We start from the raw sequence: 42522 nt of genomic DNA on the forward strand, positions 1-42522 counted from the left end.
GCCAGGTGGCCACCGCCTTCCTCAGCCAGTCCATGGAGCACGCCGTCTATTCGGTGATCTCGCCCGAGGGCTGCGCCTCGATCCTGTGGCGCACCGCCGACAAGGCGGCCGAGGCGGCCGAGGCGATGAAGGTGACCGCGCAGCATCTCAAGGAGCTCGGCGTGATCGACACGATCGTGCCCGAGCCGCTCGGCGGGGCGCATCGCGACCGCGACGCCGCGATCGATTCGCTCGGCGATGCGATCGAGGCCGCGCTCGGCGAGCTTGCCGGGCAGGACGCTACGGTATTGCGCCAGAACCGCCGCGCCAAGTTCCTCGCAATGGGCCGCGCCTGACATTCAGCGGGGTGACGGTGTCACCCCGGGCGATCTCAGCTGGCCTTCATGTTCGAGGAGACGTTGGAGAACGTCTTCTTGGCGACGGGGATCAGGCCGTACTCGATGGCCGTGGCCGTGACCGCGCGTCGCGAAGCATGTGGGAGAATCGCTTTACCAGGCTTAGCTCCGGCACGAAAAAGGGGCGGCGAACCGAAGTTCGCCGCCCCCAATCTTTTCTTCGAAATGAGGGTCTTACGACGCCTTCATGTTCGACGAAACGTTGGTGAAGGTGGTCTTGAGCTGGTTGCCCAGGCCCTGCATCGCGGCGATCGCGGCAACGGCGATCAGAGCGGCGATCAGGCCGTACTCGATGGCGGTGGCGCCCTTCTTGTTGCCGAAAATCTTGCGGATCGTGTTCATACCGGTCTCCATCCTGTTCACAAGCTTCAGTTACCCGGCTGCACGCGGGATGAAGTCCCCCCGGTCCAGCAACTACGGAAATTACGGGGCGGAAGTTAACAAAGACCTTAGACGCCGCGAGTCGCGCGAAAGATCAGCGCGCGCTCTGGACGGCGGCGCTGACCTTGTTCCACATGCCCGTGGTGGTGCCGGCGAGTTCGATCAGCGCCAGCATCATGGCGAGGACGATGAGCGCGAGGATCAGGCCATATTCGACTGCGGTCGCGGCGCGCTCGCAACGGAGCAGCGGGCAGCGGGCAAGGTGTCCAGGCAGTGATTTCAGCGCACGCATGGACGCACTTTCTCCAATCGGGATTACCGGAATCTAGGGATTCAAGATTAACGAAATGTCGATGCTACAAACTGGAAACTCCGATTCGGAGGCGATGCGCCCGGAACCGCCGATGCCTGGCCCGTTGATGGTCGTCGCGGCGGCGCTGGTCGACGGCGAGGGCCGGGTGCTGGTGCAGCAGCGCCCGCCCGGCAAGCCGATGGCCGGGCTGTGGGAATTCCCCGGCGGCAAGGTCGATCCCGGCGAGCTGCCCGAGGCGGCGTTGTGCCGCGAGCTGGAGGAGGAACTGGGCATCGGCGTCGAGCGCGCCTGCCTCGCCCCCGCGACCTTCGCCAGCGAAGCGCTGGGCGAACGGCATCTGCTGCTGCTGCTCTACGCGCTGCGCAAATGGAGCGGCGTGCCGCAGCCGCGGCATGCGACCGCGCTCAAATGGGTGCGCCCGCTCGAGCTGCACCGGCTGGAGATGCCGCCCGCCGACAAGCCGCTGATCGGCCTGCTCGAAGCGCTGATCTAGGGCTTCGGCTTGAGTGCCGCGGCGAGCGACGCGGTCGCCGAGCCGCGCCGCGCCGGCTGGGGCTGCGAGGGATCGGGCGCCCAGCCGGTGACGAAGATCGCGTCGAAGCGCTCGGTCGTCCGTCCTTCGGCATCGCCGCGCGCAGCGAATGCCGCGGCGGCGCGCGCGACGGTCGCGCGGCTGAGTGGCGGGGGCGCGGGCAGCAAGCTGGTGCCGGCCATGCCGCGCAGGTCACGGACCAGCGCGAACAGGTCGGTATAGCGGACATCCAGGCTCTCGACGTCGGCGACCGGCAGCGCGAACCCGGCGCGGACGAGCAGATCGCCCGCCGCGCGCACGTCGACCTGCGGGTGGACGCGCGCCGCCGGACGATCGGCTTCGGCCTCGAGCAATACGCTGCGCAGCGTGGACAGGGTGACGCCGCCGAGGAACGCGCCGAGGAACAGCCCGTCGGGGCGCAGCGCGCGGCGGATCAGCGCCAGCGCACCGGGCAGGTCGTTGACCGTGTCGAGGCTGCCGGCGGCGATGACGAGGTCGAAGCTGCCCTCGGGAACGTACGGCCGGTCCTCGTCGCCCTGGATTCCGCCCGTCATCGCGGCGAAGCGTTCGCCCGCATCGATTCGCGTCACGCGCGCACCGGGTGGCGGGAGGAAGCCGCCGTCGAAGCAGCCGAGGTCGAGCACATCGGTGAACTCGCGGCGCACCGCGTCGAGCCGCTCGGAAATCCCCTCCAGCATCCAGTCGCGGATGAACGACGCTTCGGCGAACAGCGGGGCGGCGCGGTCGCGGCGGGCGCGGCGGCGGGCGCGGTCGAAGATTTCGGGCGGAGTCACGGCGGCGGTCACGGGGCGGCTTGTGCCGGTTTCGTCCGCGCGCGACAAGAAGCGCGTGGGGGCACGCCAACCGATCCTGAACCTCGTCGCGCTGGCGCTTCCGCCGCGCTGCCCGGGCTGCGGCGAAGTGGTCGAGGCCGACCATCGCTTCTGCGCGCCGTGCTGGGCACAGTTCACGCTGATCGCGCCGCCCTGGTGCGCGGCGTGCAACCTGCCGTTCGAGTTCGACCGCGGCGCGCAGGCGCTGTGCGGCCAGTGCCTCGCCGCGCCGCCCGTCCATGACGGCGTGCGCGCGGCGGTGGCCTATGGCCCGGCGGCGCGCGCGCTGGTGCTCAAGCTCAAATATGCCGGGCGCACCGCTTATGCCGCGACCGCCGCGCGGCTGATGGCGCGATTGCTGCCCGAGGATGCCGAGATGCTCGTGCCGGTGCCGCTCCACCGCTGGCGCATCTGGAGCCGCGGCTTCAACCAGGCGGCGCTGATCGCGCGCGAGCTGGCGCGCCTGCGCGGCGTCCCGCTCGAGCTCGATCTGTTGCGCCGGACGAAGGCGACTCCGGTGCTGCGTGGTCTGGGCGTGCGTGGCCGTGCCAAGGCCGTCGCGGGTGCCTTCGCGGTCGCGCCCGGCGCGCGCGAGCGGATCAAGGGCCGCTCCGTCGTCCTGGTCGACGACGTCTTCACCAGCGGCGCGACCACCGATGCCTGCGTGCGCGTGCTCAAACGCGCGGGCGCGGCGCGGGTGACCATCCTGTGCTGGACGCGGGTGCTCGATCCCGGCGCCGACGACTCTTGGGCCGATTGACAAGCGCGGGCCGGGCACTCACCTCAGGGCGATGGCGAAGATCGAAATCTATACCAAGGCATTCTGCGGCTTCTGCGCGCGGGCCAAGGCGCTGCTCGACAGCAAGGGCGTCGACTATGAGGAGTTCGACCTGACGATGGGCGGACCCAAGCGGCAGGAGATGCTCCAGCGCGCCAACGGCCGCAGCACCGTGCCGCAGATCTTCATCGACGGCGCGCATATCGGCGGGTCCGACGATCTCGCCGCGCTCGAGCGCGAGGGCAGGCTGGACGCGCTGCTCGGACGATGAAGGCCGCGATCCTCCAGATGACGAGCGGGATCGACCCGCTCGTCAATGCGCACACGCTCGCGGACGGCGTGGCGCAGGCCGCTGCGGACGGCGCCGCGATGCTGTTCACGCCCGAGATGTCGGGGCTGGTCGATCGCGATCGCGAGCGCGCGGCCGGGAATATCGTGGCCGAGGCGGATGATCGCGTTCTGGCGGCGGTGCGCGAGGCGGCGGCGAAGCACGGCGTCTGGGTGCATCTCGGCTCGCTCGCGCTCAAGGGCGAGGCGGACGGCCGCTTCGTCAACCGCGGCTTCGTGATCGACGGCGCGGGCGCGATCCGCGCGCGCTACGACAAGCTGCATCTGTTCGACGTCGACCTCCCGACCGGCGAGCGCTGGCGCGAATCCGAGGCCTATGCGCCGGGAACGGGCGCGGCGGTGGTGGAAACGCCGCTCGGGCTGCTCGGGCTCGCGATCTGCTACGACCTGCGCTTCCCCGATCTGTTCCGCGCGCTGACCGATGCCGGCGCGACGCTGCTCTCGGTGCCGGCGGCGTTCACCCGGCCGACCGGTGCGGCGCACTGGCATGTGCTGTTACGCGCGCGCGCGATCGAGGCCGGAGTGCACGTCATCGCCGCGGCGCAGGCCGGCGAGCATGAAGACGGCCGCGCCACCTATGGCCACAGCCTCGCGATCGATCCGTGGGGCGAGGTGCTGCTCGACCTGGGCGAGGGCGCCGGGCTGGGCTTCGCCGAGATCGATCCCGCGCAGGTTGCGGACGTGCGTTCGCGCGTGCCCGCGATCGCGCACCGCCGCGCGATCCCGCCGGTGGTGGTGACGTGATCGTTTTCGACCTTCGCTGCGGCGCGGGCCATGTGTTCGAGGCGTGGTTCGGATCGAGCGCGGACTATGCGAGCCAGCGCGAACGTGCCTTGGTCGCCTGTCCGCTGTGCGGCGACACCGCGGTCGACAAGGCGGTGATGGCGCCCAACGTCGCTGCCAAGGGCAATCGGCGCGCGGACAATGCGCCCGCGGCCGGCAAGCCCGATCCCCGGCAGCTGATGGCCGCCATCGCCGAGGCGCAGGCGAAGATGCTCCAGGGCTCGCAATGGGTCGGCGTCGCCTTCGCGGACAAGGCCCGCGCGATGCATCTCGGCGAGGAGGCGCATGCGCCGATCCACGGCCAGGCGAGCATCGACGAGGCGAGGGCGCTGATCGACGAGGGCGTGCCGGTCGCGCCGTTGCCGCTGCCCGTGGTGCCGCCCGAACAGCGCAACTAGGCGCCCGAAAATCTTCCCCCGCCAGGCGCAGCCTGACGGAAGGGGGCGGAAGCGACGAGGCCAGTGGCCAGGATGCCGCCGTCCTTCCCCTTCCGGCGCCACCTCCCCTGGCCGGGAGGGCTGCTTCAGCTCCGATCTCGCCGTCGTAAACAGGGTTGGCGGGGCCTTCCAAACCCGGTTATTGGGGCGCGAGTGACTCCGTAGCTCAGCAGGATAGAGCATCAGATTCCTAATCTGAGGGCCGCGCGTTCGAATCGCGCCGGGGTCACCATTTTTCCATCAATCGTGCAACGTCCCCGCGCGCACGGCAGGCCGTCCTTTCGCGCTTGCAAAAACTTGTGTGACCTTTAACGGCTCCTGCGAATCGTTATCAATAGCAGGAGTGTCGTATGTTCGTTCGCCGCCACGGGAAGATTGGGTCCGGTCTGTCGCGAGCGGCGCTGATCGCATGCGCGCTCGCGGCACCCGCGATCGCCTCGGCGAGCGAGGGCGAGGATGACGCCGCTCAGGACGGCAACACCGTGGTCATCACCGGCGTCAACACCAGGGGCACCGGATCCGGCACCAAGACCGACACCCCGCTGATGGAGACGCCGCAGAGCATCACCGTGATCGACGGCGCCGAGCTCGAGCTGCGCAACGCCCAGTCGATCAACCAAGCGCTCGGCTATGTCGCGGGCGTCTCGCCCAACCAGCGCGGCGGGATGGTGACGCGCTATGACCAGCTCATCCTGCGCGGCTTCGCGCCGGGCGTGTACCAGGACGGCATGCGGCTGATCGCCGGGCCCTATTCGACGCCGCAGATCGACTTCAACCGCGTCGAGCGGATCGACATCGTCAAGGGCCCGGCCTCGGTGCTCTACGGCAACTCGACCCCGGGCGGCCTGGTCAACCTGGTCAGCAAGCTGCCCGAGGCGACCGCGTTCGGCCGGGTCGAGCTGCAGGCAGGCAATTACGACACGCTGCGCGCGGTGGCCGACGTCAACCAACCGCTCGACAAGGACGGCCGCCTGCTGTTCCGCATCGTCGGCGGCTGGCAGAAGGGCGACGGGCTGACCGAGGGCACCTTCTCCGAACGCTATCATGTCAGCCCGATGCTGACGTTCGCGCCGACCGACCGGACCAGCCTGACCTTGCTCGCGGCCTATCAGCATTCGCCCTCGGGCGGCGGCTATTCGGGCGTGCCGGCCTATGGCTCGGTGCTGCCCAACCCGCTGGGCGCGCTGCCGCGCGACATCAACACCGGCGATCCCGGTTACGAGCGCTACAACCATAAGCAGAAGGCGATCGCCGCCTTTTTCCGCCACGAGTTCAACGATAGCCTGAGCTTCCGTTCGAACCTGCGCTTCCAGAACAACGAGCTGAGCTACCGCCAGCTCTATGTCGCGGGCTTCGCGCGCGCGGCCGATGGCCTCAGCAGCGACTATTCGACGATCACTCGCGGCGGCGGCGGCGCGGACGAGGACTTCGATACGCTGACGCTCGACAACCATGTCGCGGCCAAGTTCGCGACCGGTCCGCTGCGGCACAACGTCCTCGCCGGCATCGACTATCAGAACATCACCGGCGAGAATTTCCAGCAGTTCAACACCGACGTCGCCGCCGATCCGCTGAAGAGCGTCCCGCGGCTCGACCTGTTCAACCCGGTCTACGGCGGTACGCTGCCGAGCTTCGATCTCACCGTCCTGTCGTCCAGCTACATCAACACCTATGGCAAGCGCACTCAGGTCGGCCTCTACCTGCAGGACCAGATCGCGATCGGGCGGCTCCAGCTGATCGCGAGCGGCCGCTTCGACTGGTACGATCAGACGACGCGCAACAAGAAACTCGCGGCGGGTGGGAACGGTGCGGCAACCTTTCTGTCCCAGAGCGCCTTCACCGCGCGGCTCGGTGCGCTCTACGAGTTCGAGTTCGGCCTCTCGCCCTATGTCAGCTATTCGGAATCGTTCGAGCCGCAGACGGGCACGACCTGGGACGGCCAGCCGTTCGAGCCCGTCACCGGCCGCCAGTATGAGGCCGGGCTCAAATTCCAGCCCAAAGGTACCAGCGCGATCTTCACCGCCTCGGTCTATGACTTGCGGCGCCAGAAGGTGCCGGTGGGCGATCCCGCGGCCGGCACGGGCGGCATTCCCGCCAACGCGCAGATCCAGATTGGCGAGGTGCGCGTGCGCGGCGTCGAGCTGGAAGGACGGGGCGAGATCGTCCCCGGTCTCGATGTCATCCTCTCGGGCAGCTACACCGATGCGATCATCACCCAGGGCGTGCCCGCGATCCCGGCGAGCGCCACCACCGGCGCCGTCCCGACCACCACGGGCACCCGCCAGCTCGGCACGCCCGAGTGGCTGGCGTCGGGCTTCCTGTCCTATGATTTCGGCCGCAACCCGGCCGTGACCGGACCGCTGGGCGGGCTCACGCTGGGCGGCGGGGCGCGCTATGTCGGCGGGTCGGACGGCACCACCCAATATGCCGTGATCAACGGCCTCGCGACTTTCCAGCGCTTTACTACGGACTCGTTCACGCTGGTCGACGCGGTGATCGGTTATGATCTGGGCAAGGCGAGCGGCGCGCTCACCGGGATCAGCCTCGCGGTCAACGCGGCCAATCTGTTCGACACGCGCCACGTCAGCGCCTGCCCGTTCAACAACAGCTGCTATTTCGGCGCAGCGCGCACCGTGACCGGATCGCTGCGCTTCAGCTGGTAGGGGTGGACTTGAGCGACGATGGCGTACATCGTCGTCGCATGTCCTGTTCCGATCACCGGCGGCGATACCGCACCCATGCGGGACAACTCCTGGCGGGCAACTAGCCCCGGGCTCTCTGCGGCACGCCCTGAGGAGCTCGGGGCAAAGGATCGATGATCCGGGCGCCTCCTCATCCGGGGAGGCGCGTTCCCGTTACACAGGAGAGCGACGATGAGCGCGACCCGTGCGGCCCGGACCCGGCCGCAAATCCATATGATCGATACCGAGGCCGAGCGCCTTTCCGAGCTGGCCCTGAACGTCGAGGCTGCGATGCCGCAGGTCAGCGAGTTGCTGCTGCGCGAAGTCACCCGCGCGAAGCTGCACCGAGCCGCCGCAATGCCGGCGGCCGTGGTAACGATGGGCGCCGAAGTCGAGTTTCGCGATGAGGCCAGCGGCGTCACGCGCGTCGTGACCCTGGCTTGGCCGCAGGACGCCGACATCGCCGCAGGCCGCATATCCATCCTGACCCCGATCGGAGCGGGGCTGATCGGGCTCGCCGAAGGCCAGCAGATCCTGTGGCCCGACCGCGACGGGCGCGAGCGCAACCTGACGGTCGTGCGCGTGGCGCAACCGGTGGCGGGCTGAGCAGCCGCGCGCATAGAAAAAGCCCCCGAGGCGCGAACCTCGGGGGCTTTCCGCTGTCCTGACCGGCAGAAATGCCGGTCGCCGATCAGCTGACGTGCTTGGCGATGTGCTTGTTCAGCTCGAACATCGTCGCCTTGTCGCCGCCGAAGACCTTCTTCAGCTTGTCGTCGGCCAGGATCTCGCGCTTGTTGGCGGGGTTCTGGAGATTGTTCTTCTTGATGTGGTCCCACATCTTGCTGACGATCTCGCTGCGCGGCAGCGGACCGGCGCCGACGATCGCGGCAAGGTCGGCCGAGGGGGTGACGGGCTTCGCGATGCCGCCACGGGCCCCGCCGGATGCCTTCTTTTCCGCCATATTTTTTTCTCCTCTGCGAGCCGGTGATTAGCCCCCGGCTCAAATCTTGGTCAGCGCCGACGGTTTGTGGGCTGCTTTCCCACCGTTGTCGCTGGTGACGATGTACTGTGGTTCCGCCAGTGATGCACGTACTTGATGGCCTTTCAAGACCATATCCGACGTTTGTTTGTGGAGAACTTCGCCTTTTGCGGTGCCTCCATGCGATTTCCACGATACGCGGTCGCCCGCCTTGAACGACTTGGTCATGCCGATTCTCCTTTCGGAAGGATAAACGGCAAGGGCGCGCCCGGTTTCCCGGACGCGCCCTCCTGTCGCCGATAGCGACCGGCTGGTCCCGTTCAGAAGCGCACCCGCGCCTTCACCCCATAGAAGCGCGGCGGCGACGGATAGACCGCGAAGCTGCTGCCCTGCTCCGGAATGGGGAAGGAGGTGATGTTGTAGTAGGTGTCGAACAGATTCTCGACATAGGCTTCGATCCCGAACCGGCCGCCCTCGCCGAAGTTCAGGCCGACGCGCGCATTGACGATGCTGTAGCCATCATTGGTGGTGAACGGCCGCGCGATCGGGTTGTTGATCGTGTTCGCGTCGCTGTTGGTGCGCCAGTCGACATGGAACAGCGCGCCGACATTGTCGCTGAGCTGCGGCGTCCAGGTGATCGCGCCGGTGATCACGTTGCGCGGCGAGTTGGTCAGCGGCTTGCCATTGTCCGATCCCGCGAGCGGATCGCGCACCTCGGTCTCGAGCAAGGTGTAGTTGAGCGCGAAGGTCAGGTCCGAGGTCGGACGGATCACCGATTCAAGCTCGATCCCCTTCGAGATCACCTTGTCGAAGTTGCGCACCACGAAGCGCGAACCCTCGAACTGGAGGTTCTGATAGCCCTTGAACGTCTGGTAGAAGCCGGCGACGTTGAACTGGAAGCCGCGCAGCGGATTGGTCTTGAAGCCGACCTCGAACGCGTCGACCGTCTCGTTGTTGAACTCGAGATCGGTGACCTGCGCGCCGTTGCCGCCGAGCAGGACCGAGTCGAACGAGCCGCGGTCGAGATTGTAGCCGCCTGACTTGTAGCCACGGTCATAGCCGCCGTAGAGCAGCACGTCGTCGTTGAGCTTGAACGCGAGCTTGGCGGTGCCGGTGAACTCATCCTCGCTGCGGTCGCCGTTATAGGTTCCGTTGAACTCCGAGTTGATCGTCGGGTTGCAGGTGTAGAGATGCGCGAGGCTGAACAGCCCGGCGGCATTCAGCGCCCCTCGATACAGCGCGGCGTTCGGGTTGAGCCAGAAGGAGCAGGCCGGGACCGCCGCGTTGAGATCGGCGTTGATGTCCTTGGTCTCATGGTTCCAGCGCAGGCCGAGCGTCAGCGAGACATTGTCGGTGATGTTGATGATGTTGTGCGTGAAGACCGCGAACGCCTCGGTATCCACGGTGTAGCGGTCGGCCTGCTGGCCCGCGCCGTCGGGGGTGCGCGGGATCGGCTGGAGGAAGGTCGCGAGCACCGCCGGCCCTTGCGCGGCGGCGGCTGCTGCGAGCGCCGGGTTGCTGGCGAGCAGTACCTGGCCCATCAGCGGCACGCCGGGAAGGGTGCCGAACAGCTGCGCGCCGCTCGGCAGCGCCACGCTGCGGGTGAGCTGGTTGACGATGCCGTCGACGAACTGGTCGGTCTGGGTGCCGAAGCGGACCACGTCGGTCAGCGTCAGCTTCTCGTTGAGGTAGAAGCCGCCGACCAGCCAGTCGAGCTTGCCGTCGAACGCGCTGCCCTTGAGGCGGATTTCCTGGGTGAAGTCGCGGATGCCGGTCTTGTACCCGTCGCGATAGGCGCGATCGAGGCCCGAGAAGTCGATGTCCTGGCTGCGCGTCGCCTTCCAGTCGCGCCACGAGGTGATCGAGGTGAGCGCGACGTCGCCCAGATCCCAGTCGAGCTGGCCCGACACGCCCCATTCCTTGACGCGCTCGGTGAGGTCGCGGTTGGGTGAGGTCGCCATCTGGCGGCCTTCGGGATCGAACGGACGGACGATGCCGATGCGGCCGGCCGCGCCGCCCGCCGCCGGATTGGCGGCAAGCGCCTGGATCAGGTTGCTGGTGACGAAGCCCAGTACGCCGCCCGCGGTCGTGGTGTCGACGCCCGAGGGCAGGAGCACGAAGCCCGATCCGGTGTTGAGCGCGCCGCAGCATGCTTCGTCGGTCTCGGCATAGTCGCCGATCAGGCGGAAGACGACGTTGGTCGTCTCGAACTTGGCCTGGCCGCGCACGAACCAGCGGTCGACATTGTTGAAGTCGCGCCCGGTGTTGGGATCGGTGATGTAGCCGTCGCGCTTATGATAGCCGCCGTCGACGCGCAGCGCGAGCTGCTCGCTCACCCCGCCGGTGAGGCCGGCCTTGACCTCGATCTCGTTATAGTTGCCGTAGCTGCCCTCGACATAGCCGCCGAGGTCGAACGAGGGGCCCTGGGTGGTGATGCTGAGTGCGCCGGCCGAGGTGTTGCGGCCGAACAGCGTGCCCTGCGGACCGCGCAGCACCTCGACGCGGTCGATCGGGGGCAGGTCGGCCAGCGCGACGCCCGCGCGGGCGCGGAACACGCCGTCGATGAACACACCCACCGCCGGCTCGAAGCCGGGGTTGTCGCCCGCGGTGCCGATGCCGCGGATGCGCAGCACCACGCCGGTCGCGGCCGACTGGCCGGTGGTCACCTGAAGGCTCGGCGTGACCTGGCGCAAGCCACGGATGTCGCTGGCGCCGGTATTCTCGAGCTGCTCGGCGCCGACCACGCTGACCGCGATCGGCACGTCCTGCGCGACCTGCGCGCGGCCGGTGGCGGTGACGACGACCTCGCCCTCATCGGCTTGGGTCGTCTCCTCCGGGGCGGGGGCGGGCGTCTCCTGCGCGAAGGCGGGAGCCGTGGCCATCAGCGCGATGGCGGACGCGGTGAGCAGTTGGAACTTCCGCATGAAAGGCCTCCTCTCTGGGCGGCGCCGCTGCTTTGGCGGTCACCTGTCTAAGTTGTTGCGGAAGCTACCGCTCCCGGAATCCTTACGTCAACGTCAAATCACGCTAGGAATCCCGCGGAAATGCTTGCTATTCCGGTTCGGGAAAGGTTGTTGCCGAAGCGCAACACAGGCAAGTGCGCTTGCCGTAGCGTCAGGCGCAAAGGATGAGGCGGCCACGACCATGAGCGTTCACGACCACGACGAACCCGACGACGGCGACATCGTCGCCCCGCTGCCCAAGATCGACGTCCCCGACGAGGTCGCCGAGGCGGTGCGCACGCTGCTGCGCTGGGCCGGCGACGACCCGAATCGCGAGGGGCTGATCGATACGCCGAAGCGTGTCGCCCGCGCCTGGAAGGAATATTGCCAGGGCTATGGCGAGGACCCGGCGCATCACCTCAGCCGCGTGTTCGAGGAAGTTGGCGGCTATGACGAGATCGTGCTGCTCAAGGACATTCCGTTCCAGTCGCATTGCGAGCACCACATGGCGCCGATCATCGGCAAGGCCTCGATCGCCTACCTCCCCCAGCACCATGTCGTCGGCATCTCCAAGCTCGCGCGCGTGCTCCATGCCTATGCCCGGCGGCTGCAGGTCCAGGAGCGGCTGACCGCGGAGGTCGCCGACTGTATCTGGAACCACCTCCACCCGGCTGGCGTCGCGGTGGTGATCGAGGCGAGCCATGCCTGCATGACCGCGCGCGGCGTGCGCACCCCCGGCGTCGGCATGGTCACTAGCCGCATGATGGGCGTGTTCCGCGAGGACGAGCGCAGCCGCAAGGAAGTGCTGGCGCTGATGGGCTATTGATGCGCCGGGCCGCCAATATCCCGACCGTTCGCCCTGAGCCTGTCGAAGGGCGTGGCCTGACAAATCGGCGTCGTGCCGTTACCGGCCCTTCGACAAGCTCAGGGCGAACGGAGCGCGGGGCATGAGGGTTCTCGTCACCGGCGGCGCGCGGCGGATCGGGGCGGCGATCGTGCGCCACCTCGCGGCGGCGGGGCATCAGGTCGCGGTGCATCATCATGACTCGCATGACGAGGCGGAGGCGCTCGCCGCCGAACTCGGCGTGGTGCTGGTCGCCGCCGACCTCGCCGATGCGGCGGAGACGCGCGGGCTGGTGCAGGCGGCCGCGGCGGCCCTGGGCGGCCCGGTCGAGGGGCTGGTCAACAACGCCTCGATCTTCAGCTGGGACGCGGTGCCCGTGGCCGATTATGCGGGCCTCGACCGGCACATGCACGTCAATCTCGGCGCGCCGCTCGTCCTCGCCTCGGCGCTCGCCGCGCAGACCGGACTAGGGGAGGGCGCGGTGGTCAATTTGCTCGACCAGAAGCTCGCCAATCCCAATCCCGATTTCCTGACCTACACGCTGAGCAAGGCGGCGTTGGGCGAGGCGACGCGGCTGTTGGCGATGGCGCTCGCCCCGCGCATCCGGGTCAATGCGGTGTCGCCGGGCCTGACCTTGCCCTCGCTCGACCAGAGCGCGGACGAATTCGCGCGCGTCGCGTCGCGCAACCTGCTCGAGCGGCCGGTGGAGACCGAGGACATCGCGCGCACGGTCGAGCATCTCCTCACCGCGCGGAGCATCACCGGGCAAAACGTCTTCGTCGATTGCGGACAGCGCTTCGTGCGTCGCGAGGGCGACGTGATGTTCGAGACGCGGGAGCGCCCGGGTGGCTGAGTACACGATCCTGCTCGAGGGGCTCGAGGTGGCGATCGGCCTCGGCATCCACGACCACGAACGCGCCGCGCCACAGCGCGTGGCGGTGAGCGTGTGGCTGACCTGCGCCTATGACGGCGTGCCCGAGGACCGGATCGAGGCGGTGGTCGACTATGACTATCTCCGCGAAGGCATCCGCGCGCTTGGCGAGGCGCGGCACATCGAGCTGCAGGAGACTTTGTGCGACGAGGTCGCGCGGCTCGCGCTCGCCGCCGACCCGCGGGTGCGCGCGGTCAAGGTCCGCTCGATGAAGCTCGACGTCTATCCCGACGCGCGCGTCGGGTGCGAGGTAGTGCGGACGCGCAATTGAGCTTTTGGGCTTGGAGGAAGCCGACTCCCGCCCTATGTCCGCACGGCTCATCGTTCAGCGCTGGGCAACATGGGGACGTTACGAGTTAGAATCGTGCAATTGCTGCTGTTTCTTTCCGCGCTGCTGGCGGGTCTGACCGGTGCCTTCACCGGCGACCGCGACCTGCGCGCGGCGCAGCGGCAGAGCGAGACGGCGATCACCCGCGCCGCCGAGACGGTGGCCGAGGCGGTCGCCGCCACCACCGCCGCCCGCAGCATCGTCCCCGCCGCATTGCCGCAGCGTCCCGCTGCGGCGTCGTTCGCCATCCATGCCGCGCCGGCGCTTCGCCCCGCGCGCCTGACGAGCGAACGCCGGCTCGAATAGCCGCGCCGCCGCCCGGTCTGCGGGCGGCCACCCTCGAATTTTTAGACGATGCGCCCGGGCCTCCGGGCGCGCATCCCGCAATTTCACACGACAGGAATCCATCATGCTCGGCGGTTTGGCCAAGTCCCTCTTCGGTTCGTCCAACGACCGGTACGTCAAAGGCCTCGGGGCCATCGTCCAGAAGATCAACGGCTTCGAGCCCGCGCTGCAGGCGCTCTCCGACGAGGACCTCGCGCGGCAGACGGTGAAGTTCCGTGAGCGGCTCGCGGCCGGCGAGAAGCTCGACGCGATCCTCCCCGAAGCCTTCGCCACGGTGCGCGAGGCTTCGCGCCGCGTGCTCGGCATGCGCCACTTCGACGTGCAGATGATCGGCGGCATCGTGCTTCACCGCGGCGAAATCGCCGAGATGCGAACTGGCGAGGGCAAGACGCTGGTCGCGACGCTCGCGGTCTATCTCAACGCGCTGCCGGGCGAGGGCGTCCACGTCATCACCGTCAACGACTATCTCGCCCGGCGCGACGCGGAGTGGATGGGACAGATCTACAGGTTCCTCGGCCTCACCGTGGGCGTGATCGTGCCCAACCTCGCCGATCACCAGCGCCGCGAAGCCTATGCCGCCGACATCACCTACGGCACCAACAACGAGTTCGGCTTCGACTATCTGCGCGACAACATGAAGTACGACCGCGCGTCGATGGTCCAGCGCCCGTTCAAGATGGCGATCGTCGACGAGGTCGATTCGGTGCTGATCGACGAGGCTCGGACGCCGCTGATCATCTCGGGCCCGACCGACGACAAGTCCGAGCTGTACATCGGCGTCGACGCGATCGTGAAGCAGCTCGACGAGAGCCTCTACGAGAAGGACGAGAAGCAGAAGAGCGTCGTCCTGACTGAGGAAGGGATCGAGACCGCCGAGCGCATGCTCGAGGCCGCCGGGCTGCTCCAGGGCGCCAACCTCTACGACTTCGAGAACACGCAGGTGGTGCACCACCTCAACCAGGCGCTGCAGGCGAACGTCATGCGCAAGCGCGACATCGACTACATCGTCAAGGACGGCAAGGTCATCATCATCGACGAATTCACCGGGCGCATGATGGACGGCCGCCGCTGGTCGGACGGCCTGCACCAGGCGGTCGAGGCCAAGGAAGGCGTCAACATCGAGCCCGAGAACCAGACGCTCGCCTCGATCACGTTCCAGAACTACTTCCGCATGTACCCCAAGCTCGCGGGCATGACCGGCACCGCCGCGACCGAGGCGCCGGAGTTCTTCGACATCTACAAGATGAACGTCGTCTCGATCCCGACCAACGTACCGGTGCAGCGGATCGATCAGGACGACGAGTTCTACAAGACCCAGCAGGACAAGTTCATCGCCATCGCGCGCACGATCAAGGAGCATGCCGCCAAGGGCCAGCCGGTGCTGGTCGGCACCGTGTCGATCGAGAAGTCGGAGCTGCTCTCCGACTATCTCGCCAAGGAAGGCGTCGACCACTCGGTGCTCAACGCCCGCCAGCACGAGAACGAGGCGCACATCGTGGCGCAGGCGGGCCGGCTCGGCGCGGTGACGATCGCCACCAACATGGCCGGCCGTGGCACCGACATCCAGCTCGGCGGCAATGTCGAGTTCCGCGTCAACGACGAACTCAAGGACCTGCCCGAGGGGCCGGAGCGCGAGGCCGCGATCGCGCAGATCAAGGCCGAGGTCGCGGCCGAGAAGCAGAAGGTGCTCGAGGCCGGCGGCCTGTTCGTGCTCGGCACCGAGCGCCACGAGAGCCGCCGCATCGACAACCAGCTGCGCGGCCGCTCGGGCCGCCAGGGCGATCCGGGCCTGTCGCGCTTCTACTTGAGCCTCGACGACGACCTGCTGCGCATCTTCGGCCCGGACACGCTGTTCGCCAAGATGATGCGCAACAACATCGCCGACGGCGAGGCGATCGGGTCGAAGTGGCTGACCAAGGCGATCGAGACCGCGCAGAAGAAGGTCGAGGCGCGCAACTACGACATCCGCAAGCAGGTCGTCGAATATGACGACGTCATGAACGACCAGCGCAAGGTGGTGTACGAGCAGCGCGCCGACATCATGGACGCCGAGACCGTCGGCGACGTGGTCGAGGACATGCGCGCCGAGACCGTCAACGACATCGTCGGCCAGGCCTGCCCGCCCGAGACCTATCCCGAGCAGTGGGACCTCGAGGCGCTCAAGGAGAATGTCCACAAGACGCTCGGCGTCGAGGCGCCGATCGAGCAGTGGATCGCCGAGACCGACGGGATCGAGCCCGAGGATGTCGAGAACAAGGTGCGCGAGCTCGCCGACGCGCGGGTCAAGGCCAAGTCCGACGATCTCGATCCCGAGACGTGGATGCAGATCGAGAAGTCGATCCTGCTGCAGAATCTCGACCATCACTGGAAGGAGCATCTCGGCCTGCTCGATGCGCTGCGTCAGGTGGTTCACCTGCGCGCCTATGCGCAGAAGACGCCGATCAACGAGTATAAGCAGGAAGCCTTCGCGATGTTCGAGCGCATGCTCGCCAACATCCGCGAGGACGTGACGCGCACGCTGGCCTGGGCCGAGTTCCAGTTCCAGCCGCCGCCCGAGCTTCCCGAACTGCCCGACTTCCTGACCACGCACATCGACCCGCTGACCGGCATCGACAACAGCGCCGACTGGGATGCGGGGGCGGCGGGACTGATCTCGAACGAGCTGCCCCCGATGCAGATCCCGCGCCCGGAAGGCGAGCTGCTGAGCGACGATCCCGCGTCCTGGGAAGGCCGCGTCAGCCGCAACGCGCCGTGCCCCTGCGGCTCGGGCCGCAAGTACAAGCACTGCCACGGGGCGCTGTAGCTTCTTAGCCCCTCCCCCTTCAGGGGAGGGGCTAAATGAAGAAAAGGGCCGCCCGGTCTCCCGGACGGCCCTTTTTTCTTGTCTCAGGCGCGTCTCAGCGCGGACGCGGCGGCTGGGCGATCGAGGGGCCGAGATTATCGAGCACCTCGCGCGCGTTGAACGAGCGCACATTGTCGGGCTTGCGGCCGCGGCCGACCACGATCTCGGCGCTCGCCTCGTAGCGGTCGACGGTGCGCACGTCGATGTCGCGGTCCCAGAAGGGATCGCCCCAATAGGGGCTCCAGCCGCGCCAGCCCCAGCGCGGGCTGTAATAGCGCCACGACGGGCCCCAATAGCCCCACGGGCCCGAGTTGAACGGGCGGTCGATATAGGTCCGCGTCTTCTTCTCGGTGTCGCGGTCGGCGAGGGTGAAATAGTCGTAGCCGCGCTCGGCGGTGAGCTGCGCGGCGCGGTAGAGCAGGTAGCGCTCGACCGTCTCGCGCGAGGTGAGACTGTTGCCGGCGAAGGTGACGCGGAAGCGGTCGCTCTCGATCTGCTCGTCCCAGTAACCGGTGCGGTAAGAACCGCTGCCGGTGGCGGGCTGATAGGGCGTGGGCGTGGCGCAGGACGCGAGCACGGATGCCGACGCGAGGGCGAGGGCAAGCGCCGCGGCCCGCGAGCGGCGGGACTGGCTGGTGCGCATGGGATTCCTCCTAATCATCTGCGGCGACTCGTGCCGATATGTGGTTGTAACGAATAGTCTAACGCAAATGTCCATTCGCTGAACGATCATTCAAGGAACGGAGTGGCGCGCACAGACCCGTAACCGCGGGCGCGCACGTGTCCGCGCCGCGCATCGACTGCCGATCTGGAGGAAAACTCGCTGGCTCCCTGAGTAGGATTCGAACCTACGACCGTCCGATTAACAGTCGGATGCTCTACCGCTGAGCTATCAGGGAACACCAGCGAGGGCGCGCCTATACGAAGGGGTTTCCCGCTTGGCAAGCGCGTTAAGGCGGGTTTTTGTCGGCTTCGCCGATACGGCACCAGCCCGCTCCCCCACTCGGCCATCCATATGATACGGCCGTTGGGTGGCCGGGTGGGGAGCGGGCTGGTGCCGCCACCCAAATCAGGCCACGAACTGCTCCATCGTGATGCGATCGTCGAGCGCGTGCTCGGGGTCGAACAGCAAGGTGAGGTCGCGCTTGTGGTCGATCGCGATGTCGACGCGGGCCACCTCGCGCACCTCGCGCTGGTCGGCCACCGCGCTTACCGGGCGCTTGCCCGGATCGAGCACGCGCAGCGAAATCCGCGCCTTCTCGGGCAGGATCGCGCCGCGCCAGCGCCGCGGGCGGAACGGGCTGATCGGGGTGAGCGCGAGCAGCTGTGAGCCCAGCGGCAGGATCGGCCCGTGCGCCGAGAGGTTGTAGGCGGTCGAGCCCGCCGGCGTCGCGACGAGAATGCCGTCGCACACCAGCTCGGGCAGCACGATGCGGTCGTTCACCGTCACCTCGAGCTTCGCGGTCTGCCGCGTCTCGCGCAGCAGCGACACCTCGTTGATCGCGGGCAGGACATGCGTCTCGCCATGCACCGTGGTCGCGGTCATCACCAGTGGCGTCACCTTGAACGGGCGCGCGCGCGCCAGCCGTTCTTCCAGCCCGTGCGGCTCCCATTCGTTCATCAGGAAACCGATCGTGCCGAGGTTCATCCCGAACACCGGCAGGCTGCGATGCTTCTCGAGCAGCATGTGCAGCGTCTGGAGCATGAAGCCGTCGCCGCCCAGCGCGACGAGCATCTCGGCCTCGTCCAGATCGACCCAGTCATGCGCGGCGATCAGCTCGTGCGCCGCGGTTTCGGCCGGGTTGGTGGGCGAGGCGAGGAGCGCCCGGCGGATCATGGTCATCCGCCGGTCACGCTCATGTGGCGGCGCACCGCGGGGGTGGCGCCGCGTTCGACGCTGAAATCGTGCCGCGCCGGCTTGGCGGCGAGCGCGTCGTCGATCGCGGCATCGACCGCGGCGAGCCCGCCGCCGCGGATCGCGGCCTTGAGATCGACCTGGTCCTCATGGCCGAGGCAAGTGAACAACCTGCCCTCGGTGGTCAGGCGCACGCGGTTGCAGCTCTCGCAGAAATTGCCGGTGAGCGGGGAGATCAGACCGAGCCGCGCACCGGTCTCCGCGACGCGCCAGTAGCGCGCCGGGCCGCCGCTCGAATGGCCGTCGCGGGTCAGCGTGAAGCGCCGCGACAGATCCTCGAACACCTGCGTCAGCGGCACGAAGCGGTCGGCGCGGTCCTCGTCGATCGCGCCCAGCGGCATCGTCTCGATCAGCGTCAGGTCCATGCCGCTCGCGCCGGCCCATTCGAGCATCGGGGCGATCTCATGGTCATTGAGCCCCTTGAGCGCGACCATGTTGATCTTGACCGCGATCCCCGCGGCGCGTGCGGCCGCGATCCCTTCGAGCGCCCGCGCGACGTCGCCATGGCGCGTGATGTAGCGGAAGGTCTCCGGATCGCGGCTGTCGAGGCTGACGTTGATCCGCCGCACGCCCGCGTCCGCCAGCGTCCCGGCGTGCCCGGCCAGCCGCGTGGCGTTGGTGGTCATCGTCAGCTCGTCGAGCCCGTTTCCGACCTGCCGCCCGAGCCGGCGCACCAGGTCGATCGCGTCGCTGCGCACCAGCGGCTCGCCCCCGGTCAGCCGGATCTTGGTCACCCCGCGCGCGATGAAGCGCTCGGCGATCAGCGCGATCTCCTCGAGCGCGAGCAGTTCGCTGCGGGGCAGGAAGGTCATCTTCTCCGCCATGCAATAGCGACAGCGCAGATCGCAGCGGTCCGTCACCGATACCCTGAGGTAGCGGATCGTGCGGCCGTGGCGGTCGATCAGGGCGGGCGCGGTCGCCATGCACAAGCAGCTAAGCCGTTGATGGCGTCGCAGCAAGCCTTGGGTTAGGGATGGGCCCGATGAACGATCCCGCGCTCCTGTCAGCCACTCCCATGACCGGGCGCGAGCGGCCGTTGTTCCTGCTTTCCTTCCGCCAGCGCGACGAGCTGGCCGGGCTCGCCGCCGGCGCCGGCTGGCGCGTCGTCGCCGCGCGCCGCGCCGACGGCGCCGAGCGGCGGCTGCTGGCGAGCGGCGCGGCGGTGGCGGTGGTCGATGCGCGCGGCGCGGCCGAGGAGGGGCTGGCGGCGGTCCGGGCGCTCGCCGGCGCCGCGGCGGCGACCGGCAGCGCGCTGCTTGCCCTGGTGTCGCGCGGCGATGCGGCGCGGCTGGACGCCTTCTACGACGCCGGCGCCACGCATTTCCTCGCCAGCCCGATGCGCGAGGCCGAGTTCGTCCAGGCGCTGCGTTTCGCCGCGCGCCATGCCGAACGCGTGAACGGCGAGGCGATCGCATTGCCCGGCACGGGCGAGACGCTCGGCTGGCGCTACGATCCGGCGCTCGGCTCGATCCAGGTGACGCCCGCGCTCGCCGCGCTGCTGGGGCTCGGCGAGCAGCCTTCGCCGCGCGCGATGCTGCGGCGGGTGGAGACGGCCGACCGCGCCGCGCTGCGATCGGCCTTCGCGCGGCTGCGCGACGGGCTCGCGGCGACGGCGTTCGCGCATGATCTCCGCGGCGCCGGGCGCGTGGTCGAGCATCTCCAGCTCGATCCACGCACGGGCCGCGTCCATGCGCTGATCGAGCGGTTGGGCGAGGTCGATGCCGGTGCGGCGGTGCGCGACGCGCTAACCGGGATCAATGACGGCGCCGGGGTGCGGCGCTGGATCGAACGGCGGCTGGGCGAGGGACATCCGGTCGGCGTCGTGCTCGCCGCGCTCAACCGGTTCGAGGTCGTCAACACCGCCTATGGCCGCGTCGCGGGCGATGCGCTGCTCCGCGCCGCGCTGGCGCGGCTGACCGAGGCGGCGCGCGAAGTGCTCGGCCGACGCTTCGTCGCCGCGCGCATCGCCGGCGCTGAGTTCGTCGCGGCGACCGAAGCGGCCGCGCCCGAGCTGCTCGACGCCGCCGCCGCGCGGATCGAGGAGGCGCTGGCGCGCCCGTTCGTGATCGGCGACGAGATCATGCCGCTCGGCGCGCGCACCGCGGTGGCGCTCGCCGCAACGGACGACAGCGCCGCCGACCTGCTTCGCCGCGCCAGCGACACGCTCGCCGGGAACGATGCGCCCGCCGGGGCGGTGCCGGTCGATGTGCTGGCGGTGGACTTGCGCCGCGCGCTCGACGCGGGCGAGATCGAGCTGCGCTTCCAGCCCCAGGTCGCGGTCGCCGCCGGGGTCGTCGCCGGTGCCGAGGCGCTGGCGCGCTGGCGCCATGCGAGCGGCGAGATCGGCGCTGAGATGCTGTTCGCCGCGGCCGAGCGCGCCGGGCTCGAGCTTGCCCTCTCCGAGCACGTCCAGCGGCTCGCGCTGGCCGAGGCGGCGCGCTGGCCGGCGTCGCTCCATGGCCTGCGCCTGTCGGTCAACGTCACCGCCGCCGATGTCGCACGCAGCAACTTCGCCGATCTGTTCCTCGACTGGGTGGACGCAAGCGGCTTCCCGCGCGGCCGCCTGACGGTCGAGATCACCGAGGGCGGGCTGATCGGCGACTTGAGCGAGGCGGCGCGCCTGCTCGCCGAGCTGCGCACCGCCGGCTGCCGCGTCGCGATCGACGATTTCGGTACCGGCTATTCGAGCCTCGCCTATCTGAAGGCGCTCCCGCTCGACTATCTCAAGATCGACCGCAAGCTCACCCAGGATATCGCCGGCTCGGCGCGCGATCGCGTGGTGGTGCGCGGCGTGATCGACATGGCGCGCTCGCTTGGCCTCGCCGTGGTGGCGGAGGGGGTGGAGACGCAGGAGCAGCTCGAATTGCTCGCCAAGGAGGGATGCCAGTTCTACCAGGGCTTCCTCTGTGCCGAGCCGCTCACCGTCGACGCGCTGGCCGCGCTGGTGGATGGCGCGTGAACGATCCGCGCGACGTCGGGGGCGTCTGGTACGGCCGCTATTTCTCTTCGTCCTGGGAAGTCGAGGAGAACAGCTTCATCGCGCATCTGGACGAGACCGGCGGGGCGGTCACCGGCACGATCACCGAGCCGGACACGACCGGCGCGGCGGACATCCGCCGCGCCTTCGTCGACGGCAGCCGTACCGGCGACCAACTGCGCTTCACCAAGCAGTACGACCCGGCTGGCGCGCTCGCGCACTCGGTGGCCTATGCGGGTACGATCAACGAAGACGGGACCGAGGTATCCGGCGAATGGCGCTTCTCGGGCTATCACGGCAGCTTCGTCATGCACCGCGAAGCGTTCGCGATCGAGGAGCTCGATGAGCAGGCCGCGGTCGACGAGGACATCGTGATCGAGATGGACGCGCCGATCGTGCGCCGATAGTTTCGCTCGAAACCGGGAGGACTGCCATGATTCACCGCCGCGGCCTGTTCGCGCTCTTCGCCATGCTGCTGACCGCGGCGCTGCTGCCAGCGCCCGCCGCGGCGAAGGACTTCGCCTCGACCCGCATCACCGTGGCGGTGGAAGGGCAGGGCAAGGACGTGATCCTGATCCCCGGCCTCTCGTCCTCGCCGCGGGTGTGGAAGGAGATGATCGCGGCGGTGCCCGGCTATCGCTATCATCTCGTGCAAGTGCACGGTTTCGCGGGAACGCCAGCCGGCGGCAATGCCGAAGGCGATGTCGCCGCTTCGGTAGCCGAGGACGTCGCCCGCTACATCGCCGAGCAGAAGCTGGGCAGCGTCGCCGTGATCGGCCATTCGATGGGCGGGACGATGGGCATGATGCTCGCCGCGCGCCATCCGGCGAGCGTCTCGCGCCTGTTGGTCGTGGACATGCTGCCCTTCATGGGGGCGCTGTTCGGCAACGCCGATGCCACGCCCACGACCCTGAAACCGATTGCCGACTATCTCTACAACCAGTCCCGCGCCGCCACGCCTGAGGCGCGCGACAAGCAGCTCACAGGGATCATCACCGCCATGGTGAACAGTGAGACGATGCGTGCCGGCGCGCTCGAGGACGCGCGCAAGTCGGACCCCGAGGTGACCGCGCGCGCCTATCGCGACCTCATCCTCACCGATCTTCGCCCCGAGCTGCCCCGGATCACGGCCAGGACCACGATTCTCTACATCACGCCGAAAGGCGTTACGGTGAACGACGCCCAGGTCGACGCGCTCTACCAATCGGCGTTTGCCGGCCTGAAGGGCGCGGTGCTCAAGCGCGTGCCCAATTCCGCGCACTTCATCATGTGGGACAATGCGCCCTTCTTCCAGAGCGAGGTGAAGGCGTTCCTAACGGATTGAGATGCCTCCAATCGTCACCCCGGCCTTGAGCCGGGCCGAGCTTCTGGCCCGCTAGAAACGAAATAGCCTGGTCCCGGCTCAGGGCCGGGGTGACGAAAAATAGGAAGCGGCGAGCGCGCCAGTCGCGCCGTCGCCTACTCCAGCGCTTCGAACGCCCCCGTCTCGAAATCCTCGCCGAGCAGCGCGACGATCCGCTCGGCCACCACCTCGGGCGGCTTGACGCTCTCGGGCGCCTCGCCGGGATAGGCGCGGGCGCGCATCTTGGTGCGCGTGGCACCCGGGTTGAGCAGCGCGACGCGCACCTTCGTCAGATTGCGCACCTCCTCGCCATAGCTCAGCACGAGGTTCTCGAACGCCGCCTTGGTCGCGCCATAGAGGCCCCAGAAGGCGCGCGGCTTGCGCGCCACCGTCGAGGTGAGCCCGATCACGCGCCCCGCCTCGGCCTTGCGCAGCAGCGGATCGAACGCGCCGAGCAGCGCCGCCTGCGCGCTGACGTTGAGCGCCAGCACCTTGGCCACTTCCTTGGGGTCGAACGCCGCGATCGCAGACAGCGAGCCCAGCGCCGCGGCGTTGAGCAGGAGGACATCGAGCTGTCCCCAGCGCTCGGCCACCGCGGCGGCGAGGCGCGGGATCGAATCGCTCTCGAGCAGGTCCATCGGCGCGATCGTCGCGGTGCCGCCGGCGGCGTGAATCGCCTCCTCGACTTCCTCGAGCCCGCCCGCCGTGCGTGCGGTGAGGATGACGTGCGCGCCCTGCGCCGCGAGCGCCTGCGCGGTGGCGGCGCCGATGCCGCGGCTCGCGCCGGTGACGAGCGCGACGCGCCCGGTGAAATTGCTGGTCATGGGTCTCAGGCCGGTTCGTCGAGCAAGGCGAGCTGGTCTGCGCCCTGCTCGTTATGGTCGGTGAGGGAGGTCGGATAGTCGCCGGTGAAGCACGCGTCGCAATAGCGCGGCAGCACGTCGCCGCGCTCGGCCTCGCCCAGCGCGCGGTAGAGACCGTCGATCGACACGAACGCCAGGCTGTCGGCCTTGATGAACTCCGCCATGGCGGCGACGTCCATCCGGGCGGCGAGCAGCTTCGATCGCTCGGGCGTGTCGACGCCGTAGAAGCAGCTGTGCGTCGTCGGCGGGCTGGCGATGCGCATATGCACCTCGGCGGCGCCGGCCTCGCGCATCATCTCGACGATCTTGAGGCTGGTGGTGCCGCGCACGATCGAATCGTCGATCAGCACGATGCGCTTGCCCTGGATCAGGTCGCGATTGGCGTTGTGCTTGAGCTTCACGCCCAGGCGACGGACTTCGGCGCTCGGCTGGATGAAGGTGCGGCCGACATAGTGCGAGCGGATGATGCCGAGTTCGAACGGGATCCCCGATTCCTGGGCATAGCCGATCGCGGCGGGCACGCCCGAATCGGGCACCGGCACCACCAGGTCGGCCTCGATCCCGGATTCGATCGCCAGCTGCGCGCCGATCGCCTTGCGCACGCCATAGACCGAACGGTCCTGCGCGATCGAATCGGGGCGCGAGAAATAGACCCATTCGAAGATGCACGGCCGCGGCGCGATCGCGGTGAAGGGGCGGATCGAGCGCAGCTCGCCGTCCTGCACGATCACCAGCTCGCCGGGCTCGACGTCGCGGACATAGTCGGCGCCGACCACGTCGAGCGCGACCGTCTCCGACGCGAAGATGAAGCTGTCGCCGAGCTTGCCCATCACCAGCGGCCGGATGCCCAGCGGGTCGCGGCACGCGATCATCCCCTCGGGCGTCATGCAGATCAGCGAATAGGCGCCCTCGACCTGCTTCAGCGCGTCGATGAAGCGGTCGAGCAGGTCCTTGTAGCCGCTGGTCGCGACCAGGTGGATGATCGTCTCGGTGTCCGACGTCGACTGGAAGATCGAACCGCGCTGGATCAGCTCGCGGCGCAGATGGATCGCGTTGGAGATGTTGCCGTTGTGCGCCACCGCGAAGCCGCCGTTCGCGAGCTCGGCATAGAGCGGCTGGACGTTGCGCAGCGCGGTCTCGCCGGTGGTCGAGTAGCGGACATGGCCGCACGCGACGCCGCCCGGCAGCGCGCGGATCACCTCGTCGCGGTCGAAATTGCCCGCGACATGGCCCATCGCGCGATGGGTGTGGAAATGCGCGCCGTCCCAGCTGGTGATCCCGGCGGCCTCCTGGCCGCGGTGCTGGAGCGCGTGGAGGCCAAGCGCGACGAGCGCAGCCGCGCCGTCGGCACCTGAAACGCCGAAGATGCCGCACTCTTCGCGCAGCTTGTCGTCATCGAACGGATTTGTGGTCAGCATCGGCCCTTCGCGGGGGATTCGTGGTCGATGGGCGCGCATATAGGCGCTCGATCGGCTCTTGTCGCCCTTTTGTCACATAAACCTTGGGACCTCACCGTTTCCGGATGCGTTGCTTGCCCGAACGGCAAGGAGAATGACTCGTGACGAAGGACCACGGCCCGACGATCAAGAGCGACAAGGTCTATGAGGACCTGCGCGAGGCCGGCGCGAGCAAGGAAAAGGCCGCGCGCATCGCCAACGCCTATGCCGGCGGCACGATCGACCATGACGGCACGCACCTCGAGAACCGCAGCAAGGATGAGCTCTACGACGAGGCGAAGGAAATCGGCATCGAGGGCCGCTCCGACATGGACAAGGACCAGCTGATCAAGGCGATCCGGAAGGACTGACCTTCCTTTTCAAGCCCCTCCCGCTTGCGGGAGGGGTTGGGGAGGGTCTCTTCTTCTTCTTCTTCTTCTTCTTTCCTCGCCCGAAGCGAGGCCGGAAACCCCGTCGTCACCCCGGCCTTGAGCCGGGGCCGGGCTTCTTCTTCTTCTTCTTCCATACCGCCCGAAAAGCCCCGCCCCGGCTCAAGGCCGGGGTGACGATGACGAGCAAACCCTGTTCGCCCCATTCGATGACACATCCATTACCTGATCGATTCTCTCGTTCGCACTGACCTGTTTATCTCGTTTTAGGCGGGCGGCGCCTTCCGTTAGCCTCCCTCCAGAACCACACCATAAGGAGGGATCAGCACATGGACGCGAAGACCGGATCGATCGACGGTGGCGGCTGCCCGATGCACGAACCGGGCGGCATCCGCGCCTTGCTCGGCCGCACCAACAAGGACTGGTGGCCGGAGATGCTGGCGACCGAGATCCTCAACCCCAACGGCCCGTCCAACCCGATGGGCGCCGACTTCGACTATGCCGCGGCGTTCAAGCAGCTCGATTACCAGGCGCTCAAGGCCGATCTCGTCGCGCTGATGACCGACAGCCAGCCCTGGTGGCCGGCCGACTATGGCCATTACGGCCCGTTCTTCATCCGCATGGCGTGGCACGCCGCGGGCACCTATCGCACCGCTGACGGCCGCGGCGGCGCAAACAGCGGGCAGCAGCGCTTCGCTCCGCTCGACAGCTGGCCCGACAACGGCAACCTCGACAAGGCGCGCCGCCTGCTGTGGCCGATCAAGCAGAAATACGGCAAGCACATCAGCTGGGCCGACCTGTTCATCCTCACCGGCAACGTCGCGATCGAATCGATGGGCGGCCCGGTGTTCGGCTTCGGCGGCGGCCGTGCCGACGTGTTCGAGCCCGAGCGCGACATCTACTGGGGCTCGGAGGACAAGTGGGTGAACGAAGGCGTGCAGACCCGCATCGCCCCCGAGCACGGCATGCACGAGCTCGAAGGCCCGCTCGCCGCGATCCAGATGGGCCTGATCTACGTCAATCCGGAAGGGCCGGGCGGCAACCCCGACCCGCTCCAGTCGGCGCGCGACATCAAGGCGACGTTTGAGCGCATGGCGATGAACCACGAGGAAACCGTGGCGCTCACCGCCGGCGGCCATACCTTCGGCAAGGCGCACGGCAATGGCGACGCGTCATTGCTCGGCAAGGCGCCCGCCGGGGGCGATCTCGTCGCGCAAGGCTTCGGCTGGGTCAGCGGCCATGAGAGCGGCGGCATCGGCGAGCACACCGTCACCAGCGGGATCGAGGGTTCGTGGGTGAACACGCCGACGCAGTGGAGCGAGAATTATTTCCGCCTGCTGCTCGACTATGAATATGAACTGGTGCGCTCGCCCGCCGGTGCGCAGCAATGGCAGCCGATCGACCAGAAACCCGAGGACATGGCCCCCGCCGCCTGGGATTCGAACATCAAGGTCCCGACGATGATGACCACCGCCGACATGGCGCTCAAGGTGGATCCCGAGTTCCGCGTCATCTCGGAGAAGTTCCGCAACGACCATGAGGCGTTCAAGGACGCCTTCGCCCGCGCCTGGTTCAAGCTCACGCATCGCGATATGGGGCCCAAGGTCCGCTACCTCGGTCCCGAAGTGCCCGAGGAGGACTTGATCTGGCAGGATCCGATCCCCGCCGGCACCATGCCGTCGGATGCCGACGTCCAGTCGGTGAAGCGCGCGATCGCGTCGAGCGGCCTCACCGTCAGCCAGCTGATCAAGACCGCCTGGGCCTCGGCCTCGACCTATCGCAAGTCCGACTATCGCGGCGGCGCCAACGGCGCGCGCGTCCGTCTCGCGCCGCAGAAGGACTGGGAGGTCAACGAGCCCGACATGCTAGCCAAGGTCCTGTCGACGCTCGACGGCCTGCGCGGCAACCTGTCGATGGCCGACGCGATCGTGCTCGGCGGCGTGGTCGGCCTCGAAAAGGCGATCAGGGATGCCGGCTTCAGCGTCGCGGTGCCCTTCACCGGCGGCCGCGGCGACGCGACCGAGGAGCAGACCGACGCCGAGAGCTTCGCGGTGATGGAGCCGGATGCCGATGCGTTCCGCAACTATCTCGGCAAGAAGAAGCTCGCGGTGAAGACCGAGGAGATGATGCTCGACCGTGCGTCTCTGCTCGGGCTGTCGGTGCCAGAGATGACGGTGCTGATCGGCGGCCTGCGCGTGCTCGGCGCCAATCACGGCGAGCGTGGCCACGGCCACTTCACCAAGCGTGCGGGCCAGCTCACCAACGACTTCTTCGTCAACCTGCTCGACATGACCAATGTCTGGAAGGCGGTCGATGGCTCGGACGATCAGGAGTATATCGCCACCGATCGCGCCGGTGGACACGAGACCTGGCGCGCGACCCGCGCCGACCTGATCTTCGGCTCCAACGCCGAGCTGCGCGCGGTCGCCGAAGTCTATGCCGAGAAGGGCCATGAGGAGAAGTTCGTCAAGGACTTCGTCGCGGCCTGGACCAAGGTGATGAACGCCGACCGCTTCGACCTGGCGGCCTGACGGCAAGAGTCCCAAGCGAGCGGCCGCGGCGGGGAGACCCGTCGCGGCCGTTCTCGCATTCGCGAGCGTTGCCGCCTATCCGTCATCCCGGCCTCGAGCCGGGACCGGGCTTCTTCTTCCTCTTCTACGCCGCTTGAAAAGCCCGGCCCCGGCTCAAGGCCGGGGTGACGGGGAAGGGCGTCCAAGCTAACACCGCCCCCATGACCGACCCCCGCGACTCTACCCTGACCCTCGATCCCAAATACGACGCCGCCGGCCTGATCACCGCCGTCGCCACCGACGCCGCGACCGGCGAGCTGCTGATGCTCGCCCACATGAACGCCGACGCGCTGGCCAAGACGCTCGATACAGGCGAGGCCTGGTTCTGGTCGCGCAGCAAGGGCCGTCTCTGGAAGAAGGGCGAGAGCTCGGGCAACGTCCTGCGCGTGGTCGAGGCGCGCATCGACTGCGACCAGGACGCACTGTGGCTCAAGGTCGAGGCCGCCGGCCCGGCCTGTCACACCGGCCAGCGCAGCTGCTTCTTCCGCCGCATCGAGAGCGGCGCGCTGGTCCGCGACGCATGAGGCTGGGCCTTTTTCAATCCTCCCCCGCCAGGGGGAGGTGGCGCGCGCAGCGCGACGGAGGGGGAGGTAGCCCCAACGCAAGTGGTCGCATCCTCCCCCTCCGTCAGCCTGCGGCTGACACCTCCCCCTGGCGGGTGAGGATTGTCATTCTGCCGCTCCTCCTCGCCGCCTGCTCCGGCGCCGGCACCAGCGGCAACTCCGCCACCCCCCAGGACCTCGAATCCGCCGCGATCGAGCGCGGTCTCGTTCGCGATCCAACCGACACCGACATCACCGGCCTCTATGCCCGCGACACCGACCGGGTGTGCGTGATCCGCAAGGGCGACGCATACCGGATCGGCGCGTTCGTCGACTATGGCGACGGCCTGTCCTGCACCGGCGCGGGCACCGCGACGCGCGCCGGCGAGACGCTGTCGGTCCAGCTCAAGGGCAGGAGCGGCATCACCTGCGCCTTCGACGCGCGCTTCGACGGCGACCGCATCACCTTCCCCGCCAACGTCCCGCCCGAATGCGCGCGATTCTGCGGTCCGCGCGCCTCCTTCGTCGCGCTCGACGTCGATCGCCTGAGCGAATCCGCCGCCGAGGCCCGCGCCCTGCGCAGCGCCGAAGGGGTACGTCTTTGCGGCGATTGACGTTAACGTAAGCTGGGCGTAAATCTGCGCCATGGCAACGACCGTGAAGCATGTGGCCAGCTTCGCACCGATCGAGGCACGGCCGGACAAGGAGAGCTTCTCGATCTCGGACCTGTGCGCCGAGTTCGAGGTGACCGCGCGCGCGCTGCGCTTCTACGAGGACGAGGGGCTGATCGCGCCCGAGCGCCGCGGTCTCGCGCGCATCTATTCGCATCGCGACCGCGCGCGGCTCGCCTGGATCCTGCGCGGCAAGCGAGTGGGCTTCAGCCTCGCCGAGATCCGCGAGATGATCGATCTCTACGACCTTGGCGACGGCCGCAAGACTCAGCACCAGGTCACGCTCGACAAGTGCCGCGCGCGCATCGAGCTGCTCGAGCGCCAGAAGGTCGACATCGACGCCCACATCGCCGAGCTCGAAGATTTCGTCGCGGTCCTCGAAGGCCGCGCCCAGCCTGCGAAGTGATCGCGCCACTGAAATCCTCCCCCGCCCGGGGGAGGTGGCACGCGAAGCGTGGCGGAGGGGGAGGCAGCCCCGACGCAAGTGGTCGCATCCGCCCCCTCCGTCAGCCTGCGGCTGACACCTCCCCCTGGCGGGGGAGGATCTAGAAAACAAAGGACCAAGAGAGATGCCGCAATATACGCCCCCCGTGCGCGACACGCGCTTCGTGCTCGATCGCGTCCTCAAGATCGACCGCTACGCCAATCTCCCGGGTTTCGCCGCCGCGACCCCCGACGTGGTCAGCGCGGTGCTCGAGGAAGGCGGCCGCTTCGTCGCCGAGGTGCTGTTCCCGCTCAACCTTCCGGGCGACCAGCAGGGCTGCAAGCGCAACCCCGACGGCAGCGTGACCACCCCCGACGGCTTCAAGGAAGCCTACAACCAGTTCGTCGAGAGCGGCTGGGGCACGCTCTCCGCGCCCGAGCAGTTCGGCGGCCAGGGCATGCCGCACGTCGTCTCGACCGCCTTCCAGGAGTTCATGATCAGCTCCAACATGGCCTTCGCCATGTATCCCGGCCTGACGCACGGCGCGATCGCGGCGCTGCTCGCCAAGGGCAGCCCCGAGCAGCAGGCCAGATACGTGCCGAAGATGATCTCGGGCGAGTGGGGCGGCACCATGAACCTGACGGAGCCGCAATGCGGCACCGATCTCGGCCTGATCAAGACCCGCGCCGAGCCCAATGCCGACGGCAGCTATGCGATCACCGGCACCAAGATCTTCATCTCGGCCGGCGAGCACGACCTCACCAGCAACATCATCCACCTCGTCCTCGCCAAGACCCCCGGCGCGCCCGAGAGCAGCAAGGGCATCAGCCTGTTCGTCGTGCCCAAGTTCCTGGTCAATGACGACGGCTCGCTCGGCGAGCGCAACGCGGTCTCGTGCGGCTCGATCGAGCACAAGATGGGCATCCACGGCAACTCGACCTGCGTCATGAATTATGACGGCGCCACCGGCTGGCTGGTCGGCGAGGAGATGAAGGGCCTCGCCGCCATGTTCATCATGATGAACGCCGCACGCCTCGGCGTCGGGCTCCAGGGCCTCGGCATCGGCGAGGTCGCCTATCAGAACGCCGTCCAGTACGCCGGCGACCGCCGCCAGGGCCGCGCGCTCACCGGCCCGGCCGAGCCCAATGAGAAGGCCGACACCCTCTTCGTCCACCCCGATGTCCGCCGCATGCTGATGGAGGCCAAGGCGATGACCGAGGGCCTGCGCGCGCTGTGCCTGTGGGGCGGCCTCCAGGTCGACCTCGCGCACCAGGCCGCGACCGAGGAGGAGCGCCAGCTCGCCGACGACCTCGTCGGGCTGCTCACGCCCGTGATCAAGGGCGTCGGCACCGATGCCGGCTACAAGATCGCGACCGACGCGCAGCAGGTCTATGGCGGCCACGGCTACATCGCCGAATGGGGCATGGAGCAATATGTCCGCGATGCCCGCATCTCGATGATCTATGAGGGCACCAACGGCGTCCAGGCGATGGACCTGGTCGGCCGCAAGCTCGCCCAGAATGGCGGCCGCGCGATCCAGGCCTTCTTCAAGGTGGTCGGCGAGGAAGTCGCCGCCGCCAAGGGCAAGCCCGAGCTGGCGAGCTTCGCCGAGGCGCTGGAAAAGGCCAATGGCCAGCTCCAGGCCGCGACGATGTGGTTCATGCAGAACGGCATGCAGAACCCCAACCAGGTCGGCGCCGGCGCCTACAGCTACATGCAGCTCACCGGCATCGTCGCGATCGGCCTGATGTGGCTGCGCATGGCCGAGGCCGCGGTCGAAGCGCTCGCCTCGGGCGATGCGGAGGACAAGGCGTTCCTCGAAGCCAAGCTCGTCACCGCCCGCTTCTACGCCGAGCGCATCATGCCCGACGCGGGCGCGCTGCGGCGCAAGATCGAGGGCGGGGCGGAGACCATCATGGCGCTCCCGCCGGAGATGTTCCGCGCGGCATGAGGTGTGGAGGCGCTGCGCGACGGCGGCGCCTCAGCCCCCGGTCCCCGGCAGCATGTTCACCCCGTATCGCGGCCATTCCGGCCTGATCAGATGGTGCCGCACATAGGGCGTGCCCTCGCAGGTCAGCTCGAACACCGTGGTGGGATCGTCCGGCGCCGCCTCGGGCAGGCCGGTCAGCCGCAGCGAATAGGCGTCCTGCTCGAACTTGACCGGCTCACCGGTCTTGAGCAGCCGCGCCGACAGCACCTTGCTTCGCACCCCGCCCACGGCGACCACCGTCTCCGGGCGAAGGAAGTCGAGCATCGCCGCCGCCGGGCTCTTCGACGGCCAGCAATAGACATGGACGTAGAGCTTGTCCTTCGCCTTGGTGAAGTTGGTGTAGTTGCCGAACGCCCCTGCCGCACGCCCGTCCGCGTCGTAGATCGACGCGCCGTTGGTCTCGAGCCAGGCGCCGACGCGCTCGAGGATGTCCACCGACGGCTGCGGCACCGATCCGTCCGCCTCGGGCCCGATGTTGAGCAGGAAATTGCCGCCCTGCTGCACGCACAAGGTCAGGTCGTTGACGATCCGCCTGGGCGATTTCCACTCGTCGTCCGTGCGCTGATAGCCCCAGCCGAGGTTCATCGTCTCGCACGTTTCCCAGGCGCGGCTGTCGGCCGCCACCTTGTGCTCGGGCGTCGAGAAATCCCCGGCGAGGCCGTTGCGGTTGTTGACGACGATGTCGGGCTGAAGCTCGAACACCATCTTGTTCATGTCCGCCGCACGCCATTGCGCCGGGGTCAGCGGCCAGTCGACATCGTACCACAGGATGTCGATCTTGCCGTAATTGGTCAGCAATTCGCGGACCTGCGCATGGGCGAAGGCGACGAAGCGCTCGCGCGCCGCGGGATCGTCCTTGCACCGCGCGCCGTCCGGGTGGTGCCAGTCCATCAGCGAATAATAGAGCCCGACGCGAAGCCCTTCGGCGCGTGCCGCCTCGACGAACTCGCGCACGATGTCGCGCCTGGCGCCCTGCCGCGCCGAATTATAGTCGGTCTGCCTGGTGTCCCACAGGCAGAAGCCCTCATGGTGCTTGGTGGTGAGCACCATGTATTTCTGCCCCGCGCGCCTGGCGAGCCTCGCCCATTCGCGCGCCGCGCCGGGCTTGGGCCGGAAATGCCGCGCCAGCCGCTCGTACTGCGGGATCGGGATTCCCTCATTCTCCATCGCCCACTCCTGGTGGCCGATGATGCTGTAGAGGCCGTAATGGATGAACATCCCGAACTTGGCGTCGTGCCACCACTGCATGCGGCGCGCCCGCGTCTCCTCCTGATAGGGGAGCTTCGCCGGAGCAGAGGCGGCGCTGTTGCCGTCCGCCTCCTGGGCATGGCCGGGGGCCGCGACGAACGGCAGCGCGCCGGCGGCGCCGGCATAGGCGAAGAAGTTCCGGCGATCGATGCGATCCATTTCGCGCTTCCCTCCCGCATGCCGAACCGGATCGGCTTCGGAACCTGTCTTACAGGGTCGGGAAGGCGATGCAACTGGCGCCACGGATATCGTGTCGCGAGAGGGAGTTTGCTGGCGCGGCGTCGCGCTCCGGCTCAAACGGTCATGTCGTCATATCCGCTTGGGCCCGCCGCGATTGCCGGGACTGCCGGGTTTGGTGCCAGGCCCGTCGTTGATCGGCGGATTGCCGGGAGGCTGCGGATCGGGACCGTTTCCCACGCCGTTATTGCCGCGGCCTCTGCCTCCGCCGCCACCGCCTCCGCCGCCACCGCCGCCGGTCGATTTGGCTATCGCGGGCGAGCTGAGCGAAGTCGACAAGAGCACCGTCATTACCGGCGGGACCGTCAAGGCGAAGCGGCCGCATGATTTCAGAAAGTCCCGACGATCGTCATCGCCTTCTGCGGGCTTTTGGTCCAAATTTTCCATTCTGGAATCCTTCTCTGCGCCAGCCGGAGCATATTCCAGTTCGTCCTCACCGGCTCGCTGGACAAAGGAGCTACCCCCGATGTCCGCGATATGCGCCTGGGCCGCTCCACAGCGAGACATCGGAGCGCGTTCGGAAGCGGGCAATCATAATGCGCCACTACCCGCGCGGATTTACGCCGCTACGTCGAGGATAGGGCCGCGGTCGAAGGGGCAACTCGGCCGGCCGGGCCTCGCGGACATTGGGGCGGGTCAAACACCACATGGAAGCTGGTTCATTCCAATTCGCGGCGGATGTTTCCGAACCGATCCTTTGCGGGCTTGCGAAAGGCGTCCATCCGCTTTCGATCGGCAAGCGCCGGATGCTCTTCTCCGCAGCGGCCGAAACGCTCTACGAGCTCAACGCCCCGGCTGCGTTGCTCGCGTCGATGTTGCGAGAAGGGAGCCCGGTCGCCGCATTGGCGGCCGCGCTGGAGCGCGATGGATTTGATCGCGACGCGGCGAAGGGCACCGTGCTGGAGCTGCTTTGCCGATGGTCGGCACGGAATATCGTGCACGCCACCATTTCTCCGCGTGGCTCGCCCCGATCCTGGAAACAGTGCATTCACATCGCCGGTGTCGACGCTGCGATCCATTATGCCGACGTCGGGCAACATGCGCGGACGTCACCGATATTCTCGCACCTGGCGCGTCCGATCGGCGGTTCCGCGACAAGCATAGCGGTCGTCGACGCGGACGGGTTGACCTTCGTGTCCCGCAACGGCGGCCCGGCTTCAGTGATCGGCCCCGCCCAAGCGGCCCCCTTCATCAAGGGCCTTCTGGTCGAGGAGGTCCTGGCGGCGGCGCCGCCCGATATCGCGCTGCACACCGCTTGCCTTCGGCATCGCGGCCGCGCCCTGCTGCTGGGCGGGCCGCCGGGGGCTGGCAAGACGACGCTCGGCGTCGCTCTCGCGCGGTCGGGTTTCGAATATGTCTCCGACGACATGAGCCTGTTGGGCCGTGATGGCCGCGTGCGAGGGGTGCCCTTCGCGCCCGCGGTCAAGGAAGGCGCGTGGCCGCTTCTGCGCCGCTATTGCCCGGAACTGGCGGCCTTGCCGGCCCACATGCGGCTCGACGATATTCCGGTGCGCTATCCTGGCCTGGTCCAGGCTCCGCGCATCGCCTGGATGGATGCCGGGTGGATCGTGCACCTGCGCAGACTGGCCGGCGCGACGCCCGAACTTCGCCCGCTCGATCCGGTCGAGGCGCTCGTGCGGCTCATGGATGAGGCACACTCCGCTGCGGGCGCGGCGACCATCGCGGACATGCGCGCCCTGATTGCGCTGGTCGAGCGGGCGCGTTGCTTCGACCTGATCTATTCGGATCTGGATGCCGCGATCGCAGCCTTGTCGGTGCGCTGTGCCGAAGATTGACGTCGAGCCGCTCCGAACATTGCTCGCCTGTCTCGCGGGCGAGGCGCCGGAGGATGCCGACTGGCCGAACCTGCTCGCGGCGGCGAACCAAGCGCTGGTGACCGGTATCCTCGCCGCACGGATCGACGGCCACGTCCCCGAAGCGGTCCGGGCGTTTCTCGGAACGATCCACCGGCGAGCGCTGGAACGCAATTCGCGCCTGAAACGGCAACTCGAGGAAGCGGCGTCGTCGCTGAACGCGGCCGGCATTCAGCCGATCCTGCTCAAGGGAACGGCCATGCTCGATACGGCCGGACTCGACTATGGCGCGCGCATCCTGTCCGACCTCGACATCATGGTTCCGGCCCGCGCGATGGCGACCGCCCGGCATTGCCTCGAGGCGGCCGGCTATCGATTGTGCGTGCACGAAGACAATCCCTTCGCCGCGATGAACCTCTGTCGCGAGCAGGACGTGGGAATGGTCGATCTGCATTGCCGGACCAAGGTCCGGTACCCCGGTTTCGACTTCGAGGACCTGGTCGGCGATTGCGCCGCGGTGCGCTGCGGCCGAGCAAGTGCGTGGCTTCCGTCGCCAACCTCGCAGGCGCTGATCCTGATCCTGCACGACCAGCTGCAGGAACGCGACTATTGGCGCGGCCTCATCGACCTCAGGCATCTGCTCGACCTTGCCGAACTCGCGCGGACACCCGGTATCGACTGGGAACGGCTCGCGGCGCACTTTCCCCGGGGACATCCGCGAAATGCGCTTGATGTGCAGCTGGCCACCCTCGAATTGCTGTTCGGCGTGCCTGCGCCCGTGCCGCATCGCCCGCGATGGACCTCACTTCAGCTTCGCCGCCGCATCCTCCAGTTGCGCTGGCCTGGGCTCGGGTCGTTCTTCACGTTGCTGACTCTGCTGTTCGATCCGCCACGACAGGCCGGCTTCGGGCGGGGGCGGACCATGCCGGCCGGCCGGGGGAGGTTCCGCAATGCCACCTTCTCCGCGCGGCTCCGGCATGCGCCGGCATCCGTGAACCGGTTCCTGGTCCGGAAGAATCCGGGGAAGATCTAGGTTGGACTCGTATCGCCCGTCCGCTAATCCCCCTTGAGCCTCCTCCGCATCCCGCCATAACAGGCGCATGCTCCTCCCCGACATTCCACTTCAGCCGCTCGAGCGCGGCCAGCTCAATGTGATGCGCGTCGGCACCACGATCACCACCGCGCTCGTCACGATCGGAGCCGGGGTGACGAGCTGGGGAATCGGTCACGCCGTTCCCTGGCTGCCGATCTGGGCCGCGCCGCTCGTCGTCGCGCTGCTCGGCCTGTGGTCGATCGCCTGGGCGCCCCGGCGCTGGGCGCGCTGGGGCTGGGCGTGGACGGGGAAGGAACTTCACGTCGCCTCGGGCTGGCTGACGCGCAGCCACACCATCGTCCCCGCCTCGCGCGTCCAGCATATCGACGTGACGCAGGGGCCGCTCGAGCGGATGTTTGGCGTTTCGACGCTCGTGCTGCACACCGCCGGCACCGCGAGCAGCGAGGTCGACCTGCCGGGTATCTCGCGTGAGACCGCCGAGGAAATCCGCGACGCGATCCGCGAGCATCTGTCGAGCGATCCCTGGTGAGCGACGGCGCGAACGCGGAGATCGGCGCGAGGCGCGTCCATCCCGGCACGATCGCGATCGATTTCCTGCGCCGCGCGCCGCAGACGGTGATCGGCCTTCCGGCGATCGCCGGCTGGAGCTCGGGGCGCGGCCTCGGCTGGATCCTGCTCGCCGCCGCGGTGGTGGGCGCGATGACCCTGTTCTTCACCTGGCTCGGCTGGCGCCGCTTCACCTACACCGTCGCGCCGAACGAGCTGGTGATCGAGCGCGGCGTGCTGAGCCGCAGCCGCCGCTCGATTCCGCTCGAGCGCATCCAGGACGTGTCGATCGAGCGCAAGCCGCTCGCCCGTTTGTTCGGGCTTGCCGAGGTGCGCGTGGAAACGGGGGGCGGAGAATCCGACGAGGCGGTGCTGGACAGTGTCTCCGTTTCAGAGGCGGAGCGATTACGCGCCGCGTTGCGCGGACACAACTTGGAAGTCGACATGTTCTCCGTTGCCGAGGGGAATGTACACTCTCCCGAGTCCGCGGTCGCCGCCACCATATTCCACATGTCCCTCGGCCGCGTGATGCTGCTCGGGCTGTTCGGCTTCTCGCTGGTGTGGATCGCGGCGCTGTTCGGCCTGCTGCAGTTCTTCGACCAGTTCCTCGACCTCGGCTGGGACCAGCTGCGCGACTGGGCGCAGGTCGCGGAGGACGAGGTCCGCGCCCGCTTCAGCCTCGCCGCCGCGTTGATCGTCGCGGGGATCGCGCTGGTGCTCGGCGTGGTCAGCGGGGTGGTCCGCGCACTATTGCGCGAGTATGGCTTCACGCTGCGCGCCGGCACCGGCCGCTTCCGCCGGACCCGCGGCCTGCTCACTCGCACCGAGGTGGTCGTCGCGATGCGCCGCATCCAGCTCGCGATGATCCAGCGCGGCCCGCTGCGCGGCTTGTTCGGCTGGAACGCGCTGAGTTTCCAGACACTTGGCGGCAGCAACGATCCGAGCGGACGCCAGGCGATGGCGCCCCTGGCGCGCGAGCACGAGGTGGCACGGATCGTCGACGCCGCCGGCCTGCCGCCGTTCGAGCGCCTGCCGCTACGGCGCGTCGCGGCGGGGCATGTGATCCGTTCGCTGCTGCTCGCGCTGCCCTGGCCGGCGTTGGCGATCGGAGCGTTGGCGCTCGTGACGCCCCTGGCCTGGCTCGGCCTGTTGCTGCTGATCCCGATGGCGATCGCCGCGTTGCTCCAGCGCCGCTTCCACCGCTACGCGCTGCGCCACACCAGCTTGCAGGTGATGCGTGGCGTGATCGCCCAGCGCGACTGGATCGTCCCGTTCGAGAATGTCCAGGTGGTCACGCTGCGCGCGAGCTGGCTTCAGCGCCGGCTGGGGATCGCGAGCGTGCTGGTCGACACTGCGGGGGCGGGCGGCGGCGGCGCGCCGGACGTGGTGGACATCAACCTGCCCGAGGCCCGCGCGCTGGCGACCGGCCTGGTCGAGCGGGTCGGCTAGCGCCCGGCGGCGGGCGTCGCGCTCGGCTGCGGGGCGGGTGCGGTCGCCGCCGGGGGCGTGACCTCGACCTTGCGGCGCACCCCGGTAAGACCGTCGGGCGCTGACTTGGCGGCCGGATCGGCGCGGATCGCATTGAGATCGGGCGTGATCGTCGGAGCGGCGAGGACAGGGGTGCGCCGCATGCACTGCACTGGGCTCGGCCGCTTGAACTCGTTGCAATTCCACAAGGCCTTGCCGAACCCCTGAGTCTGGTCGCGCAGATAGCTGAACGACATCGCCTCGATCTGCCCGGGGTTGGGCGCGGCGCCGGCGGCGGGCACCTTGCCGTGATCGGTCCAGCCGAGAAACTTGCAGAAGGGCCGCTCGCCGCAGGTGCGGATCGCGAGCGCGGCGAAGGCGTCCGCGCCCATGCTGCGGTCGAGCGCGGCATGGAAGACGTTGCGGGCCTCCCCCGTCACCGGCTGCGGGATCGCGCTTTCCGGGATAATCGCGGGGTCGATCGCCACCCCCTCGACCGCCAGGGCCGCGAGGACTGCCGGGTCGCTACCCGCAGGATGGGCGGGGGAAAGGCGCGCCATCTTGGCGATCACCGGCTCGGCACCGGCATAAGCGCGGCGGAACGCGGGCGGCGTGCCCCACCAGCCGGTCCAGCGGAAGAAGAGGTGGGTGTGCACCTCCGCCACCTTGTCCAGGCTCGCGCTCCAATACGGCACGACCCAGTCGGTGTGATAATGAGTCGCGTGACCCACTTTTGTATAGACATATCCGGCGAGCGCCTGCCGCGCGACGTCCTGCGCGCGCGCCCAGGCGGCGGGGGAGGGGGTGCGCGCCATCGCGCCGTCGCAGGTGAAGGTGAACTGGCAGCCGGTGCGCCGCTCCTGCCCCTGGAACACCACGCCGCACACCGATTTGGGGAAGGCGGGGTGGCGCATGCGGTTGAGCACGATCTGCGCCACCGCGCGCTGGCCTACGGCATCGTCGCCGGCTTCGTAGTAGGCGGCCGCGGCAAGGCAGTCTACGGCGCGCGCGCGGTCCTCAGTGCTGCCGGTGAGGAAGAAAGGCCGCGCGGCCGGGTTGGGCGCCGTGGAGAAAGGGATCGAGGCGTTGTAGAGCCGCGCCTCGTCCCGGGGCAGCGCGGCGAGGCGAACGGGCTCGACCTGCGGCAGTTCGGCCTTGGGTACCACGGGCTTGGGGCGAGCGATCTCGGCCAAGGTCGGGCTGTCGTTCGCCACGCGCGGCGCATTCAGCACGACGAGCAACGGCGCGAGCACAGCGACCAGCGCCGTGAGTGCGAGCGCGACCCACAGGCCGGGCGCGATCCGCGGCGCCGGGTCGGCAGAGGGGACGAGGCTGGTCACGGGCGTGCGATGGTCCTGTCGAGCAAAAGGCCGACGCCCATAACGCACGCGTGACGAAGTTGGAACCGTCGCGGACGAACCGGAGCGGTGGCGCGTGCCCCCGCTCCGGCGCTGCGATCAGCTTTCCGGCAGGAAATCGGGCACGCTGAGATAGCGCTCGCCGGTGTCGTAGTTGAAACCGAGCACGCGCGAACCCGCGGGCAGGTCGGGCAGCTTCTTGGCGATCGCCGCCAGCGTCGCGCCCGAGCTGATGCCGATCAGCATGCCTTCCTCGCGGGCGGCGCGGCGGGCATATTCCTTGGCGTCGCCGGCATCGACCTGGATCGCGCCGTCGATCGAGTCGGTGTGGAGGTTGCGCGGCACGAAGCCCGCGCCGATACCCTGGATCGGGTGCGGCCCGGGCTGGCCGCCCGAGATGACCGGCGACAGCTCAGGCTCGACCGCATAGACCTTGAGGTTCGGCCAGCTCTTCTTGAGCGTCTCGGCGACGCCGGTGATATGGCCGCCGGTGCCGACGCCGGTGATGACCGCATCGAGCGGCGCTTCGGCGAAGTCCTTGAGGATCTCCTGCGCGGTGGTCTTCACATGGACGTCGATATTCGCCGGATTCTCGAACTGTTGCGGCATCCACGCCCCCGGCGTCGATTCGACGATCTCGATCGCGCGCTCGATCGCGCCCTTCATCCCCTTCTCGCGCGGGGTGAGGTCGAAGGTCGCGCCATAAGCGAGCATCAGGCGGCGGCGCTCAAGGCTCATGCTCTCGGGCATCACCAGAACCAGCTTGTAGCCCTTGACCGCGGCGACCATGGCGAGGCCGACGCCGGTGTTGCCGCTGGTCGGCTCGACGATCGTGCCGCCGGGCTGGAGGCTGCCGTCAGCTTCCGCCGCTTCGATCATCGACAGCGCGATGCGGTCCTTGATCGATCCGCCGGGATTCGAACGTTCCGACTTGATCCACACCTCGGCGCCGGGGAAGAGGCGCTGGACGCGGATGTGCGGCGTGTTGCCGATCGTCTCGAGGATGGTGTTGGCCTTCACGTCTTCGTCTCCTCAGCAATAGGCTCCACAAGCGTCACGGGCGGGTCGAACGTGCGAGCCCGCCGCAATTCGGGGAAGATACGCGCCCAGTACGCAGTTACCAAGACCGCGAGCACGCCGCCGCCCACGGTCGCGACGACCGGTCCGATCGCGGCGGCGAGAAAGCCCGAGCGCGCCTCGCCGAGCTCGTTGGAACTGGACACGAACAGCGTCGAGACCGAGCCGACCCGGCCGCGCATCGCGTCCGGCGTGTAGAGCTGGATCAGCGAGGAGCGGACATAGACCGAGATCATGTCGAACGCTCCGAGCGCGGCGAGCGCGGCGAGCGAGACCAGCACCGCAGGGGCGAAGTCGTGGCCGATCATCGAAGACCCCCACCAGCTCGTCATCAGCGGGCCGGCCCAGCCGAAGATGACGGTGGCGACGCCGAAGCCGACCACCGACCACAGCATCTTGACCCCGACATTGGTCTTGAGCGGCCGCCACGACAGGACCAGCGCGACCGCCACCGCACCCACGGCCGGCGCCGCGCGCAGGTGACCGAGGCCGTCGGCGCCGATCATCAATATGTCGCGCGCATAGATCGGCAGCATCGCGGTGGCGCCGCCGAGCAGCACCGCGAACATGTCGAGCGAGATCGCGCCGAGCACGAGCCGGTTCCGGCGGACATAGTGGAGACCGTCGACCATCTGGCGGAACGGGCTCCCCGTGCGCGCGATCTGGCTGCGCGGCACCGGCCCGACCAGCAGCATCATCAGCAGCGACACGAGGAACAGCCCGCCAGACACCGCATAGGGCAGGGCAGGCGACGCCGCGTAGAGATAGCCGCCCATCGCCGGCCCGGCGATCGAGCCGACCTGCCAGGCGAGCGCGCTGAGCGCGATCGCGGTGGGGAGCGAGGCGGCGGGCACCAGGTTCGGCGCCAGCGCCTGTTGTGCCGGGGCGAGAAAGGCCCGGGCAACTCCGAGCAGCGCCGCGACCCCGAACAGCGCGGGCAGCGAGATCGTACCGTGCCAGGTGAGCCAGGCGAGGCTCAGCGCACAGAACACCTCGAGCGCGATCGCGGTGCGGATGATCCAGCGCCGGTCGAGCCGGTCGGCGACCCAGCCGGTGACCAGGGTCAGCGCAAGCAGCGGCAGGAACTGCGCGAGCCCGACCAGGCCGAGCTGAAGCGCCGCCTGCTTGATGCCCATGGTCTCGCGGGCGATGTCATAGACTTGCCACCCGATCACCACCACCATCGAGAGCCCGGCAAGCGTCGAGGCGAGCCGGGCGATCCAATAGGCGCGGTAGTTGTGGATGGTGAAGGGATGGGCGGCCATGCGATCCTGGTGTCAGGCCGCCCATCGGGAAGGGAGCGGCGTCACCGCGCCTCTAGGGTCTCCGTACCGGGTCGCGCAATGAAGGATTCGTCGCGCGTGCCGCGTGCCGGGCTTTCGAGGAAGGTCAGCAGATCCCTGGTCAGCCGGTCGCTCTCGGTCGCGAACAGGCCGTGCGGCGCGCCGTCATATTCGACGAGCTGGGCGTTGGCGATGCCGGCGGCGGCCCTGCGGCCGGTGGCGTCGATAGGCACCGTGGCGTCCGCAGTGCCGTGGAGGACGAGAGTCGGCACGTTGAACGACGCGAGATCGCCGCGGAAATCGGTGAAGCCGAACGCCTTGGCGCATTCGAGAGTCGAACGCTGGCTCGCCTGCATCGCGATCGTCCAGGCCCAGTCGATCACATCGTCGCTCACCGGATGGGAGATGATCCCGACGCCGAAGAACTGTCGGAAGAAGCTCCGGAAGAATTTCGGGCGGTCCTGCTCGATTTGCTCCGCGATCTGCGCGAGCTGTGCTTGCGGTACGCCGTCGGGATTGTCGTCGGTACGAAGCATATAGGGCACCACCGAGCCGATCAGCGCAGCCGAGACCACGCCCTTGCCGCCATGGCGCGACATGTAGCGCGCGACCTCGCCTGCATGCCCA

At 68.4% G+C, this 42522-nt stretch carries 41 protein-coding genes, 2 tRNA genes and 2 pseudogenes; 27 read left to right on the top strand and 18 right to left on the bottom strand.

All coding sequences use genetic code 11. The annotated features are described in order from the left end of the window. A pseudogene (locus ABDV68_RS06680) lies at window positions 1-335 on the top strand (acetyl-CoA carboxylase carboxyl transferase subunit alpha); the annotation flags it as partial. A 234-nt stretch (window positions 336-569) separates the two neighbouring features. On the opposite strand, the gene ABDV68_RS06685 reads toward ABDV68_RS06680, so the two are convergent. After that, on the bottom strand, window positions 570-737 hold the full coding sequence (locus ABDV68_RS06685) for a Flp family type IVb pilin (RefSeq protein ID WP_066665303.1): 168 nt from the start codon (window positions 735-737) through the stop codon (window positions 570-572). 133 nt (window positions 738-870) lie between these two features. Beyond that, window positions 871-1068 carry a Flp family type IVb pilin gene (locus tag ABDV68_RS06690; protein WP_343518963.1) on the bottom strand — a complete coding sequence of 66 codons (198 nt, stop codon included), beginning with the start codon at window positions 1066-1068 and terminating at the stop codon, window positions 871-873. 112 nt (window positions 1069-1180) lie between these two features. Between ABDV68_RS06690 and ABDV68_RS06695 the strand changes: the two genes are divergently transcribed. Then, on the top strand, window positions 1181-1582 hold the full coding sequence (locus tag ABDV68_RS06695) for a (deoxy)nucleoside triphosphate pyrophosphohydrolase (RefSeq protein WP_343518964.1): 402 nt from the start codon (window positions 1181-1183) through the stop codon (window positions 1580-1582). On the opposite strand, the gene ABDV68_RS06700 is transcribed toward ABDV68_RS06695, so the two are convergent. After that, window positions 1579-2415 carry a methyltransferase domain-containing protein gene (locus ABDV68_RS06700; RefSeq protein WP_343518965.1) on the bottom strand — a complete coding sequence of 279 codons (837 nt, stop codon included), beginning with the start codon at window positions 2413-2415 and terminating at the stop codon, window positions 1579-1581. The two genes, ABDV68_RS06695 and ABDV68_RS06700, sit on opposite strands and share 4 nt — an antisense overlap. Before the next feature lie 22 nt (window positions 2416-2437). On the opposite strand from ABDV68_RS06700, the gene ABDV68_RS06705 reads away from it, so the two are divergent. From ABDV68_RS06705 to rnk, 7 genes are all read left to right on the top strand, one after another. Then, window positions 2438-3214, top strand: a complete 777-nt coding sequence (locus ABDV68_RS06705; RefSeq protein ID WP_343518966.1) for a ComF family protein — start codon at window positions 2438-2440, stop codon at window positions 3212-3214. Between the two features lie 31 nt (window positions 3215-3245). After that, window positions 3246-3503 carry a glutaredoxin 3 gene (grxC, locus tag ABDV68_RS06710; protein ID WP_343518967.1) on the top strand — a complete coding sequence of 86 codons (258 nt, stop codon included), beginning with the start codon at window positions 3246-3248 and terminating at the stop codon, window positions 3501-3503. Next, on the top strand, window positions 3500-4324 hold the full coding sequence (locus tag ABDV68_RS06715) for a carbon-nitrogen hydrolase family protein (protein WP_343518968.1): 825 nt from the start codon (window positions 3500-3502) through the stop codon (window positions 4322-4324). The genes grxC and ABDV68_RS06715 overlap by 4 nt, the downstream gene beginning before the upstream one ends. Beyond that, on the top strand, window positions 4321-4761 hold the full coding sequence (locus ABDV68_RS06720; protein ID WP_343518969.1) for a DUF1178 family protein: 441 nt from the start codon (window positions 4321-4323) through the stop codon (window positions 4759-4761). The genes ABDV68_RS06715 and ABDV68_RS06720 overlap by 4 nt, the downstream gene beginning before the upstream one ends. Window positions 4762-4955: 194 nt before the next feature. Continuing rightward, window positions 4956-5032 (top strand) — tRNA-Arg (locus ABDV68_RS06725). A gap of 118 nt (window positions 5033-5150) precedes the next feature. Further along, complete coding sequence (locus ABDV68_RS06730; protein WP_343518970.1) at window positions 5151-7463, top strand: TonB-dependent siderophore receptor; 2313 nt, start codon at window positions 5151-5153, stop codon at window positions 7461-7463. 210 nt (window positions 7464-7673) lie between these two features. Next, complete coding sequence (gene rnk / locus ABDV68_RS06735; protein ID WP_343518971.1) at window positions 7674-8087, top strand: nucleoside diphosphate kinase regulator; 414 nt, start codon at window positions 7674-7676, stop codon at window positions 8085-8087. 85 nt (window positions 8088-8172) lie between these two features. On the opposite strand, the gene ABDV68_RS06740 is transcribed toward rnk, so the two are convergent. The 3 genes from ABDV68_RS06740 to ABDV68_RS06750 form a co-directional block, all read right to left on the bottom strand. Further along, a complete protein-coding gene (locus ABDV68_RS06740) occupies window positions 8173-8442 on the bottom strand; it encodes an SWIB/MDM2 domain-containing protein (protein WP_066574787.1) in 270 nt (89 codons plus the stop codon). A 39-nt stretch (window positions 8443-8481) separates the two neighbouring features. Continuing rightward, the gene (locus ABDV68_RS06745; protein WP_343518972.1) at window positions 8482-8688 is read right to left on the bottom strand and encodes a DUF2945 domain-containing protein; all 207 of its coding nucleotides are present in this window, start codon (window positions 8686-8688) and stop codon (window positions 8482-8484) included. Between the two features lie 92 nt (window positions 8689-8780). Continuing rightward, window positions 8781-11384, bottom strand: coding sequence for a TonB-dependent receptor (locus ABDV68_RS06750; protein ID WP_343518973.1), 2604 nt, complete (start codon window positions 11382-11384; stop codon window positions 8781-8783). Window positions 11385-11604: 220 nt separating this feature from the next. Here ABDV68_RS06750 and folE point away from each other — a divergent pair, with 220 nt between their 5' ends. From folE to secA, 5 genes and pseudogenes are all read left to right on the top strand, one after another. Further along, window positions 11605-12228, top strand: a complete 624-nt coding sequence (folE, locus tag ABDV68_RS06755) for a GTP cyclohydrolase I FolE (RefSeq protein ID WP_343518974.1) — start codon at window positions 11605-11607, stop codon at window positions 12226-12228. 112 nt (window positions 12229-12340) lie between these two features. Continuing rightward, window positions 12341-13099: pseudogene (locus ABDV68_RS06760) on the top strand (SDR family oxidoreductase); the annotation flags it as partial. Beyond that, window positions 13092-13448, top strand: coding sequence for a dihydroneopterin aldolase (locus tag ABDV68_RS06765; protein ID WP_343518975.1), 357 nt, complete (start codon window positions 13092-13094; stop codon window positions 13446-13448). The pseudogene ABDV68_RS06760 and the gene ABDV68_RS06765, both read left to right, overlap by 8 nt. A gap of 99 nt (window positions 13449-13547) precedes the next feature. Further along, entirely contained in the window at window positions 13548-13811 is a 264-nt protein-coding gene (locus ABDV68_RS06770) for a hypothetical protein (RefSeq protein ID WP_343518976.1), read from the top strand. A 103-nt stretch (window positions 13812-13914) separates the two neighbouring features. Further along, complete coding sequence (gene secA, locus ABDV68_RS06775; protein ID WP_343518977.1) at window positions 13915-16653, top strand: preprotein translocase subunit SecA; 2739 nt, start codon at window positions 13915-13917, stop codon at window positions 16651-16653. 94 nt (window positions 16654-16747) lie between these two features. On the opposite strand, the gene ABDV68_RS06780 is transcribed toward secA, so the two are convergent. From ABDV68_RS06780 to moaA, 4 genes are all read right to left on the bottom strand, one after another. Then, on the bottom strand, window positions 16748-17335 hold the full coding sequence (locus tag ABDV68_RS06780) for a hypothetical protein (protein ID WP_343518978.1): 588 nt from the start codon (window positions 17333-17335) through the stop codon (window positions 16748-16750). Window positions 17336-17516: 181 nt separating this feature from the next. Next, a tRNA-Asn gene (locus tag ABDV68_RS06785) sits at window positions 17517-17591 on the bottom strand. A gap of 170 nt (window positions 17592-17761) precedes the next feature. Beyond that, window positions 17762-18535 (bottom strand): NAD kinase, encoded by a 774-nt coding sequence (locus tag ABDV68_RS06790; RefSeq protein WP_343518979.1) that lies wholly within the window; start codon window positions 18533-18535, stop codon window positions 17762-17764. Beyond that, window positions 18532-19530 (bottom strand): GTP 3',8-cyclase MoaA, encoded by a 999-nt coding sequence (gene moaA, locus ABDV68_RS06795; RefSeq protein WP_343518980.1) that lies wholly within the window; start codon window positions 19528-19530, stop codon window positions 18532-18534. Before moaA ends, ABDV68_RS06790 begins: the two co-directional genes overlap by 4 nt. 92 nt (window positions 19531-19622) lie before the next feature. On the opposite strand from moaA, the gene ABDV68_RS06800 reads away from it, so the two are divergent. From ABDV68_RS06800 to ABDV68_RS06810, 3 genes are read left to right on the top strand one after another with little or no spacing between them, the layout of a single operon-like run. Continuing rightward, the gene (locus ABDV68_RS06800) at window positions 19623-21566 is read left to right on the top strand and encodes a GGDEF domain-containing phosphodiesterase (protein WP_343518981.1); all 1944 of its coding nucleotides are present in this window, start codon (window positions 19623-19625) and stop codon (window positions 21564-21566) included. Next, complete coding sequence (locus ABDV68_RS06805) at window positions 21563-21991, top strand: hypothetical protein (protein ID WP_343518982.1); 429 nt, start codon at window positions 21563-21565, stop codon at window positions 21989-21991. Before ABDV68_RS06800 ends, ABDV68_RS06805 begins: the two co-directional genes overlap by 4 nt. A 26-nt stretch (window positions 21992-22017) precedes the next feature. After that, entirely contained in the window at window positions 22018-22908 is an 891-nt protein-coding gene (locus ABDV68_RS06810) for an alpha/beta hydrolase (RefSeq protein WP_343518983.1), read from the top strand. Between the two features lie 134 nt (window positions 22909-23042). Here the strand turns inward: ABDV68_RS06810 and ABDV68_RS06815 are convergent, their stop codons facing one another. After that, window positions 23043-23750, bottom strand: coding sequence for an SDR family NAD(P)-dependent oxidoreductase (locus ABDV68_RS06815; RefSeq protein ID WP_343518984.1), 708 nt, complete (start codon window positions 23748-23750; stop codon window positions 23043-23045). 5 nt (window positions 23751-23755) lie between these two features. Then, window positions 23756-25207, bottom strand: coding sequence for an amidophosphoribosyltransferase (gene purF / locus ABDV68_RS06820; protein WP_343518985.1), 1452 nt, complete (start codon window positions 25205-25207; stop codon window positions 23756-23758). A 140-nt stretch (window positions 25208-25347) separates the two neighbouring features. On the opposite strand from purF, the gene ABDV68_RS06825 reads away from it, so the two are divergent. From ABDV68_RS06825 to ABDV68_RS06850, 6 genes are all read left to right on the top strand, one after another. Next, on the top strand, window positions 25348-25596 hold the full coding sequence (locus ABDV68_RS06825) for a Rho termination factor N-terminal domain-containing protein (RefSeq protein ID WP_343518986.1): 249 nt from the start codon (window positions 25348-25350) through the stop codon (window positions 25594-25596). Window positions 25597-25943: 347 nt separating this feature from the next. Further along, window positions 25944-28145, top strand: a complete 2202-nt coding sequence (gene katG / locus ABDV68_RS06830; protein ID WP_343518987.1) for a catalase/peroxidase HPI — start codon at window positions 25944-25946, stop codon at window positions 28143-28145. 200 nt (window positions 28146-28345) lie between these two features. After that, the gene (gene hisI, locus ABDV68_RS06835; RefSeq protein WP_343518989.1) at window positions 28346-28708 is read left to right on the top strand and encodes a phosphoribosyl-AMP cyclohydrolase; all 363 of its coding nucleotides are present in this window, start codon (window positions 28346-28348) and stop codon (window positions 28706-28708) included. Window positions 28709-28842: 134 nt separating this feature from the next. Beyond that, on the top strand, window positions 28843-29340 hold the full coding sequence (locus tag ABDV68_RS06840) for a hypothetical protein (protein WP_343518990.1): 498 nt from the start codon (window positions 28843-28845) through the stop codon (window positions 29338-29340). Between the two features lie 31 nt (window positions 29341-29371). Beyond that, window positions 29372-29803 carry a MerR family DNA-binding transcriptional regulator gene (locus tag ABDV68_RS06845; RefSeq protein WP_343518992.1) on the top strand — a complete coding sequence of 144 codons (432 nt, stop codon included), beginning with the start codon at window positions 29372-29374 and terminating at the stop codon, window positions 29801-29803. Between the two features lie 163 nt (window positions 29804-29966). Then, window positions 29967-31772 carry an acyl-CoA dehydrogenase C-terminal domain-containing protein gene (locus tag ABDV68_RS06850; protein WP_343518993.1) on the top strand — a complete coding sequence of 602 codons (1806 nt, stop codon included), beginning with the start codon at window positions 29967-29969 and terminating at the stop codon, window positions 31770-31772. Between the two features lie 30 nt (window positions 31773-31802). Here ABDV68_RS06850 and ABDV68_RS06855 read toward each other — a convergent pair whose 3' ends face one another. Beyond that, window positions 31803-33218 carry an alpha-L-fucosidase gene (locus ABDV68_RS06855; RefSeq protein ID WP_343518995.1) on the bottom strand — a complete coding sequence of 472 codons (1416 nt, stop codon included), beginning with the start codon at window positions 33216-33218 and terminating at the stop codon, window positions 31803-31805. 150 nt (window positions 33219-33368) lie between these two features. After that, the gene (locus ABDV68_RS06860) at window positions 33369-33683 is read right to left on the bottom strand and encodes a hypothetical protein (protein ID WP_343518997.1); all 315 of its coding nucleotides are present in this window, start codon (window positions 33681-33683) and stop codon (window positions 33369-33371) included. A 260-nt stretch (window positions 33684-33943) separates the two neighbouring features. Between ABDV68_RS06860 and ABDV68_RS06865 the strand changes: the two genes are divergently transcribed. From ABDV68_RS06865 to ABDV68_RS06880, 4 genes are all read left to right on the top strand, one after another. Further along, window positions 33944-35092, top strand: a complete 1149-nt coding sequence (locus tag ABDV68_RS06865; protein WP_343518998.1) for a hypothetical protein — start codon at window positions 33944-33946, stop codon at window positions 35090-35092. Then, window positions 35079-36143 (top strand): nucleotidyltransferase family protein, encoded by a 1065-nt coding sequence (locus tag ABDV68_RS06870; RefSeq protein ID WP_343518999.1) that lies wholly within the window; start codon window positions 35079-35081, stop codon window positions 36141-36143. Before ABDV68_RS06865 ends, ABDV68_RS06870 begins: the two co-directional genes overlap by 14 nt. A gap of 67 nt (window positions 36144-36210) precedes the next feature. Next, entirely contained in the window at window positions 36211-36693 is a 483-nt protein-coding gene (locus tag ABDV68_RS06875; protein ID WP_343519000.1) for a PH domain-containing protein, read from the top strand. Then, window positions 36690-38159 (top strand): PH domain-containing protein, encoded by a 1470-nt coding sequence (locus ABDV68_RS06880; RefSeq protein WP_343519001.1) that lies wholly within the window; start codon window positions 36690-36692, stop codon window positions 38157-38159. The genes ABDV68_RS06875 and ABDV68_RS06880 overlap by 4 nt, the downstream gene beginning before the upstream one ends. Here ABDV68_RS06880 and ABDV68_RS06885 read toward each other — a convergent pair. The 4 genes from ABDV68_RS06885 to ABDV68_RS06900 form a co-directional block, all read right to left on the bottom strand. Further along, on the bottom strand, window positions 38156-39517 hold the full coding sequence (locus ABDV68_RS06885) for a cell wall hydrolase (protein WP_343519002.1): 1362 nt from the start codon (window positions 39515-39517) through the stop codon (window positions 38156-38158). The two genes, ABDV68_RS06880 and ABDV68_RS06885, sit on opposite strands and share 4 nt — an antisense overlap. 117 nt (window positions 39518-39634) lie before the next feature. Beyond that, window positions 39635-40555: a cysteine synthase A gene (gene cysK, locus ABDV68_RS06890; protein WP_343519004.1), complete on the bottom strand. Its 921-nt coding sequence runs from the start codon at window positions 40553-40555 to the stop codon at window positions 39635-39637. Then, window positions 40552-41877 carry an MFS transporter gene (locus ABDV68_RS06895; protein ID WP_343519006.1) on the bottom strand — a complete coding sequence of 442 codons (1326 nt, stop codon included), beginning with the start codon at window positions 41875-41877 and terminating at the stop codon, window positions 40552-40554. The genes cysK and ABDV68_RS06895 overlap by 4 nt, the downstream gene beginning before the upstream one ends. A gap of 41 nt (window positions 41878-41918) precedes the next feature. Further along, a partial coding sequence (locus ABDV68_RS06900) for an alpha/beta hydrolase (protein ID WP_343519007.1) occupies window positions 41919-42522 on the bottom strand: 604 nt, incomplete at its 5' end.

It is taken from the genome of Sphingomonas sp., from assembly GCF_039595165.1.
Taxonomy (GTDB): domain Bacteria; phylum Pseudomonadota; class Alphaproteobacteria; order Sphingomonadales; family Sphingomonadaceae; genus Sphingomonas.

Bases quoted from the DNA above. Each gene is read 5' to 3' on its own strand.
- ABDV68_RS06685 (WP_066665303.1), bottom strand. From the start codon at position 737: ATGAACACGATCCGCAAGATTTTCGGCAACAAGAAGGGCGCCACCGCC.
- ABDV68_RS06690 (WP_343518963.1), bottom strand. From the start codon at position 1,068: ATGCGTGCGCTGAAATCACTGCCTGGACACCTTGCCCGCTGCCCGCTG.
- ABDV68_RS06695 (WP_343518964.1), top strand. From the start codon at position 1,181: ATGCCTGGCCCGTTGATGGTCGTCGCGGCGGCGCTGGTCGACGGCGAG.
- grxC (WP_343518967.1), top strand. From the start codon at position 3,246: ATGGCGAAGATCGAAATCTATACCAAGGCATTCTGCGGCTTCTGCGCG.
- ABDV68_RS06715 (WP_343518968.1), top strand. From the start codon at position 3,500: ATGAAGGCCGCGATCCTCCAGATGACGAGCGGGATCGACCCGCTCGTC.
- ABDV68_RS06730 (WP_343518970.1), top strand. From the start codon at position 5,151: ATGTTCGTTCGCCGCCACGGGAAGATTGGGTCCGGTCTGTCGCGAGCG.
- rnk (WP_343518971.1), top strand. From the start codon at position 7,674: ATGAGCGCGACCCGTGCGGCCCGGACCCGGCCGCAAATCCATATGATC.
- ABDV68_RS06740 (WP_066574787.1), bottom strand. From the start codon at position 8,442: ATGGCGGAAAAGAAGGCATCCGGCGGGGCCCGTGGCGGCATCGCGAAG.
- ABDV68_RS06745 (WP_343518972.1), bottom strand. From the start codon at position 8,688: ATGACCAAGTCGTTCAAGGCGGGCGACCGCGTATCGTGGAAATCGCAT.
- ABDV68_RS06750 (WP_343518973.1), bottom strand. From the start codon at position 11,384: ATGCGGAAGTTCCAACTGCTCACCGCGTCCGCCATCGCGCTGATGGCC.
- folE (WP_343518974.1), top strand. From the start codon at position 11,605: ATGAGCGTTCACGACCACGACGAACCCGACGACGGCGACATCGTCGCC.
- secA (WP_343518977.1), top strand. From the start codon at position 13,915: ATGCTCGGCGGTTTGGCCAAGTCCCTCTTCGGTTCGTCCAACGACCGG.
- ABDV68_RS06780 (WP_343518978.1), bottom strand. From the start codon at position 17,335: ATGCGCACCAGCCAGTCCCGCCGCTCGCGGGCCGCGGCGCTTGCCCTC.
- ABDV68_RS06790 (WP_343518979.1), bottom strand. From the start codon at position 18,535: ATGACCATGATCCGCCGGGCGCTCCTCGCCTCGCCCACCAACCCGGCC.
- moaA (WP_343518980.1), bottom strand. From the start codon at position 19,530: ATGGCGACCGCGCCCGCCCTGATCGACCGCCACGGCCGCACGATCCGC.
- ABDV68_RS06800 (WP_343518981.1), top strand. From the start codon at position 19,623: ATGACCGGGCGCGAGCGGCCGTTGTTCCTGCTTTCCTTCCGCCAGCGC.
- ABDV68_RS06810 (WP_343518983.1), top strand. From the start codon at position 22,018: ATGATTCACCGCCGCGGCCTGTTCGCGCTCTTCGCCATGCTGCTGACC.
- ABDV68_RS06815 (WP_343518984.1), bottom strand. From the start codon at position 23,750: ATGACCAGCAATTTCACCGGGCGCGTCGCGCTCGTCACCGGCGCGAGC.
- purF (WP_343518985.1), bottom strand. From the start codon at position 25,207: ATGCTGACCACAAATCCGTTCGATGACGACAAGCTGCGCGAAGAGTGC.
- katG (WP_343518987.1), top strand. From the start codon at position 25,944: ATGGACGCGAAGACCGGATCGATCGACGGTGGCGGCTGCCCGATGCAC.
- hisI (WP_343518989.1), top strand. From the start codon at position 28,346: ATGACCGACCCCCGCGACTCTACCCTGACCCTCGATCCCAAATACGAC.
- ABDV68_RS06845 (WP_343518992.1), top strand. From the start codon at position 29,372: ATGGCAACGACCGTGAAGCATGTGGCCAGCTTCGCACCGATCGAGGCA.
- ABDV68_RS06850 (WP_343518993.1), top strand. From the start codon at position 29,967: ATGCCGCAATATACGCCCCCCGTGCGCGACACGCGCTTCGTGCTCGAT.
- ABDV68_RS06855 (WP_343518995.1), bottom strand. From the start codon at position 33,218: ATGGATCGCATCGATCGCCGGAACTTCTTCGCCTATGCCGGCGCCGCC.
- ABDV68_RS06860 (WP_343518997.1), bottom strand. From the start codon at position 33,683: ATGGAAAATTTGGACCAAAAGCCCGCAGAAGGCGATGACGATCGTCGG.
- ABDV68_RS06865 (WP_343518998.1), top strand. From the start codon at position 33,944: ATGGAAGCTGGTTCATTCCAATTCGCGGCGGATGTTTCCGAACCGATC.
- ABDV68_RS06875 (WP_343519000.1), top strand. From the start codon at position 36,211: ATGCTCCTCCCCGACATTCCACTTCAGCCGCTCGAGCGCGGCCAGCTC.
- ABDV68_RS06895 (WP_343519006.1), bottom strand. From the start codon at position 41,877: ATGGCCGCCCATCCCTTCACCATCCACAACTACCGCGCCTATTGGATC.